Genomic DNA, 57,671 nt, shown 5'->3' with positions numbered 1-57,671 from the left:
AGCGGTCCGGCAGCGGCAACGGTTGATTCGGATAATCATAAGTCACCTTCTTCTTACTCAAATTGCTTAATGTATATTTTAATCCTTTAAATAGTCCTTTCATCTCTTACTGGCACCCCCCTCATAGATTAGAAGAACAACTCCTTAATCAATGCCGTTAAGAAAATATTTGCAAGTGCAATTGGCAATAATACTTTCCAGCCAAACTCCATTAACTGGTCACCTCTTATACGCGGGAACGTAACGCGGAACCAAATTAATAGAAAGACTACACTGCTAAATTTCAAAGCAAACCATACAGCTCCTGGGATAAATCCAAGGAACATAACTGGATTCCATCCGCCTAAAAAGAGCACTGTAATTAAAGATGCCATTCCGAAGAAATATACGTACTCTGAAAGCATGAAAAACGCCCATCGAAACCCTGAGTATTCCGTATGATATCCAGAAACAAGTTCCGATTCTGCTTCTGGTAAATCAAACGGCGTCCTATTTAACTCTGCTACCGCCGCGATTAAGAAAACGACGAAACCGATTGGCTGCACGAAAATGTACCAAACATTCTCCTGCGCCGCTACAATTTCATTTAAATTCAGGCTACCAGCTAACAAAACGACGCCAATTACACTCATTACGAGCGGAATTTCATAAGAAATCATTTGCGCCGCCGCACGCATCCCTCCTAAAAGGGAATATTTATTATTTGATGCCCATCCTCCAGTTACGACACCAATCGTCGTAATGCCAGAAACAGCAATGTAATACAGTAAGCCTACGCCAATATCCGCGAACTGAAATTTATCAGTAAACGGGATGACTGCAAGCACCATAAATGCCGGTGCGAATGCAATAACAGGTGCTAATATAAACAACGGTTTATCTGCCGCTTTCGGAATACTATCTTCTTTCAGTAATAGTTTTAAAACATCAGCTACCGTTTGTAGTAAGCCGAACCGGCCCCCAACTTGGTTTGGGCCAATCCGCCCTTGCATAAAACCCATCACTTTCCGTTCTGCCAAAATACCATATGTAACGAAGCCAAGGACTGCAAATAATAGAAGCACCGCTAATCCGAAAAAAATGAAGAAATTCGTCCAGCTTGAAGGTGATTGTAAGAGCGTTTCAATCATTAGCCATCAACCTCCCCAAGTACAATATCAACTCCACCTAAAATCGTAATTAAATTGGCGATGTTTTCACCTTTCAATAACTTCGGTAAAATTTGCAAATTGTAAAAAGACGGCCTGCGAAACTTCAAGCGGTACGGCTCTTTCTTTCCATCACTAGCAATATAGCAACCAATCTCTCCTCGCGGCGATTCTATACGGACGAACGCTTCCCCTTTAGGCGCCTTAATGATTTTCGGTACTTTTGCTAGCACAGCTCCGTCTTTTGGAAACTGCTGGACAGCTTGCTCAACAATTTTTAATGACTCCTCAATCTCTTGCATGCGGCAAACGTAACGATCCCAAGCATCTCCCACACTCCCAACAGGAATATCGAAATCAAAACGATCATAAATGGAGTACGGTTCATCCTTGCGAAGATCCCAGTTTACTCCGGTACACCGCAAATTCGCTCCGCTTAAAGAATACGAAATCGCTTCTTCCGCGTTATATATACCAACGCCTTTTACACGATTTAAGAAAATCTCATTACCGCTAACGAGATCATGATAACCTGCTAATTGCTCTCTCATATACGGAACAAACTCTTCCACTTTTTCAATCCAACCGTCCGGCGCATCCCACTTTACACCCCCGACTCTCATATAGTTAAAAGTAAGCCGGGCACCGCATAATTCGTTTAATAAATTTATAATCATCTCTCGTTCACGAAACGCGTACAAAAACGGGCTGACCGCTCCTATATCAAGAAGATTTGTCCCCCACCAAACGAGGTGGCTTGCAATCCTTCCAAGCTCCATTGCAAGCACTCGTAAGTATTCGGCCCGCTCCGGGATTTCAAGCCCCATCATCGTCTCTACAGCATGGCAAATGACGTAATTATTCGTCATGGCCGATAAATAGTCCATTCGATCTGTATAAGGGATAATTTGTGTATACTGTAAGCTCTCGGCAATCTTTTCGGTCCCGCGATGCAAATATCCAATAACTGGTGTAGCTTCTTTAATAATTTCCCCGTCAATCTTAATAACAAGCCTGAATACACCATGCGTACTCGGATGCTGAGGCCCTACATTCAAAAGCATTTCTTCCGTACGGATCATAAGCTACACCTCCACATCATACGGTTCATAATCTTTCCTAAGCGGATACCCTATCCAATCATCCGGCATTAAAATACGTGATAAATTCGGATGTCCCTTAAATACAATGCCGAGCAAATCATATGCTTCTCGCTCTGGCCAGTCCGCTCCTTTCCAAAGCGCTGTCACCGATTCTACTTGCGGCTCTTCCCTATCCAGCTTTACCTTCACCGCTACTGACTGTTTCTTTCCATATGAAAATAAATGAACATATACTTCCATATGTGTCACAAAATCCGTCGCATGTAGCTCTGACATATAATCAAAAGCAAGTCCCTCATGGAATCGCAGTAACTCCATTACTTCATAATATTTTGAGGGCTCCGCCACAAGAGTTGGTACATCTTTTGAAAGTTTATTAATATAGGAATCTACTAATGTATCCTCTCCTATTCTCCCCTTAATAACTTCAACATACTGATTTAAATACGGCTGATTCACGGATGACTCTTCCTGCTTCGGCTCCTCTTCCGCTTTACCTTCAGCGCCCTTTGTCTTCGCCCTTGCTGCCGCAGCCGCTTTCGCCTTCGCTGCTGCAATTGCCTTCGCCTTTTCATCTCCCGATTCCCCATCACCTTGCGAGGCCTTCTGCTTCGCTAGAGCCGCTGCCTTTGCCTTTGCTGCTGCCACGGCCTTTGCTTTCGCCTTAGCCTTGTCCTCTTCCGTTACTTCTTCGGTTCCTTCTCTTTTCTGCTTCGCTAATGCCGCTGCTTTTGCTTTTGCCGCGGCTGCTGCCTTCGCTTTCGCTTTCACTTTCGCTTTCGCTTTCGCCTTTTCTTCTTCCGGTATTTCTTCTATTCCTTCTCTTTTTTGCTTCGCTAACGCTGCCGCTTTTGCTTTTGCCGCGGCTGCTGCACGTCGTTTTGCTTCTTCCACAGTCATACCATCATTTTTTGGTAGCGCTTTCTCTTTTTCTTGATCTTCTTCCTCAAGTTTCCTTATTTCCGCATCATGTTTCACAACGAGACGCTTTCTCGCCTCTTCTTTCGCACGCCTAGCCGCTTCTCTTTTCAAATCCTCTAGGTCTTTATTTGGATCACTCATTTATTCGTCACCTGCTTTCCTGTCTTTGCCTCGTAACGAATTTTTTCTTTCAATTTATTAATTCCATAAATTAAAGCGGCGGGATTTGGTGGGCAGCCAGGAATATACACGTCAACTGGTACAATTTGATCCACACCTTTCACAACAGCATATGAATTTACATATGGGCCACCTGCTGTCGCACAAGATCCCATTGCAATCACCCACTTTGGTTCAGGCATTTGATCGTATAAGCGCCGAACAATAGGAGCCATCTTCTTCGTTACCGTTCCCGACACAATCATAACGTCCGATTGCCTTGGTGAAGTCCGAAAAAATGACCCAAATCGATCTAAATCGTAATGTGATGAACCTACTCCCATCATTTCAATTGCACAGCATGCTAGTCCGAATGTCATCGGCCATAAAGAATTGCTCCGTGCCCATCCTTTCAACTGCTCCAATGTAGAAAAAAAGATATTTCGTTCTAATTCCGCTCGTTCATTTGGATGTAATTCCTCAAAATTTATAACCATTGTAACACCTTCTTTTTCCAAGCATACGCTAATCCAACTAGCAACATTACAACAAAGATGAGCATTTCAATCAGTGCAAATAAACCGAGCTTGTCATATGCAACAGCCCATGGATATAAAAATAAAGTTTCTACATCAAAGATGACAAACAATAAAGCAAAAATATAATAACGAGCATGAAACCGAATATTTGCATCATGAAAAGGCTCAATCCCACTCTCATACGTCGTCGCTTTCGCTGCACTTGGTTTGTTTGGACGCAGCATCCTTCCTAATGTAAGAGCCACTACCGGCAGCAATATACCTAATAGCAAGAAAATCAAAACGATCATATAACTATTTTCATATACACTTGCCATTGTGAAACCCTCCCCCCTGAATTAAGAACAAGTTCACTTAGTAAACAATATGTCCTAGTTGCAGTAATTATTATTTTTAAATTCTTCTAAATAATACAACTATTTTAATCATTATAGCAAACTTCAAATTCCTATGTCGATATGTTGGGGACAGAAACGAGAATTATTAAAATCTATTTTTATAACTCGCTATACCTGTGCAAAATAAGTATAGAAATTATATATGTTTTTCAAGAAACAATAAAAAATAAAAAGAGGAATTTATATGTATATACCGTGGGTGAGATAAATGAAAAAACAAACACATGTAAGTATTCTTATAAGCATTATATTGTTGTCTATAGCGATTCATTACGTGGCAATGCCTTTTCTATATGAATACTCATTTCCTTTTCAAATATTAATTGGAATGAGTACCTTATTCATTGATATTATCGCTTGTAGTTATATACTTTATTTTTCAAATAGGAAAGAAGGGTTACCTCGTTTATTTTGGACCATATTATGTGTTGGAACCCTCTCTTATTTCATTGGTGATTTAGTCGTTGCCTATCAACGTTTAATTTTAAAGGATTACTATACATTCGTTGATCCGTCTGACTTTTTTTACCTACTTTTTTTAATTAGCTTTGCATTTGCCTTTCTATATGAAATCATCTATAATCGCGATTTATTAGAAAAGCTTTTTATGATATGTGATATTTGTATTATTGTTACAGCCCAATTTACTTTAAGTTATTACTTACTTATTGAACGAACCATTCACATTTCTTCAACATCCTATATCGACATATTTGTTCAACTTACCTATCCAATGGCCGATTTGCTCTTTCTTCTCATAGGAATCAATCTGTTATTCAAGCCATTATCCTTATTATCAAAAAAAGTTGGTGCGCTTCTTGGCATTGCTTTAATTTTGTATGCTACTACAGATGCGATTTATGCTTATATCAAATACTTCACACCAGAGTATTCTATGTTTACAGTTACTCCTCTCTATCAAGTAACTTTAGTACTAGTAGCAATCGCCTGTATTCTGCATACAAAAGAACCTGAAAAACAAGAGCAAGTACTATTAACCCCTAAACTTGGGGAATCGATCAGATTATCATTACCTTATATTTCTGTAGTAATGCTTATTGTTTTTATATTAGTTGAATATGTTTTTGCACCGATTGTAGTAATCGGGCTTATAATAACTTTCTCCTTCGTTCTCATACGCCATAGTTTAGTTCGAAGACAAAATAAAATATTATTACTAGCCCAAATGCAATTCAACTCGGAACTCGAAAAACAAATTGAACTACGTACAGAAGATTTAGTAGAACAAAAAAATGAACTATATCATAACCAACAGATGTTTAAATCTTTATATGAGCATCATCCAGATCCAATCTTCACCTTAGATTTGTACGGTAATTTTCTCAAAGTGAATAACGCTGGTACTACTTTGCTCGGTTATCAAACGAATGAATTATTAAATCAACCTTACTATTCACTTACGTATGAAGAAGATTTGGAAGAAATCATTAATGCCTTTCATCGCGTAAAAAAGGGGAAATCTATTTCTTTAGAAATACGGGCATATCATAAAAATAGAGATATTTACTACTTGCATGTTACAGCTGTTCCTATCTTTTTAAAGAATCATATTTCTGGGGTTTATTTAATGATTAAAGATATTACGGAAAGCAAACAACAACAAGAACAAATTAATTTTCTGGCATACCATGATACTTTAACAGAGCTTGCAAATCGCCGTTCATTTCATCAATATGTAGAACAAGCAATTGCTCGATCCGAAATATCAAAAAGGCCTTTTGCTGTTATGTTTCTCGACCTAGACCGCTTTAAGGTTATTAATGATACCCTCGGTCATAGGGTAGGAGACCTTCTATTAATTGCAGTAGCAAAAAGACTCGAAAGACTATCGACACCAAGTATGAAGCTTGCCCGGCTAGCTGGAGATGAGTTCACAATCCTTATCGAAAATTATAAAAAAAGACCCGATGTAAAAAAAATGGCTGATACGATTGTAGCAGCCATGAACGAACCATTCGAAATCGAAAATCAACATTTACAAATCTCACCGAGCATCGGGATTGCAATATATCCTGAAGCAGGTGAAGATCCATTGTCTATTTTACAGCATGCTGATATGGCCATGTACGAAGCAAAGAACAAAGGAAAAAACGGTAGCTCTCTGTACACGAAAGAATTGTATAAAAAAATGGAACGAAAAGCTCGAATTGAAAAAGATTTACCACTCGCTTTAGTAAACGAAGAGTTTTATCTCGTCTATCAACCACAAGTTGATATTACGACGAAAAAGATTATTGGTGCTGAAGCATTAATACGTTGGAAACACCCACTCCTAGGTGACATTCCGCCATGTGAGTTCATTCCAATTGTAGAAGAGACGCCACAAGTCGTTCCACTCGGTCATTGGGTATTAAAAGAATCCTGTCGCCAGTTAAAAATATGGCATACTTTCGGCTACACAGATTTAAAAATAAGTGTGAACTTATCCGCAAAAGAGTTCCAGCAAGAGAATTTAATCAAGAACATTTCACAAATACTAACAGACATTAAAGTCGATCCAAAGCATGTAATACTTGAGTTAACAGAACGCATTGCAATGATTGATGAAAAAGAAACATTATCAAGACTAAAACAATTAAAGGAATATGGTATTCAAACGTCCATTGATGACTTCGGTACCGGCTATTCTTCTCTCGCTTACTTATCAATTTTCCCTATCGATACATTAAAAGTACCGAGAGAATTTACACAACTAGCCGATCATCGACCTGAGGAAAGAGCTATCGTTTCCACTATCCTTTCCCTTGCAAATACTTTAAACCTTTCTGTCGTTGCTGAAGGAATTGAAACAGAAAAACAACTTAAGTTTCTACAAAAGAACAACTGTAAATATATGCAAGGCTACTATTTCAGTAAACCACTTACGAGTCATCAATTTATAAAATTTCTACAAAAACACCCAGTATGAACCAATAGCTCATACTGGGTGTTTTTATAGTGTGGGAATTATTTTCTCGTAATACTCCTCTGCAATTTCTTCATAAAAGGCTGCTGACGTCGTATAAAAATATGGAATTAGCCATAAGAATCCAATCCCGAGTGTAATACAACTTAATATAAACCAACCAATAAAACTTAAACATAAGATGAAATACTCCATCTTATGCCCATCCATCATACGACGGCTTTCTGTAATAGCTTGATTTATGGAATACTCAGGATGATCATTTATTATAAAGTACGTCATCGCATAAGAAAATGATTTAATAATGCCTGGAATAATAAATAATAAAAACCATAAGAAGATATAAATGTTCACTACTATATATAATAAAAATGACTTTATAAACTTACTTCCTTCTGTAAACCATCTGAATATATGCCCAATACGCGCTTCTTTTTCACGAATGATATGCAGAGCTAAATAATAACCACCTAGCGTTAATGGACCTACCATCAACATTGTAATAACGTCTATTGAAAGTGAGTTATTTACTTCTTTCCAATCCCAAAATTGAGAGAAAATGAAATCAATACTAAAACTAAAAGCTGAAATAAGAATCGAAATCAGTAATGTTGCCCCGACAGCTAATCCCCATTTCCCTTCTAATGAATCTAACGCTTCTCCTTTTAAATCACTAATCATATTCTTCCTCCTATACGTAATAACTCTATTAGTATAGCATGTTCCTACTACAATTCATCTTTTGAAAGATAGCGATAAAAATGTGCTGTCGTTGTACTCATATACGGGCTAAGCCAAAGAAATCCTATTCCGAGTGTAAGAATCGCTAAAATTGCCCAACCTATAAAACTCAGCCACAACAAAAATAAATCTAATTTGTGACCCTTCATAAGACGCTTACTTTCTTTCATTGCCTGTGACACACTATAATCTGGATTTTCAACCATAACATAGTACGTCATCGCATAAGAAAAGTACATCACAATCATACCAACAATTGAAATAGCTAATAGTACAAAGAAAGCAATAGCAAACGACGTATTTCCTTCTTCACCCAAAAATACAAATAAGGCTACTAGCAACATCGGGATCCATGTACCTGTATATAACAAAATCGCAAGCATTGCCCACATTGTTTTCATCATTCTTTTAAAGCCCCGAAATCCTTCGAATAAGTGATCTACTTTAGCACTTTCTCGTTTACTAATCTGTAAAAACACATTTGTATAACCGTATGATGTAATCCCATACGATGCGTTACTCAAAATTATTATGATGCAATAAAAAATACCAAATGTAATACCTGCTCCAATTGATATTGTTTCCTCTTCAAGTGAACCTGTGAAACCAGCAAATAGTAAAAATATAATAACTCCTGGAATTAAAAGTATAAGCATTGCAGCCATTGAAACAACATAACTTAAAATAAAATATAAAATCGTTGATCCAACACCTAGTCCCCATTTTCCCTTTAAAGAGTGCAACGCTTCTCGTTTCATTTCACCGATCATTTATTCATCCCCTTTATAAATTGTTGTACATTCTCTACTTATACAAGCATCAATATAATTATACCATTTTTGTAAAATTATCCATAAACTCGATAAAAAAATCCGTAAAGGCAAAGCCTTTACGGATTTTTTATTTCATATCAGAAACGTTTAAACGGTTCACGGCACGTTGTAATGCCATTTCTGCACGTTTAAAGTCAACATGTGCTTGTTTATCTTGCATACGTTGTTCAGCGCGACGCTTCGCTTCATTTGCACGATGGATATCGATATGGTTTGCTTCTTCAGCAGATGATGATAATACAGTTACTTTATCCGGACGAACTTCGATAAAGCCACCGCTTACTGCTACATAATCAGTGTGTCCACCATTTTTCAGACGAACTGCACTAATTTTTAATGGTGCAACAGTTGGAATGTGACCTGGTAAGATCCCCATTTCCCCACTCTCTGCTTTTACGCTTACCATTTCTACTTCTTTTTCGTAAACCGGTCCATCAGGAGTTACAATACTGACTGGAAATGTCTTCATAATTCGTCCCTCCTAAGGCCTTACGCCATCATTTTCTTCGCGTTTTCAATAACTTCTTCAATACTACCTACAAGACGGAATGCATCTTCTGGAAGGTCATCATATTTTCCTTCTAGAATTTCTTTAAATCCGCTAACTGTATTTTTTACAGGTACGTAAGAACCTTTTTGACCTGTAAACTGCTCAGCTACGTGGAAGTTTTGAGATAAGAAGAATTGAATACGACGAGCACGATGTACAACTAACTTATCTTCTTCAGATAACTCATCCATACCTAAGATAGCGATGATATCTTGAAGCTCTTTATAACGCTGTAAAGTTTGCTGTACTTGACGAGCTACTTCATAATGCTCTTCTCCTACGATTTCTGGAGAAAGTGCACGAGATGTAGATGCTAATGGATCTACGGCTGGGTAAATACCCATTTGTGTTAAACGACGCTCTAAGTTTGTTGTTGCATCTAAGTGAGCGAACGTTGTAGCTGGTGCTGGATCCGTATAGTCATCGGCTGGTACATATACCGCTTGGATAGACGTGATAGATCCTTTATTTGTAGATGTAATACGCTCTTGTAATTGACCCATTTCTGTTGCAAGTGTTGGTTGGTAACCTACCGCAGATGGCATACGACCAAGAAGGGCAGATACTTCAGAACCTGCTTGCGTGAAACGGAAGATGTTATCGATGAACAGAAGTACGTCTTGTCCTTGCTCATCACGGAAATGCTCAGCCATTGTTAAACCTGTTAATGCAACACGTTGACGTGCTCCAGGTGGCTCATTCATTTGTCCGAATACCATCGCAGTTTTCTTAATTACGCCAGAATCGCTCATTTCGTGGTATAAGTCATTACCCTCACGAGTACGCTCACCTACACCAGCGAATACAGAGATACCACCGTGTTCTTGTGCGATGTTGTTAATTAATTCCTGAATTAATACCGTTTTACCTACACCGGCACCACCGAATAGACCGATTTTACCACCCTTAATGTAAGGAGCAAGTAAGTCTACTACTTTAATACCAGTTTCAAGAATTTCTACTTTAGTAGATAATTCTTCGAATGCAGGTGCTTGACGGTGAATTGGATCACGACGTACATCGGCAGGAACCTCACCATCTAAGTCAATTGTATCACCTAATACGTTAAATACGCGACCAAGTGTTGCATCTCCAACTGGTACAGAGATTGCTTTACCAGTATCTTCTACTTCTGTACCACGAACAAGTCCGTCTGTGGAAGACATTGCAACTGTACGAACTGTATCATCACCTAAATGAAGTGCAACTTCAAATGTTAAGTTAATGCTTGCTCCGTTTTCGTTGCTTTGTTTTACCGTAAGGGCGTTGTAGATTTCTGGTAGCTTTCCGCCATCAAACTTAACGTCTACAACCGGACCCATGATTTGCGTAACGCGCCCTTTATTCATCGGGTTCCCTCCTAGCTTTCTTTTAATTAGCCAACTTGCTACGAGCAGTTAGCTTTTCATTTTTTATTGGTTTATAGCTTACGCGACTCTTTTGAAAGAGCCGCCTACGCTTTTATAGAATCTAGTTCCAGCGACTAGAACATTCGGTCATTTCGTGCCTTCCTGCGAGGCAAACTACGCCTCTTCGTCAGGAGCTCCAATGCCCTCTTGTTCTGGACGAGCCGCTTCCACTTTTTAATACTACTCTAACGCTGCTGCTCCACCAACGATTTCCGTAATTTCTTGCGTAATCGCTGCCTGACGCGCACGGTTGAATGAAAGTGTAAGTGAATCGATAACTTCCATTGCGTTGTCTGTAGCACTCTTCATTGCTGTCATACGCGCTGCGTGTTCACTTGCTTTACCGTCTAGTAATGCACCGTACACTAAGCTTTCTGCGTATTGTGGCAATAGTACTTTTAAAATTTCTTCTTCAGAAGGTTCGAATTCATAAGCTGTCGTCGGTTTGTCAGACGCCACATCAGTAAGCGGTAAAATTTTATTTTCCGTTACTTCTTGTGAAATTTTACTTACGTAATGGTTGTAGTAAATATACAGCTCATCATAAGCACCATCTGCAAACATCGCAATTGCTCGAGAAGCAAGATCTTTAATATCAGTAAATGATGGGTGGTCAGATAGTCCAACTACTTCATCAATGATGTTAAAGCCGCGACGTTTTAAATAATCACGTCCTAGTCGGCCAAGCACAATAATTGAATATTGGTTTGAATCCATATTATGACGTTCACGAATTACGTTACTTACTGTACGTAATACGTTACTGTTATAACCACCTGCTAGTCCGCGATCAGATGTAATAACGATGTACCCTGTACGCTTTACAGGACGCGCATTTAGCATCGGATGATTAATTCCTTTACTTCCTTGCGCAATGCTCGCTACTACTTCTTGAATCTTTTCCATATACGGAACGAAAGATTTAGCATTTTGCTCTGCACGGTTTAACTTAGATGCAGATACCATCTCCATCGCTTTCGTAATTTGACTCGTTTTCTTTGTCGAGTTAATCTTCGCTTTTATATCGCGTAAAGATGCCACAGGTTTTCACCACCTTTTTTCCGGAAGTTGGCACGATTAGTAAGAATTCTCTTCCTAATCTACGTTGCAAGATATTCTTGCTCATGATTGAAGGAAAAGAATAGGTGCACCTACTCTTTTCCTTTACATAACCGTCAGCAATCTCAAAACTTGAGATGCCTTTTATATATTATTATCTAGCTCCAGCGGCTTGAATGTTCGGTGGCTTCACTTCTTCCTACGAGGCAAAGACCGCCTCTTCGTCAGAAGCTCCATCCCCCTCACATTCAGGACGAGCCGCTTCCGCTTTTATTATTCAGAAGCTACGAATACTTTTTTAAATCCATTAATAGCTGCTGCAAATTTGTCGTCATCCGCAAGTTTCTTAGTTGTGCGGATTTCTTCTAATAAGTCAGTCGCATTAGAATCTAACCAAGCATGGAATTCTTCTTCGAAACGAGTGATATCTACTACTGGGATATCATCTAGGAATCCACGTGTTAAAGCGTAAAGAATGATAACTTGTTTCTCTACACGTAATGGTTTGTGTAATCCTTGTTTTAATACCTCAACAGTACGAGCACCACGGTTTAGTTTCGCTTGAGTTGCTTTATCAAGGTCAGAACCGAACTGAGCGAACGCTTCTAACTCACGGTAAGATGCAAGGTCAAGACGAAGTGTACCTGATACTTTACTCATTGCTTTAATCTGAGCAGATCCACCTACACGAGATACAGAAGTACCCGCATCGATCGCTGGACGTACGCCAGAGAAGAATAGGTCAGATTGTAAGAAGATTTGTCCATCCGTAATAGAAATTACGTTTGTTGGGATGTAAGCTGATACGTCCCCTGCTTGTGTTTCGATGAAAGGTAGTGCAGTTAAAGAACCGCCGCCTCTTGCATCACTTAATTTTGCTGCACGCTCTAATAAGCGAGAATGTAAGTAGAACACATCCCCTGGATATGCTTCACGACCTGGAGGACGACGTAATAGTAATGAAAGCTCGCGGTAAGCCGCTGCTTGTTTTGATAAGTCATCATATACTACTAATACGTGTTTACCATTGTACATGAACTCTTCACCCATTGTTACACCAGCATAAGCAGCTAAGTATAATAATGGAGCTGGTTGAGAAGCTGATGCAGTTACAACGATTGTGTAATCTAATGCACCGTGCTTACGTAGTGTTTCTACTACGTTACGTACAGTTGATTCTTTTTGTCCGATAGCTACATAGATACAAATCATATCTTCATCTTTTTGGTTAATGATTGTATCAAGCGCAACTGCTGTTTTACCTGTTTGACGGTCACCAATGATTAACTCACGTTGACCACGGCCAATTGGTACAAGAGCATCGATCGCTTTAATACCTGTTTGAAGTGGCTCATGAACAGATTTACGATCCATTACACCTGGTGCTGGACTTTCAATTGGACGAGTGTTTGTTGTATTGATTGGGCCTAAACCATCAACTGGTTGACCTAATGGGTTTACAACACGACCGATTAGTTCTTTTCCTACTGGTACTTGCATGATGCGACCAGTACGACGAACTTCGTCACCTTCACGAATTTCTGTGTAAGGTCCTAAAATAATGATACCTACGTTGTTTTCCTCTAAGTTTTGTGCTAGTCCCATAACGCCGTTAGAGAACTCTACAAGTTCACCAGCCATAACGTTATCAAGACCATGAGCACGCGCAATACCGTCACCAACTTGGATAACTGTACCAACATCACTAACTTCGATTTCAGACTGATAGTTCTCGATTTGTTGCTTTATCAGTGCGCTAATTTCTTCAGCTCTGATGCTCATGTGCTTCACCCCTATCTATTCTTCATTAATTCACGCTGAATACGTGCTAATTTTCCTTGTAAGCTTCCGTCGTAAATGCGATTTCCAATACGTACTTTAATGCCGCCTAGTAAATCTTCATCTACAACATTTTTTACGCGAATTGCATCTTTTCCCGTTCTCTTTGCAAATGCTTCTGCAATGTTAAGCTTCTCTTCTTCTGATAGAAGACGAGTAGAATATACAGTTGCGTCGGCTACGTTACGTTCTTCATTAGCAAGAACAACATATTCATCTGCAATTTCAGGTAAGATATCAATGCGTTTGTTATCAATTAAAATATATAACGTATTTAAAATAGATTCAGAAACAGATCCGAATACGTTTGCAAGAAACGTTTTCTTTTGTTCCTTTGAAATGTTCGGTTGCGTTAAAAAGCTATGTAGTTCTTCGTTCTTTACATAAACGTTTTGTACAAGGCGTAATTCCTCTTCAAACATTTCTAATACGTGTTTTTCTTTTGCAATTTTAAAAAGAGCGACAGCATAACGTTTTGCTACAATCCCATTGCTCATCGCGCTTCTCCTACTTCTTTAATATAATCGCGAATTAACTTAACTTGATCTTCTTCTTTTAATTCTTTTTCAATTACTTTAGAAGCAATTTGAACAGATAAAGAAGCGACTTGTTCTTGTAAAGCAGCAATCGCTTGCTCTTTTTCGCGTTGAATTTCTTGTACAGCAGATGCTTTAATTGATTCTGCTTCTTCTTTCGCAGCAGCAACAATAACATCTTTTTGATCTACAGCTTGTTTTTTCGCTCTTTCGATTAACTCTTGTGCTTCAACACGCGATTGTTTTAACATTTCACGTTGTTCTTCTACTAATTTCTTCGCTTCAGCGTTACTTCTTTCTGCAGCGTCGATTTCATTAGTAACATGCTCTTCACGTTCTTTCATAATTCCCATTAAAGGACCCCACGCAAATTTGCGTAGCATTACTAATAGAAGTAAGAAAATGAACAATGTATAAGCAATCGTTCCAAATGGAATGGAAGCCCCTAATAATAAAGTTGGCACAAGGATTCACTCCCTTCAAAATATCTAAATTGATCATATGAAAAAAAAAGACATACGTTTCGTTCATAAAGCAATGGCGAAGAAAGTTCGGAAAAACACTCTTCGCCATCTATGTAAGGGGAGTCTCCCTTATTTGTTCATTACGATGAATGCAATAACTACACCGATGATTGGAAGTGCCTCAACTAAAGCAACCCCGATGAACATAATTGTTTGAAGCGCGCCTTTTAATTCTGGTTGACGAGCAACACCTTCGATTGTACGTGATACGATAAGACCGTTACCAATACCTGCACCTAATGCTGATAAACCAATTGCAATTGCAGCTGCGATTACACCTAAACTCATTTAATTTGTCCTCCTTTGTATTATAAAAAAATAATTTTTTTCTTACTTAAATTATATTAATGGTCATGGCTTACTTTATGAGCCATATAAACCATCGTTAACATAACGAAAATAAATGACTGGATTGATCCAACGAATACACTGAATCCCATCCATGCTAACATTGGTACAAGCGCACCTAATGCTCCGAGGAACGATGCCCCGCCTAACTTAGCAAGTAATCCTAATAAGATCTCACCTGCATAAATGTTACCGAATAAACGAAGACCTAACGTTAATGTGTTAGCAAACTCCTCAATAACCTTTAATGGGAATAAGAATTTCATAGGTTGGAAATAACCTTTTACGTATTCTTTCGTACCCTTCATCTTAATTCCATAATAATGGGTGAGGGTAACTACCATCACGGCTAATGTTAATGCAACTGCTGGATCAGACGTTGGTGATCTCCACCATGCAATATGTTCGCCAGCCTCAACTGTTGAATACATGAATGGTAAACCAAGGAAGTTCGATACGATGATAAACATGATAAGCGTAACGCCAAGCGTTAAGAAACGTCCACCTGTTTTCCAGTCCATCGTACTATTGATAATCCCTTTCACGAAGTCAAACACCCATTCCATGAAGTTTTGCATCCCGGTTGGGCGAAGGGCTAAACTGCGAGTTCCAATAACAGCGATTAAGAAAACAATAACTGCTGCTACAGTAACCATCATAACTGATGACAAATCGAACGTTAAACCTAGAAATTCAACTAATTTACCGTGTTCCACTAGTAATTCACCTCTCTTCCCTGCTCTTATACTCTAAATAAAGAAAATCTATGATCATGACAAGGTATCCTGTCAGCAATCCTACACCTAGGCCCCACATCGCAATTAACTCTTGATATTTGGCTGCAAATAAAATTAATAATCCAATCGTGGCGAATCTCGAATATGTACTTACTGCTGTCGCCTTAAATTTTACGTTTTCTCCATTTGTTACGCGATCCAACAGCTTGTCTGTTCTACGTGCAATGATGCGCAAACTAAGAAAACTGAAAATCGTTCCGATAATCAGCCCAAGAAATACATCCTTGTAAGAGGTGAATCCCCATCCTAGCACTAGAAGCGCAAGCAAGTAGTACATATATTTCTTTTGTCTTTGGACAAGTCCATGTACGTCTATCATCATTGCTCTCCCGAATAGTAATGTCGAATGAGTCGAATCATTGCGTATATCCCTGTTCCTAATCCGAGTAATAACCCTATAATAAGAAACAATGGAAACGTTCCAACCTTACTATCAATCCACTGCCCACCAAAGATTCCAATAAGAATAGAACCGACTAACTGAGCAAGAATACCTGACATTAAAGCATAAGCTTTTATATGGCTGCGATCGTTTTTTTGCAAGGATTCATCCCTCCAATATGTAACCCTCATTCACGATGTATTAATAATAACTCATTTTTTTGCATAAATCCTATACAAAATAAAAAGTTTACATTTTCGTCACGGAATAGATGTATTTTTGTCACTGAAAGCCCTACCATCTATCCCCGTTGTTAGCATACAATAGGGTATTAACAGTGTCAACGAGAAATCGTAAAAAATCAAAAAATTTGAGTATTAGTCATTTCCTCCCAAAAATGAAAACGTTCCCCTTCTAAATACTGGTTAGAGATATGCAATTTCTAACAGTTTTCTCTTTATAATAGAAGGAAATGTTCACAAGTTTGTCACTATTATATTTTTAAGATATAACGCTTTCCTTCCATAATATAGTGCTCTTTAGACGTAAGACTTCTATATTATATGTGATGTGTATGCAACTTATGTTGTATATACTATGTATATTTATCCCCCCTCCCCTACCTCATCAAGGTACAAAAAAACGAGAGGGAACCCCCTCTCGTCAGTTTTCTTACTTCGTTCCGAATAAACGGTCACCAGCATCACCAAGACCTGGTACTACATATCCGTGGTCATTTAATTTCTCATCTAATGCTGCTACATAAATATCAACATCAGGATGTTCTTCTTGTACTACTTTTACTCCTTCTGGAGCTGCAACGATACACATTAATTTAATTTGTTTTGCACCGCGCTTTTTCAGAGAGTTAATTGCTTCAGCTGCAGAACCACCTGTTGCTAGCATCGGATCTAGTACGATGAAGTCACGCTCTTCTACATCCGTTGGAAGTTTCACATAGTATTCTACCGGTTGCAATGTTTTAGGGTCGCGGTATAAACCAACGTGCCCTACTTTTGCTGCTGGAATTAATTTCAGAATTCCATCAACCATTCCTAAACCTGCACGTAAAATCGGAATTAAACCAAGCTTTTTACCAGCGATCACTTTTGTTGTCGCTTTGCTTACAGGTGTTTCAATCTCAATGTCTTTAAGTGGAAGATCGCGAGTAATTTCGAAAGCCATTAAACTTGCTACTTCGTCCACTAATTCACGAAAATCTTTCGTGCCTGTATTCTTATCGCGAATATATGTAATCTTATGTTGAATTAACGGGTGATCAAATACATACAGTTTTCCCATGTGAATCTCTCCTTTAGATGATATTCATGCGTTTGCACGCTTTTTTACACTATTTACGATTGTAAAGAAAACGCTACTAATATTCAAGGGCAAATTTGGCAAAATCATGATTTTACGATGAATCTATCTAGTATCTTTACCAATTATGGGAGCTGTATCCTTCATTATATCGCCAAAATTTATTCATCATTTGTATACATACTTAAAGAACAATATATGTCCAAAAAAAAACTGCCAAAACAATTACGTCTCAGCAGCCTTCTTTCATCTATTATAGGTCTGTGTACATTGGGAATTTGCTCGTTAACGCTTCTACACGCTTACTTGCTTCTTCTAATGCAGCTTCATTTTCATGATTTTTTAATGTATAAGCAATAAGTGACGCAATTTCATCCATGTCTTCTAAACCGAAACCACGAGATGTTACAGCTGCCGTACCGATACGTACACCGCTTGTTACAAATGGGCTTGCTGTTTCAAATGGAATTGTATTTTTGTTCACTGTAATACCAACTTCATCTAATACGTGCTCTGCTACTTTACCTGTGATTTCTAAGTTACGAACATCGATCAGGATTAAATGATTGTCTGTTCCACCAGAAACAAGTGTAAGTCCTTCTTTTTGAAGACCTTCAGCTAAGCGGTTCGCATTATTAATGATATTTTGTGCATATGTTTTAAACTCATCTTGTAGTGTCTCACCAAATGCAACAGCTTTTGCAGCGATTACGTGCATAAGTGGACCACCTTGAATACCAGGGAAGATTGATTTATCAATTTGTTTTGCAAATTGCTCTTCACATAAAATCATACCACCACGTGGACCACGTAATGTTTTATGTGTTGTCGTTGTAACGAAATGTGCGTGTGGTACTGGGTTTGGATGTAAACCAGCAGCTACTAAACCAGCGATATGTGCCATATCAACCATAAAGTATGCACCCACTTCATCTGCAATCTCACGGAATCGTTTGAAATCGATAACACGAGGATATGCACTTGCACCTGCAACGATTAATTTTGGTTTATGTTCTTTCGCTTTTGCTAATACATCATCGTAATTAATACGGTGAGATTCAGCATCCACGCCATATTCTACGAAATTATATTGTACTCCACTGAAGTTAACAGGGCTTCCGTGTGTTAAGTGACCACCATGAGATAAATTCATACCAAGTACTGTATCGCCTTGCTCTAAAATCGTAAAGTATACTGCCATGTTCGCTTGTGCACCAGAATGTGGTTGAACATTTACATGCTCTGCACCAAAGATTTCTTTCGCGCGATCACGTGCGATATCTTCCACTACGTCTACGTGCTCACAGCCACCATAGTAACGTTTTCCAGGATATCCCTCAGCATACTTATTCGTTAAAACAGAACCTTGCGCCTCCATTACTGCTTCACTTACGAAGTTTTCCGAAGCAATTAACTCAATCTTTGAACGCTGTCTTCCTAGTTCTGCCTCAATTGCAGCAAATACCTTTTCATCTTGACGTTTTAAATGATTCACCAAAATCCCCCTTTTCTGAACGAATTACATCGATTCCCAATAGTTTTTTCTCATTTATTCAGAAAAAACGAAAATTCAGGTTGTAATTCTTTCGAACCTTCATGTTTTCAACTACATTCTAACATGACTTTCTATATCATAAAAGAAAAAAAAGACCGAAAATCGGTCTTTTCTTTCTTCTATTATAAAGTCAGACTACATACCTTTTATCTTTCGATATAAAGCCATTATGCGACTTTATAATTTTTTATGTCTAACGGCAAGTGATAGTCTCTTCCTTCGCCGCATAAACAGCACGTGCTCCACCAATTAGTTTTCCACGTGTTGTTGCCATCGTTACATGCGCACTTCCAATTTCCTTCACACCTGTACGAACCGGAACAGCTACATGCTTTAAATGCATACCGATAAATGTATCACCAATATCCATTCCTGCATCTGCTTTAATAAACTCAATTACTACCGGATCTTTCAAATTGTGATACGCATATGTTGCTAATGCACCACCTGCTGATCTAACAGGCGTAACTGTTACAATTTCAAATTGATATTTCATCGCTAACTCTCTCTCAACTACTAAAGCACGGTTTAAATGCTCACAACATTGAAACGCCAACTCAATACCTGTTTGCTCTTGAAATTGTTTTAACTCAGAAAAAATCGCCTCTGCTACTTCCATCGTTCCTGATGTCCCAATTCTTTCTCCTAGCACTTCGCTCGTGCTACATCCCACTACAAAAATTTGACCACTTTGTAATGAAGCTTGTTCTTGGAAATCAGAAAGCGAAATTTGTAACTGTTCTCTTACCTTTACGATTTCTGTCATTACGCCTCTTCCTTTCACAGGTTGGTTCACCAAATTATATTTCATACTACTTCTAGTTAGAATCTATTACTTTGTTTCGTATGTTTTAATTTTTCCTACGCGGTTTTCATGACGACCACCTTCATAGTCAGTTGTTAACCAAATTTTTGCGATGTCACGTGCTAGACCTGCACCAATTACACGCTCGCCCATTGCTAACATGTTCGTATCATTATGCTCTCTCGTTGCTTTCGCACTGAAAGTATCATGAACTAATGCACAACGAATACCATTTACTTTGTTTGCTGCAATTGACATACCGATGCCTGTCCCACAAACTAAAATACCACGATCTACTTCGCCATTCGCTACCATTTCCGCTGCTGGAAACGCAAAATCAGGGTAATCAACAGAACCAGCTTCACATTCACAACCTAAATCAATATATTCAATATTTAACTCTTCTAATAAACTTACAAGTTCTTTACGGATATTCATACCGCCGTGATCAGATGCTACTACTACTTTCATTTTTACCCCTCCAAAGTTTCAATCAATTATCTTCATTTCTCACTCGTTACCTTAACGGAACGAAGTGATCTCCAATATCGTATTATACACGAAACATCAACCTTCTGAATGTTTTTTCAGTAAAGTTTGTACAAGTTTTTCCATCTCTTCTAACGTTTCTTTATAAATAGAAAGTGACCCGCCAAATGGGTCTGAAATATCCTTACTTATCCCCTCAGTTACTCCATATAATGTATCCACTTTCTTTTCAACACTCGGATAATGCCCAAGTACAATTTGCTTATGGTTTTCCGTCATTGTTACTACAATATCTGCCCAATCAATCAAAGCTTCATTTATCTGCTGCGAAGCATGATCGATTGTAATTCCCTTTTCAGCTAAAGCTTCCTTTGCATATATCGACGCATCACTTCCAGGATAGGCGAAAACACCAGCAGATTGCACTTCAAAATTACCTTCTCCATGATGACGAAGTAACGCCTCAGCCATCGGGCTACGGCATGTATTTCCAGTGCAAATAAATAACACTCGTTTCATCCAAACCCACCCCTTTTCTTCTTTTTCCTATCTTTCATCATAACGTACATAAGAATAGAACAAAAGAAATGTGAATATACGAAAGGCGCATTTCTCTTATATTTTTTCTAAGAAAAATGCGCCTTATCCACATATATGTGAAACCCTATTTCCAAGTGCCTAGAGTATTTTAACATACATAGCAAGCGTACTACAAAACAAAATAAGGAATCCATTTCATATGAAACGGACTCCTCTTATACAATAATTATTTCATTGTAACTTTCATTACTTCTGTTGAACCTTTTGTAGCTGTTACGCCTACAGTTGTTTTAATAGACTCAGCTGCATCTGTGTTTGTAATAACGATTGGAGTAATTGTACTTTTCGCTTTTTCACGGATTAATTCTAAGTCGAATGAGATTAATTTATCTCCAGCTTTTACAGCTTGGCCTTCAGAAACGTGAGCTTCGAAACCTTCGCCTTCCATTTTTACAGTTTCTAATCCAACGTGGATTAAAATTTCTGTACCGTTTTTCGCTTTAATTCCTACAGCATGTTTTGTGTGGAATAACTGTACGATTTCACCATCAACTGGAGATACAACTACACCTTCAGTAGGATCGATTGCAACACCTTCACCCATCATACGACCAGCGAATACTGGATCTGGTACTTCTTCAATATTTTTCACTGCTCCAGTTAATGGAGCTACGATTGTTTCTTCATTTGTTTTTGAACCAAAACCGAATAATTTTTTAAACATAGGATAGTCCTCCTCATAATTTACCTAAAAGTTTATAGGGCAATCCCTAGTAAAACCCGGGATACATGTAAGACTTCATACTTCGAATATTATACTGTAAAAACGCTTTCGAAATAAATTACGTCATTACTAATAGACTCTTATTGTAGCTCTTTGCAAAATTCCAGTCAATTCTGATTGTCTGAATAACAATAAGAAGTTAACTTCTACTTATTATTTTCTCTTTTTTTACCCAACTTGTCTAGAGGTCTTTACTACATTTTTCTTTTTGTCGCTAATTTGTAAAATTATTTTCAAACTTTTTTCGAAATCCACTTGACTAAAGTAAGTAACTATTTTATTATTACTTACATAAGGTAAGTTAATAACTTTTAGGAGGTTTTTAAAATGATGGATATCGGTCTTCTTATTATTCGTCTTATTATAGGTATTACATTCATGGGTCATGGTGCTCAAAAACTATTTGGTTGGTTCGGCGGCTACGGTTTAAAGGGAACTGGCGGCTGGATGGAGTCAATTGGCTTACGCCCTGGTGTATTCATGGCATTTATGGCTGGCGCAACTGAATTATTAGGTGGTTTCTTATTCGCATCAGGTATATTCACTGCAATCGGTTCATTATTTATCGTTGGAACAATGTTAATGGCAATCTTCACTGTTCACGGAAAAAATGGTTACTGGATCACACAAAACGGATTTGAGTATAATTTAATGTTAATCGCTGTCGCTGTCGGAGTAGCTTTAATCGGACCTGGGGCATACGTTTTATTATAATTTTTACCTTGAATTCGAGATTATTTAGACGGAACTTACTTCAATCACAATGAAGTAAGTTCTTTTTATGTAATAAAAATATTATTTTCAGCAGGAGTTTTCCACTAACATCTTGTAAACAAACAATAAGTCGTCATATTTAGAAAGGGGATTTTACGCATGTTATCCATTAATCCAAATGAACAAACGGAAAAAGAGAATTACAAATTATTAACGGGAAGTATCATTCCACGCCCTGTCGCATTCGTTACTTCTGTAACAAAAGATGGCGTATTAAACGGAGCACCGTATAGCTATTTCAATATTGTCGCTGCTAATCCACCACTTATCTCAGTTTCTGTACAACGAAAAGCAGGAACACCGAAAGATACTTCTCGAAACGCAATCGAAAAGGGTGAGTTTGTCGTACATATTTCTGATGAATCTTACGTAGAAGCAATTAACGAAACAGCGGCTAACCTCCCGCCAAATGAGAGCGAAATTGAACTAGCAAAACTAACACCAATTGAAAGTGATGTTATCTCCGTTCCAGGTGTAAAAGAAGCCAATATTCGAATGGAGTGCATACTAGAACGCGCAATCCCTCTTGGCGGAACAGAAGAATCACCAGCTTGCGATCTACTAATCGGACGCGTCGTTCGTTTCCACGTCGCAGAACACCTATACGAAAACGGACGCATTCATGCAGAAGGACTAAAACCAGTAAGCCGCCTAGCAGGACACAACTACGCAAAACTAGGAGAACAATTTGAATTGGTGAGGCCAATTTAAAGGCAGAGGCGGCTCGTTCAGAATCGCAGGGCATTGGAGCTCTCGACCTTGAAGCGCTTTTTGCTTCGAACGAGAGAGCGAAATGACCGGAGATTCTAGCCGCTGGAGCTGGATATATCTAAAAGTGGAGGCGACTCGTTCAGCTCTGACCGGCTAAGGTTCTTTCGCCCTAAAGGCGCTTTTTGCCTTTCGGGCGGAAGGTTCTTAGATGCGAAGAGCTAGTCGCCGGAACTGGATATCACACCCTAAAGGCAGAGGCGGCTCGTTCAGAATGAGAAGGGGATGGAGCTCCTGACGTAGAGGCGCTTTTTGCCTCGCAGGAAGGCGCGAAGCCACCGACCATTCTAACCGCTGGAACTGGATATATCCCCTAAAAGCGCAAGAGGCCCGTTCACTTCCATCACCTAAACATAACCCCCCGCTGAAAGCGGGGGATTTTTTATCGTAATTCTTCGTTCTTCTCCTCTAATGCCGGGAATTTCTCTTTTTTAGATCTACCAAGCTTTATTACAAAGAAATATAAGGAAAGTAACGTAATAAGGAAAACAATTAAAAACGGATACGGAGAATAAAAAGTACGCGCCGCCTCTGATTTTCCTGCAACAAACTTCAATGACTCAATATCTAAAAACTCAGCAAACATTTGTACACCGAGCATACTGAACCAAAAAACAAAAAAACTAATAATAATACCAAAAACTTGCTTTAATCTCGTCATTCATCTCATCCTTTCTATATTTGTAATTTTTTAGTGTGATCAATATAGTACAAACGAAACTATGCACAGAAAGGAACTATCTCACCATTCACGAATTAACTTAATCCAACCTAACATCGAAATTTGCAAAATAACACCCAATATTATAAGTCTTCTTAGCCATCGAGGAAAGAAGGTTAAAAGCTTAACATACCATTCCAATAGCTTGTTCATAATTCCCTCCTACATAAAATTATATAGGAAAAAGGAGATACAATCCAAACCCAACAAGAATAATACCACCTACTATTTCACCGTATGTGCCAAGTATATTTTTGGCATGGCTACCAAGCAATAAACCCATCCAAGCCAGTAACATACTTATTAGTCCGAACAATAATATCGTAATAATTGTCTCTGCTCCGTAAATTCCAAGACTAAGACCTACTGAAAAACTATCTATACTAACGCCAAATGCAAATACGAATAAACTAATTCCGATAGGGGCCGTTCTAGTCTCTTCATTCTCCAAAACAGATGAATATACAATATAGAATCCTAGTCCAATTAATAAAATAGCACCTGCAAAATGTGCAATGTCTCCATACTGCTCTGATAAAAAGCGACCTAATACCATCCCTATAAATGGCATGATAATATGAAATATCCCTATCGTCATACCGATATACAGGATCTGTCTTCCCTTTAAGGTCATCATTCCCATACCAAGGCTCACCGAGAACGCATCCATCCCTAGGGCGAATGCCATAATTATTAAAGGTATTAGCTGTTCAAACGTCATTCATGTCCCTCCTCGGACGTGCTACTTCAAAATATGCTTATCCGAGGAGAAATATTCGGTTTGCTAATCGTACCTTATGATTCCGTAATAACCTGATGTCCTGCCGCTTTCGTTAAGCGATTCATAATGGCATTCCCTATTCCTTCATTCGGGAATGATTCACTAAAAATAACATCCACTTCACTTGCATCAAACGTTCTAAGTACATCATATAATTTAGTCGCAACGCTAGCTAAATCACTTCGAACACCACAAGACAATACAACATCCGCGCTATATACATGCTGATACTCTTCTGTCGTTAATACACCTACTTTGAACCCTTCTTCTTTCTTCTCATCCACAAGGCGTTGAATAAATTCACGTGAACCTTCTACAATACTCAGTGGCGCTTTCGGTGCATAATGTGTATATTTCATTCCAGGTGATTTCGGTTTTTCTTTCTCGTCCTTTAAAGCCGGATCTAAAGAAACAGTACCAATCACCTCTTCTAATTGTTCTTTCGTAATCCCACCTGGGCGTAATATCGTTGGAACAGCGCTCGTACAATCAATTACAGTCGATTCAACACCTACTCCCGTCGCACCACCATCTACAATACCTGCGATTTTCTCATTTAAATCTTCATATACGTGAGACGCTAACGTCGGACTTGGACGACCAGAACGATTCGCACTCGGTGCTGCAACAGGTACATTCGCCTCTTCAATAAGAGCAAGCGCTACTGGATGATCAGGCATTCTTACTCCAACCGTATTAAGTCCTGCCGTCACCTTCTCTGAAATTCCTTCTTTTCTAGGTAAAATAATTGTTAACGGACCTGGCCAAAAGTGCTCCATTAACTTCTCTGCAACTGGCGGGATTTCTTTCACAATCCCGTCCAACTGTGATTTTGTACCGATGTGGACAATCAGTGGATTATCACTCGGTCTTCCTTTCGCTTCAAAAATTTTCGCGATTGCTTCATCATTCATCGCGTTGGCGCCTAGTCCATATACCGTTTCTGTAGGGAAGGCAATCGCCTCGTTTTCCCTTAATAATTTTGCTGCTTCTTCTAACTGTGGATAATATTTTTTTCTTTCCACAACATTATCCACAACCCACATATTTGTATGCATTTTTTCCCACGTCCTTTTCTACCCTGAAATACTTGTCTATTTTTAGTTTACTATGAGATTTATCCAAAAGACAAACAAGGTTTATCCACAAAATGTGGATAAACCTAATTAATCCGTGGATAACTTTGTGAATAGCTGACAATTTAGTATTATTGCATTTGGCTCTTTTATATTTTTACAAAAGTGTTCTAACTGTCGAATTCCCTCTGGTACGTTTTCTTTCTCTATAGTAACAAAGTCAAAAAACTGAAAGATTGTTATAGATTGTGGATGATTTGTTAGTAAGTACAATTGTCGAATATTTTTTTCTTTCATATACTGCAAAAACATTTCAAAAAAATATAAGAAAGTCTGTTTATCCACATTAGGTGTGAATAAACAAGAACGAATCAGTGCATGTTCTTCACTTTGTTCATATCCGATAACAGCCCGTATCTCTTCCGCCTCTTCCAAAATCATAAATTGCGCGTACAACTCATTTATTTTATCATCTTTTTTATTAGCTTGTCCGAAAAAAGAATGCAATCTTTCCACATCTGCTTTCGTCGCAAAATATACTTTCTTCATAGTAAATCCCTCCTCTTTTATATATATGAGAAGGGATTTACTAATAGTACTATTTAGAGAATAAAGATGTAAAAGCCTCTACAATAAATAACTTAACTTCTGGCTTTTCTTCTTCCTCCTCTACTTTTACATACTCATTTTGTTTTTCTTGCTTTTGTTCCACAGGTTTCTCCACTTTGTCCACAGTTTTTGTTTCCTCTTTACTTACAGGTTGTTCTTCTACTTTTGTTTCATTTTTTACTACTTTCTTTTCAGAAGCTGTTACTTTTTTTACAGCTTCCTGCTTTACAACTTTCGTTTCTTTCACTTTACCCTCTTTCTTCTCTGGTACATCCACCACTTCCTCATCTTGCTCCTTAACTTCCCCCTCTTCAGGAGATTCAGCCTTCACAACATGTTCTTCCTTCCTTACAGCTGTACCACTTGAAAAATCTAAGAAACACATCGGTGGAAATAATACACACCACCAGTTTGCCCCTTCCCCTTCCCCAATTGTAATCAATACCGCCTCATATTCCCCTGCTGGATAAATAAAATTCCCATATACCTTTGTAGGAAACTTTACATTCTTACTAAATTTCACTTGAAATGAATCTTTACTTCCTTCTTTTTTCAACGTATTTGCCACTGTTTTTTCGATTTCTGGAATATGACTTTGAATGACTTTACGCGCCTCTTCAAATGAAGTTAAATCCGCTACCCATCCATCAATTTGTGCTTTTACTTCATCACGCACTTTGCGCTTTAACACCTGATCTTTATCTGAATCACTATTTGCTAAAATTCGTAATCGAACGGCCTCTTTCGGAATAACTGAAGGCCCTTTTGCATCAGCTTTCATATATCCAAACTGCACAAGTAACTGTGCACCAATTAATAATAGAAGAAGATAAGCAATAACTTGTTTTTTCATTTCCTCCACCGTCCCTTCTACAAACAGTGTGGACAGACTTTCATCTTTCTAAACTATTAAATTCAAAATCTATATGAATTTTTCCACAAAAAAAATAGAGTAAGGTGTGAACCTTACTCCATCTCTGCAAATACCATACGATCTTTTCCATTAATATCAAAAACAACCTCAACATGAGCATGTGGAAAAGCTTGTTGTAACAACCCTTTTACATCCTCACCTTGCCCTACTCCAATTTCAAATGCCACAATTGCTTTCTTCTGCAACACATTCGGCAACTCTTCCATAAAACGGCGATAGAAATCTAATCCGTCTTCACCACCAACAAGTGCTCTCTTTGGCTCATGCTCTTTCACCACAGGAGAAAGGCCACGCCAATCCTCTTCCGGTATATATGGAGGGTTTGAAACAACAACATCTAACTTTTGACTTGTTTTATAAAATGGTGACAATAAATCACCATGATAGAACGTTACTTCTGCGCCCAAAGTTTTTGCATTTTCTTTTGCAACTTCAATCGACTCTTGTGCAATATCTACCGTATACACATGAAGATTTTTATTTTCTAAAGCAAGCGTAATAGAAATCGCTCCACTACCTGTACCGATATCCGCCACATGCAGTTTCTCATCACCGAAATGACGCTCGATTCTTTCTAACACTCCTACTATAAGCTCTTCTGTTTCCGGTCTTGGTATTAATACTTCTTCATTCACAAAGAACGACCGTCCATAAAACATTTCATAACCAATCATATATTGAATAGGAATACCTTCTACATGCTTGTGAATAAACTCCGTAAAACTTGTTTCTTGTTCCACAGTTATTTCTTCACGCATATTCATGAGCATTCCGGTTCTGTTCGTCTTTAATACATGACAAAGGACAATTTCTCCCGCATTTTCATCTCGTCCATTTTCCTGTAAAAAAGAAGAAGCCCATTTCAGGGCTTCATAGACACGCATTACTCAGCTGCCTCCATCTTTTGAGCCTGATCTTCCATCACTAAGGCATTGATGAAATCATCTAACTTACCTTGTAAGATTTGATCTAGCTTTTGAATCGTTAAACCGATTCGATGGTCTGTAACACGGTTTTGCGGGAAATTATACGTACGAATACGCTCTGAACGATCACCCGTACCAACAGCTTGTTTACGGTTTTGATCATACTCAGCTTGCGCTTCTTGTCTAAACTTATCATAAACACGTGCGCGTAATACTTTCATCGCTTTTTCTTTATTCTTGATTTGTGATTTCTCATCCTGACACGATACAACTACACCAGTCGGTAAATGCGTTAAACGTACCGCTGACATCGTTGTATTAACACTTTGTCCACCAGGACCACTAGAAGCAAACGTATCAACACGAACATCTTTTTCATGAATACTAATTTCTACTTCTTCTGCCTCTGGTAATACAGCTACAGTTGCTGTAGATGTATGAATACGTCCACCAGATTCCGTTTCAGGAACACGTTGTACACGGTGAGCACCATTCTCGAATTTTAGCTTCGCGAAAGCACCTTTACCGTTAATCATAAAGATAATCTCTTTATATCCACCTAACTCTGTATAGCTCGCTTCGATAATTTCAGTTTTCCAACCTTGTACCTCAGCATAACGGCTATACATACGATATAAATCACCAGCAAATAAAGCCGCCTCGTCACCACCAGCAGCACCACGAACCTCAACGATAACGTTTTTATCATCATTAGGGTCTTTTGGAACAAGTAAAATTTTCAGACGCTCTGACAATTCTTTATCTTGTCCTTCTAATTCAGAAACCTCTTCTTTTACCATGTCACGCATATCAGCGTCTAACTTATCTTCTAACATTGCTTTTGCATCTCTTAATTGCTCACGAACATCTTTATACTCACGGTACACCTCTACCGTTTCCTGCATATCAGATTGTTCCTTTGAATACTCACGAAGCTTATTCGTATCGCTAATAACCTCTGGGTCACTTAACAATTCATTTAACTTCTCATAACGATCTTCTACAGCTTGCAAACGATCTAACACACCATTCACCTCTACATCCTAGTATCTAATACAAATAGTATATGGTACTTAATCAAAAAAACGCAAATTATATTTAAAAGCGTAAGCGGCTCGCTCAGAATCGCAGGACATTGGAACTCTCGACCTTGAAGCGCTCTTTGCTTCGAGCGAGAGAGTGAAATGGCCGGAGATTCTAGCCGCTGAAGCTAGATAATATTTAAAAGCGCAAGCGGCTTGCTCAGAATGGGAGAAGGTTGGAGCTTCTGACAGAGAGGTGCTCTTTGCCTCGCAGGAAGAAGCGAAACCACCGACCATTCTAGCCGCTGGAGCTAGATAATATTTAAAAACGTAAGCGGCTTGCTCAGCTCTGACTGCTAAAGTTCTTAGCTGTTTGAAGAGCCGGTCACCAATCTTCATTTATTTTCGAAAAAAACCCGCTCTACATAGCGAGTTTCATTTATCTTTGTTTTGTAGGTACTGCATGACAATGACGACAACGTGGTTCATACGATTCCGAAGCCCCAACTAAAATAATTGGATCATCAAATGCCGCTGGTTCTCCATCGATTAAACGTTGCGTACGACTTGCAGGAGATCCGCATGCAGAACAAACTGCCTGCAACTTAGTTACATGTTCAGCAATCGCCATCAGCTGAGGAACTTGTCCAAATGGTAGACCACGGAAATCTTGGTCTAATCCAGCTACAATGACACGATAGCCACGATTTGCCAATACTTGCACCACTTCCACAATGTCCCCATCAAAAAATTGTACCTCATCGATTGCAATAACATCCATTTCTTCTGTTACATGGTTAAATATATCTTTTGAAGCTGAAACAGGAACTGCTTTAACCTTTAATCCATTATGTGATACAACATCTTCTTCACTATAACGATTATCAATACATGGTTTAAATACAATCGCATGTTGTTTCGCAAATTGCGTACGGCGTATACGGCGGATGAGCTCTTCTGATTTTCCAGAAAACATACTCCCGCAAATCACTTCAATCCAACCATTTTGATTCATTAAGTACATTGAGCTCTCCTTTCATCTACTTTCCTAATCCAAAGTAGGGTAAAGGTTTAATATTTTTGCAAAAAAAACAGACAAGCGAATACATACACTTGCCTGTTTTATGTTCTTTATTACTTGATACCGTATTTCTTATTGAAGCGGTCAACACGTCCGTCTGCAGTAGCAAACTTCTGACGTCCAGTGTAGAATGGGTGAGAATCAGAACTGATCTCAATTTTTAGTAATGGATAAGTGTTACCATCTTCCCACTCAACAGTTTCGCTAGAGCCTTTAGTAGACCCGCTTAAGAATTTGAAGCCTGTGTTCGTGTCCATAAATACAACTTTATTGTAATTTGGATGGATTCCTGCTTTCATTCTTTTCATCTCCTTCCGCCCTGAATCATTTTCGAAACAGAGTTTTTCATCTTCAGCTGCTTACACAACTATATTGATGAAACACATATGATGAAATTATAACAAGGCTAACTCCATTTTGCAACTACCTGTTTTTGTCTTTTTAAAATTTAAAAGCGCAAGCGGCTCATTCAGAATCGCAGGACATTGGAGCTCTCGACCAAGAAGCGCTTTTTGCTTCGACCGAGAGAGCGAAATGGCCGGAGATTCTAGCCGCTGGAGCTGGATATAATTAAAAGCGCAAGCGGCTCGTTCAGAATCCGGGACACTTCAAACTCTCGACCCAAATATGATTTTCATCTCAAAAAACAAAATTTTTCCCATAAATTACTCTCCCTAATATTCCCTTAAAAAAACATAAAAAACTCGCTTACCACAAAATAAGCGAGTCCCAATCTTTTCCCTTTACTTAGTTGTTACATATCTTTTTGAGTCTGCAACAATGTTTTGTAAAAATTCTTCATTTGTCTTTGTTTGACGAAGTTTACGTAAGAAACCTTCGACAAAGTCTGGTGTATCACGCATTGTTTTACGAATACCCCATAGCTTGTCTAAATGTTCTTTCGGAATTAATAGATCTTCTTTACGTGTACCAGAACGGCGAATATCAATTGCCGGGAAGATACGGCGCTCAGCTAATGAACGATCTAAGTGAAGTTCCATATTTCCAGTTCCTTTAAATTCTTCGTAAATTACATCGTCCATACGAGATCCTGTATCAACAAGCGCTGTTGCTAAAATCGTTAAGCTACCGCCTTCTTCAATATTACGTGCAGCTCCAAAGAAACGCTTCGGTCTATGGAAGGCAGCTGGGTCGATACCACCCGATAATGTTCTACCACTTGGCGGAATAACAAGGTTGTAAGCTCGCGCTAAACGGGTAATACTATCCATTAAAATGATAACATCTTTTTTGTGCTCTACAAGACGCATTGCACGTTCTAACACAAGTTCCGCTACTTTAATATGATTTTCTGGCACTTCATCAAAAGTAGAGCTTACAACATCTCCTTTAACAGAACGTTCAATGTCTGTTACTTCCTCTGGACGCTCATCAATTAAAAGTACAATTAATTCAGCTTCCGGGTGATTTGTTGTAACACTGTGTGCGATTTCTTTTAATAGACTTGTTTTACCAGCCTTTGGAGGCGCGACAATTAAACCACGTTGTCCAAATCCAACTGGTGCGATTAAATCCATGATGCGTGTCGGTAACTTTTTCGGTTCCGTTTCCAATTTCATTTGGCGATCTGGGTATAATGGTGTTAATGCAGGGAAATGCACACGCTCTTTTGCTGACTCTGGATCATCTCCGTTTACAGCTTCAACTTGTAATAATCCAAAATAGCGTTCATTTTCTTTCGGAGGTCGTACTTTACCAGAAACCTTGTCTCCATTACGTAAATCGAAACGACGAATTTGCGAAGCTGAGATATAAATATCTTCTGAGCTTGGAGAATAGTTGATAGGACGTAGGAATCCAAATCCTTCTGATTGAATAATTTCTAATACGCCTTCCATGAAGAAGAAACCTTCTTTTTCTGCTCGAGCTTTTAGGATAGCGAAGATTAACTCTTTTTTCGTTAATTTGCTATAATACGAAATCTTAAATTCTTTCGCAAGCTCGTATAACTCTTTTAATTTCATGTTTTCTAATGCTGCAATTGACAAATTCATTCAGACACCACACTTTAACATTATTCTCTTTTCACATGGGTAAAGGGAAAAAATACGGAAGGCAAATAATTAATAATGAAAGGCAATAAGTTCAAGTAGGGTAATATTCACTATTGTAACCCTTTTATCTAGTTTTAATCAATACGTTGAAACACAAATACAAGAAGCGAAGACAAGAAAATTTGTCTTCGCTTTTATTTAACCTAGTTCCAGTAGCTAGAATGGTCAGGAGCTCCAATGCCCTGCGATTCTGAACGAGCTGCTTCCACTTTTTATTCAATCCAGCTTCAGCAGCTAGAATGGTCGGTGGCTTCACTTCTTCCTACGAGGCAAAAAGCGCCTCTACGTCAGAAGCTCCATCCCCCTCCCATTCTGAACGAGCTGCTTACGCTTTTTATTTAATAACCAAGTTTGGTTTTTTATTCAAGCTATGACGTCCGTCTACGAAGCGTACTGTGCCTGATTTTGCACGCATAACAAGGGATTGTGTTGTTCCTACGCTACCTTTAAATTGAACGCCGCGTAATAGTTCTCCGTCTGTTACGCCTGTTGCCGCAAAGATTGCATCGTCACCTTTTACTAAGTCTTCCATGCGAAGAATACGATTTATATCTTCAATACCCATTTTTTTACAACGAGCTAATTCAGCTTCATTTTGAGGCAGAAGCTTTCCGTGGATTTCTCCACCTAAACATTTTAATGCAACTGCTGCTAATACACCCTCAGGTGCTCCACCAGAGCCGAATAAAATATCTACACCTGTGCGATCAAATGCAGTGTTAATTGCTCCAGCCACATCTCCATCGTTAATTAATTTAATACGAGCACCAGCTTTACGAATTTCTTCGATAATCGCTTGATGACGTGGACGGTTTAAAACTGTCGCTACAACATCTTCAATATCTTTATTTTTCGCTTTCGCAACCGCACGTAAGTTATCGATAATAGGTGCATCAATATCGACCGCCCCAACCGCTTCTGGGCCAACCGCGATTTTATCCATGTACATGTCAGGAGCATGTAACAAATTACCATGATCTGCAATTGCAATAACAGCAAGAGCATTCCATCCACCAGCTGCTACGATGTTTGTCCCTTCTAAAGGATCAACCGCAACGTCTACACGTGGTCCATATCCTGTACCTAATTTCTCTCCGATATACAGCATTGGCGCTTCGTCCATCTCACCTTCACCAATTACAACTGTACCTTTCATCGGGATTGTATCAAATACATCACGCATAGCTGATGTTGCTGCACCATCTGCCTCATCCTTTTTCCCACGCCCCATCCAACGCGCTGATGATAATGCTGCAGCCTCTGTTACACGTACTAACTCCATAGATAAACTTCTTTCCACGATAATCCCTCTCCTTTAAGTCTTTATATTTCTGCCTTATTTTGTGAACCGTGTTTCTCTACAAAGTATACTTCCGCAAGTAGTGATGCTTCGCTTCCCCCTTGCGGAAGTATCACTTATGCGTTCTTCATCTCTTCAATTTCTTGACTTGTCATTTGTTCTCGCCAAATGTTTGCGCCAAGCCCTTTAAGCTTGTCTACTATATTTTCATAACCTCGATCAATATGCTCAAGTCCAGTTACTTCTGTAATTCCATCCGCCATTAACCCTGCAATAACAAGAGCCGCTCCAGCTCGTAAATCACTCGCTTTCACTTTTGCACCTTGCAATAAAACTGGACCAGTTACAATTGCCGAACGACCTTCCACTTTAATTTGTGCATTCATACGACGTAATTCATCAATGTGTTTAAAGCGTGCGCCGTAAATCGTATCCGTTACAACACCCGTTCCGTGTGCCTTTGTTAAAAGCGTCGTAAATGGTTGTTGTAAATCTGTTGGGAATCCTGGATATACAAGCGTTTTTATATCAACTACTTTTAACCTTCTATTACCGTTCACTGTAATTTGGTCATCGTTCGTTTCAATTTGGACACCAGCTTCTCTTAACTTCGCTGTAACTGACTCTAAATGCTGAGGAATCACATTATCAACCGTTACTTCTCCTCCTGATGCAGCTCCTAAAATCATATACGTACCCGCTTCAATACGATCCGGAATGATCGTATGGTGACAACCGTGCAGTGAATCCACACCATCAATTCGGATTACATCTGTTCCAGCACCTTTAATGCGTGCACCCATGCTCGTTAACAATGTAGCTACATCAATAATCTCTGGTTCTTTCGCTGCGTTTTCAATAACAGTTCTACCTTTCGCTCGCACAGCTGCTAGCATAATATTAATTGTAGCTCCTACACTAACAACGTCTAAATAAATACGTGCCCCGCGTAGCTCATCTGCTCTTAAATAAATCGCACCCTGTTCATTCGTAACATGTGCACCTAACGCTTCAAACCCTTTAATATGCTGATCAATCGGCCTCGGTCCTAAATGACATCCACCCGGAAGCCCAATAACAGCTTTTTTAAAACGGCCAAGCATCGCACCCATTAAATAATAAGAAGCACGCAATTTTTTCACTTTTCCATTCGGTAAAGGCATTGCAACCATGTTAGAAGGATCGACTACCATCTCTTCCTCCTGTCCATAAGTTACTCTTCCTCCAATTTCCTCTAGCAAGTCTCCTAACATTTTCACGTCCGAAATATTAGGGACACCACCAATAGTTACTGGAGTATCTGCTAAAATTGTCGCTGGAATTAGTGCAACGGCGCTGTTCTTTGCACCACTCACTCGAATTGTTCCATTTAAAGCTCTTCCGCCTTCAATTAGCAATTTTTCCATATTGAGCTCCCTTCTTGTGAATGTATTTACTTTCTATATCTTTATAGAAAGCTCCCCTTAAGAATCTCAATCACTCTTTCCACCCTAAAACTCAATAAATAGGAAACCATTATCCTCATTTCTCCAGTAGTACGAATAGATAAAGATTAACTATTTATCGAATTTACTTTATCAATTTAGATACATTATCACATTTATTAATAGGACTATGCACATTATTTTCTATTTCAAAAGCAAAATGATAAAAATCTTTAGACTTGTTCACGCTTTCATTATACAACGAAAGGAAACCGTCTAAAAGACTAGACGGTTTCCAAAACGGAATTTTATTCTTACGCTTTACCGTTAGAACCGAATTCACGCATTTTACCAGCAACAGTTGCTTTAATAGCTTCGCGGCCAGGTCCAATATATTTACGAGGATCGTAAACTTCTTGGTCTTTGCTTAATGCTTCACGAACAGCTTTTGTAAACTCAATTTGGTTCTCAGTGTTTACGTTAATTTTTGAAGTACCTAAAGAAATAGCTTTTACGATATCAGCAGTTGGGATACCAGTACCACCGTGTAATACTAAAGGTACACCAGTGAAGTCACGAACTTGTTCCATTTCAGCGAATCCTAAGTTAGGCTCACCTTTGTAAGGACCGTGTACAGAACCTAAAGCTGGAGCTAGGCAATCGATACCTGTTGCTTCAACAAGGTGCTTACACTCTGCTGGATCAGCGTAAATTACGCCTTCAGCGATGATGTCGTCTTCTTGTCCGCCAACTGTTCCAAGCTCAGCTTCAACAGATACGTTACGAGCGTGTGCGTATTCTACTACTTTTTTAGTAGTTTCAACGTTTTCTTCGAATGGGTGGTGAGAAGCGTCGATCATTACAGATGTGAAACCTGCATCGATTGCTTCTTTACATTTTTCGAAGCTTGAACCATGGTCAAGGTGAATCGCTACAGGAACAGTGATGTTCATTTCTTCGATTAAAGCTTTAACCATAGCTACAACTGTTTTGAAACCAGTCATATGACGAGCTGCACCCTCAGATACACCTAGGATTACAGGAGATTTTTCTTCTTCCGCAGCAGCTAAGATAGCTTGAGTCCACTCTAAGTTGTTCATGTTGAATTGACCAACTGCGTATTTTCCTTCTAGTGCTGTGTTTAGCATTTCTTTCATAGAAACTAAAGGCATGGTGAATCCTCCTAAAAAACGTTTTTTGTATCCGATAAGTTCTTATCGCTGGTAGTATGACCAGAATAAGGTAAAATATGTATATTTACATACCGGACTTTTTTCTACACTCAATAGGATAACAACTTGTACTCAAAAACTCAACCGTATTCACCTGCTCAATAGTCCATGTAAACGCTTTTTTCCATATTTTTTATAAAAAATTCATTTTTTACGCCTCTACAGCAAGCTGTTCTCTCACCGCTTGACGAATCTCATCAATATCAAACGGTTTAGCAAAGTGCATTAAAGCTCCTAAATCTTTCGCTTCTTGGATCATATCAAGCTCTCCATAAGCAGTCATTAAAATTACTTTAATACTCTCATCAATTTCCTTTACATGTTTTAAAATCTCTATACCATCCATACCTGGAATTTTCATATCTAACACTACTAAATCTGGATTATCTTTTTTCACGATATCTAAAGCTTGAAATCCATTCGCTGCTTGGAATGTCTGATAACCTTCTTTTTGGAACACTTCATGTAATAACACACGAATGCCATATTGATCATCAACAATTAAAATTTTACCTTCCATAACTCCCAACCTTTCTGTGTAAATACAAGATTTAAAGCTTCTTATATCTTAACGATTAATTTTCGCTATTCTTTGGCAAATCCCTTCCTATTCTTTCTTATTTTACCGTTTCCTATTTTGTTATGCTACCCTTCGATTTCACCTTTCTAAAAAAATAAACTATAATGAAAGCCGATAAACACGTACGAAAGGGAGTAACATTATGTTAAAAATTTTTTCAACTCAATTAAGTGGTTATTTCTCCAGGGTTTCTCAAAAAGAAGAAATGAATATAGAAGATAGTGCCCGTCTACTTGCTCAAGCATTAGTTGGCGACGGTTTCATTTATTTACATGGTACAAATGAAATGGAGGGCGTTGTCGCTGAAGCATTATTCGGTGCTGAACCAATGAAGCAAGCAAAACGATTATTTGAAAATGGTAAAGAAGTAGAAGTAACTTCTGCAGATCGTGTACTTCTTATTAGCCGTTTTTCAACAGATGAAGAAGTTGTAGCAATGGCAAAAAAACTTCAAGCTGATGGACACTCTATTGTCGGCATCTCTGCTATTCAAGAAGGTACTGAATCACTAGAACAATATACAGATGTACATATTGATACAAAGCTGTTAAAAGGTCTTATTCCAGACGATGAAGGCAATCGCTACGGATTCCCAAGTTTAATGGTAGCTTTATTTGCATATCACGGGATCAAATTTACAATCGATGAAATGTTAAATGAATATTAAAAAAAGCGCCCTATTTCAGGCGCTTTTTTTATTACTTGCTCTCTTTATTCGTAATAGAAGCACTTACGAAGTCATGGAACAATGGTTGTGGACGGTTTGGACGAGATACAAGTTCTGGATGGAACTGTGCTGCCACGAACCAAGGGTGGTCTTTTAATTCAATGATTTCAACTAGACGACCGTCTGGGCTTGTACCAGAGAATACAAATCCTGCTTTTTCCATATCCGGACGGAATTGATTGTTGAACTCATAACGATGACGATGACGCTCATATACAACCGGCTCGTTGTAAGCATTGTAAGCATTTGTTTCTTCAGCAAGCTTACATGGGTATAGACCAAGACGAAGTGTGCCACCTAAGTCTTCTACATCTTTTTGTTCTGGTAATAAGTCAATGATTGCATAAGGTGTGTCAGGATTAATTTCAGAAGAGTTAGCTCCTTCTAATCCTAATACGTTACGTGCGAATTCGATTGATGCAAGTTGCATACCTAGGCAAATTCCTAAGAATGGAACTTTGTTTTCACGAGCATATTGAATTGCAACGATTTTACCTTCTACACCACGATCGCCGAATCCACCAGGTACAAGGATACCATCTGTGTCACCAACTAATTCTTGTACGTTCTCTGGTGTTACGTGCTCAGCGTTTACCCATTTCACTTCTACATCTGTGTCGAATGAATAACCCGCATGACGAAGTGCTTCTACAACAGAAATGTATGCATCTTGAAGCTCTACGTATTTACCAACAAGAGCGATTTTTGTTTTCTTAGAAAGGTTACGTACTTTATTAACTAGCGCAGTCCACTCTGTCATATCTGCAGCTGGATTGTCTAATTTCAAGTGATCGCAAACGATTTGGTCCATATTTTGCTCTTGAAGAGATAATGGAACCGCATATAAAGTATCTGCATCACGTGCTTCGATAACTGCTTTTGTATCAATGTCACAGAATAATGCAAGCTTGTCTTTCATATCTTGAGAAACAGGCAATTCTGTACGAACAACGATAATATTTGGTTGAATACCTAAGCTGCGAAGCTCTTTAACGCTATGTTGCGTTGGTTTTGTTTTCATTTCACCCGCTGCTTTTAAATACGGGATTAACGTACAGTGAATGTACATTACATTGTCACGACCGATGTCGCTCTTAATTTGACGGATTGCTTCTAAGAATGGTAGAGACTCGATGTCACCAACAGTTCCACCAATTTCTGTAATAACAACGTCCGCGTTTGTTTCGCGACCAGAACGATATACACGCTCTTTAATTTCGTTAGTAATGTGAGGAATAACTTGAACTGTTCCTCCTAGGTATTCACCACGACGCTCTTTTTGAAGAACTGAAGAGTAAATTTTACCTGTTGTTACGTTGCTGTATTTGTTTAAGTTGATGTCGATGAAACGCTCATAGTGACCAAGGTCTAAATCAGTTTCTGCACCATCATCTGTTACGAATACCTCACCGTGTTGGTATGGGCTCATAGTCCCTGGGTCTACGTTAATGTATGGATCAAACTTTTGAATCGTTACGTTTAAACCACGATTTTTTAAAAGTCTTCCAAGAGATGCTGCTGTAATACCTTTTCCTAAAGACGATACTACACCGCCTGTTACAAAAATATACTTAGTCATGAAAAAGCTCCCTCCTATTTTGCTGTTATATAATCACCGTTGCAAAGCGCAACGTATGTAGATAACACTGTATCCATCTTATTGTTAGACTCTTTTTATTTTCTAAACAAAAAACAAAAAAGAAAATTGCTCCCCTCATCACATAAAGTAATAAGTAGGGAGCAATTTTCTTTTATATTTACACTTTAAAAGTATTATCGTCCTTTTTTAAAGAGCCCAAAAATGATTCTACATGGACGATAATGAAAAGTCAAGAACTACAGTTCTTCCTCTTCTTCTTCTTCAGCTTCAGCTTCATCGTACTCAAGTTCTTCTTCGGCGAAGTCATCGTCATCATCTTCATCTAAATCATCAAGATCATCGTCATCTCCGTCTTCTTCTTCAAGAACCTTGTCCAAATCTTCTACCTCTTCTTCATTTGCGTCTGCATCTTCGAAGTCTTCATCTTCTTCGATGTAGTCGTCAAAACCGTCCTCTTCAACTTTACGTTTCTTCTTCGGTTTTGGCTGAGGTAAGATTTCTTCATCAATTTGCTCATATGGGTACCAGCTACGTAGCCCCCAACGATTTTCTCCTAAATTAATGAAACGTCCATCGATGTTTAAATCTGTATAAAATTGTGCGAGTTTCGCATTAACTTGCTCTTGAGATAGTCCCAGCACTTGAGCGATTTCTCGAACCAACTCGTTGAATGTCGTTGCTTGTCTTTTATCCCCTAAAACGCTATGTACAACTTCAATCATTGAACATTCTTTTAGCTCTTCTGGTGAATATTGCTTAAAATTCACTTATGCGGCACTTCCTTTCTTCAAATATAACCTTATATATAACGGTCTGCTTAAAAAAATCCATACTATTCATTATAAACAAAAGTCGCACAAATATGCTACAAAAAAAACGGGAAACTTTAATATGGTAATAAAATTATAATTTGTCTATTCCTTATTTCGGAAACATATGCGCTCCTTGCAGTACATACCTAATTTGCATTTCTGTATATTCTTCAAGCGTATACATTTTTTGCAGGGCCCAACGTCTAAATCCCCACATTTGTCCTTGTATGAAAATGTTATGTGCAAGAAGCTGTATCTCTTTTTTATTTAATGTAAATGTCCCATTTTCTGTACACTGCTCTAAAATATTCTCAAACATCCCGACCATTTGAAACTCTTTTTCTAATACATATGGGAGTGATTCTTTCGGTAAAAAACGTACCTCTTGATACATAATTAATACTTCTTCTTGCAATTCATCCATCACTTTAAAATAATTCGTTATCGCTATCTTTAAGCTTTCTATACTTCCCTTCTCTGTACACACTACTTCCTCTAATCTTTCTTTTACATGTTCATAAATACTATCACAAACTAAATATAAAACATCATCTTTTGTACGAATGTACTCATAAAGTGTTCCAATACTAAACCCAGCCGCCTTCGCAATCTCTCTCGTTGTTGTACGCGGGAACCCTTTTTGCTTAAACAATTGCACCGCACCTTTAATCATTTGTTCACGTCTTAACGCAACTAATTTTTCATCTTTCACAGACGCATGTACATTATGTTTAACCATCCCCTTCACCTCTCCCTATTATTTTTTGGAAGGAAAAAGCGTAGGAAAATACCTACGCCTTTGATCCTACTTCGTTAACATACGAGAAATTACAAGCCTTTGAATCTCTTGTGTTCCCTCATATATTTGTGTAATCTTTGCATCGCGCATATAACGCTCTACGGGATAATCTTTCGTATAACCGTAACCACCAAATACTTGTACCGCTTCAGTCGTCACCTTCATCGCTGTATCGCCTGCAAATACCTTTGACATCGCTGACTCTTTCCCATACGGAAGCCCTTCCGATTCAAGCCAAGCCGCTTGGTATGTTAGAAGACGCGCCGCCTCCACATCCGTTGCCATATCTGCAAGTTTAAAGCCAATTCCTTGCTGCGCCGCAATAGGTTTCCCAAACTGATGACGCTCTCTTGCATATTCTACAGAAGCATCTAAAGCCCCTTGCGCAATACCGACTGCTTGCGCGGCAATACCATTACGGCCGCCATCTAATGTTTGCATCGCAACTTTAAATCCTTGGCCCCCTTCCCCGAGTAGGTTCTCTACAGGAATACGGCAATCTTCGAACATAATTTCAGTTGTTGGTGAAGAGCGAATCCCTAACTTGCTTTCCTTCTTCCCAACTGAAAATCCTGGTGTATCACTTTCCACAATAAACGCGCTCGTACCACGCTGCTTCGATTCGGGATCAGTTAACGCAAAAACAACATAAATATCAGCAATACCGCCATTTGTAATAAAGATTTTCGATCCATTTAAAATGTAATGGTCTCCATCTCGTTTCGCAGTTGTCCTCATTCCGCCCGCATCTGAACCAGAACTTGGTTCCGTTAAACCGTATGCGCCAATTTTCGTTCCTTCTGCCATCGGTCGTAAAAACTTTTGCTTTTGTTCTTCCGTTCCAAATTTAAAAATTGGCCAACCAGCAAGTGAAGTGTGTGCAGACAGCGTTACACCTGTTGAAGCACAAACACGAGATAATTCTTCAATAGCAATTACATACGCTAAGTAATCGCTTCCAATTCCGCCGTATTCTTCAGGCCACGGAATGCCGGTTAAACCAAGCTCTGCCATTTGATCAAATAGTGCACGATCAAATCTCTCTTCTTCATCACGCTCAGCTGCCGTCGGTGCTACTTCGTTCTTAGCAAAATCCCGAACCATTTTTCTTATCATTTCATGTTCTTCTGATAGTTTAAAATGCATTCCCGTCTCCCCCTTATCCTTTTATAAAGCTCGACTAATAACAAGTTTCTGTATCTCACTCGTTCCTTCATATATTTGCGTGATTTTCGCATCACGGAAAAATCGTTCTACCGGATAGTCTTTCGTATAACCGTAACCGCCAAATACTTGCACCGCTTCAATCGCAACTTCAACAGCCGTCTTAGAAGCGAATAATTTCGCAATAGAAGCTTCTTTACCGCATGGTAATCCTTGCGCCCTTAGCGATGCTGCTCTGTATACAAGTAGTCGTGCTGCTTCTACGCTAGTCGCCATATCTGCAAGTTTGAATCCGATTCCTTGCTGCGCCGCAATTGGCTTGCCGAATTGCTCACGCTCTTTCGCATAATCAATCGCACATGCAAGCGCCGCTTCCGCGATTCCTAATGCCTGCGCTCCGATTCCAATTCGTCCAACATCTAAATTCGCCATTGCCACCTTAAATCCTTGTCCTTCTTCACCAAGTAAATTCTCGGCTGGCACTTTCATATCTTCAAACGTAAGTTGTACCGTGCGAGAACCAAGAAGTCCCATTTTATGCTCATCTTTGCCGATAATTAAGCCCGGTGTATCTTTCTCCACTATAAATGCAGAAATCCCACTTTTTCCTGCCTCTGGATTTGTAGAAGCGAATACAATGTATGTACTTGCTTCACCGCCATTTGTAATAAATACTTTCGATCCATTAATAATGTAGTGATCGCCTTTCTTTACAGCTCTTGATTTCAAACTCCCTGCATCTGATCCTGCATTTGGTTCTGTTAATGCAAATGCACCTAAATATTCACCAGTCGCAAGTTTAGAAACATATTTCTGCTTCTGTTCTTCTGTTCCAAAATATAAAATCGGGTTCATTCCAACTGACGTATGTACAGCCAAAATTACACCAACCGTTGCACTTACCTTTGAAATTTCCTCAATTGCTAAAATGTAAGAAATAAAATCCATTTCTGCCCCGCCATATTTTGCAGGCGCTGGAATACCCATTAGTCCAAGCTCACCCATCTTCTGCAAAATCTCTTTAGGGAACACCCCTTGTTCCATACTAGGAACAAAGGGAGCTATTTCCTTCTGCGCAAAATCTCGAACCATTTTCCTCATCATTTGTTGCTCTTCGGTAAAATGAAAATTCATGTACTCCGCCTCCGTTTGCTATATATCTTTTTAATAATTTGGTAAGACCACTATTTTAATAAAAGGAGGACTTTATTCGTAAACGTAGAAACCACGGCCTGTTTTACGTCCTAACCATCCTGCGTTCACATACTTGCGTAATAATGGACATGGGCGATATTTACTATCTCCTAATCCTTCATGCAACACTTCCATAATGTATAAACATGTATCTAAACCGATAAAATCAGCTAATGTAAGTGGTCCCATCGGATGATTCATACCTAGTTTCATTACTTCATCAATCGCTTCTTTCGTCGCTACACCTTCATATAACGTATAGATCGCTTCGTTAATCATCGGTAATAAAATACGGTTCGATACAAATCCTGGGAAATCATTTACTTCAACTGGCACTTTCCCGATTTTTTTCGTAATATCTTCAATTGTTTCGTACACCTCATCATCTGTAGCCAAACCACGAATAATCTCAACAAGCTTCATAACCGGAACGGGATTCATAAAGTGCATACCAATTACTTTCTCTGGACGTTTCGTTACTGCTGCAATTTCAGTAATTGGTAGAGAGGACGTGTTCGTCGCTAAAATTGCGTGTTCTGGAGCGATTTCATCTAGATTCGCGAAAATTTTCTTTTTAATGTCCATTTTCTCAACAGCCGCTTCAATAACAAGATCCGCTTCCTTCACACAATCTAAATCAAGCGTTACTGTAAGGCGATTTAACGTCGCTTCCTTCTCTTCTTCCTTCATGCGTCCTTTTTCTACTTGGCGCGCTAAGTTTTTCGTAATAATAGCCAATCCTCTGTCTAATTGCTCTTGTTTTAAATCTTGTACCTTCACATCATATCCTGCCATTGCACATACTTGTGCGATTCCCGAACCCATTTGTCCTGCACCAATTACAACTATTTTTTGTACACCCATTCTTTCTTCCCCCTTAATATAAATTGTTAATAAATCAAAAATCACCTACACGTAAATTAACGAACTTCAATCATAATTGCGTCACCTTGACCGCCACCGCTACAAATAGAAGCAATTCCAATTCCGCCGCCGCGCTGCTTCAGTGCGTGGATAAGTGTAACGATAATACGCGCTCCACTTGCTCCAATTGGATGTCCCATCGCTACAGCGCCGCCATTTACATTCAATTTGTCTGGGTCAATTCCTGCAATCTCTGTACTTGCAATTGCTACCGCTGCAAACGCTTCATTAATCTCGAATAAATCGATATCTTCAATTGTCTTTCCTGTTTTTTTCAACAATTCGTTAATTGCATAACCTGGCGTTCTTGGGAAATCTTTAGACTCCACTGCAATTGCTGTATGTGCCAAAATTGTCGCTAATGGCTTTCTTCCTTCTTGCTTCGCTCTGTCTTCGCTCATTAATACGAGCGCTGCACCGCCATCATTTAGTCCAGGAGCATTACCCGCTGTCACTGCCGACGTCTTATCAAATACAGGTTTTAATTTCGCTAATTTTTCAATCGTTGTATCCGCGCGTGGCGCCTCATCTTTTGCAACGACGATAGGATCGCCTTTTCTTTGCGGAATCGTTACTGGCACGATTTCCTCTTCAAAACGCCCTTCTTTATGCGCTGAAACCGCACGCTGATGGCTACGATATGCCCATTCATCTTGCGCTTCACGAGAGATTCCATCTTCCTTCGCAACCTCTCCGCCATAAACACCCATGTGTATACCTGAAAATGCGCATGTTAAACCGTCAGCAACGTTTAAATCGATGATTTCGTTGTTACCCATTCTGTATCCCCATCTTGCACCTCGTAAAATGTAAGGGCTGTTACTCATCGACTCCATACCGCCAGCTACAATTAGTGATTGATCGCCAGTACGAATAATCTGATCCGCTAACGTAACCGCACGAAGCCCTGATGCACAAACTTTATTCACTGTTTCCGTCTGTACTTCCCAAGGGATTCCAGCAGCCCTCGCAGCTTGGCGCGATGGAATTTGTCCCTGTCCCCCTTGAATAACTGTTCCAAATATAACTTCCTCAACATCACTAGCAGAAACATTTGCTCTCTCAAGCGCTGCTTTAATTGCAATTCCCCCAAGTTCTGTTGCCTTCACGTCTTTTAAAGATCCTCCAAATTTCCCAACCGGTGTTCTTGCAGCACTTAAAATAACTGTTTTACTCATATTTATTTCCCCCATCTCTTTTTTTAGGACCGAGCGCTCGCTCGGTGTTCTTACGTTGAGAAGAGGTGCAATGATTGCACCTCTCTCTAAAGTTGTATTCATGCTTGCAGATTACATCGCTTCTTTCTTCTGTCCGATAACAGAGCGTTCTAAAATCTCTGTTACATCAAGAGTTTGAACCTTCTCTTCTACTTCTTTCGCTTTCGTCCCATCGCTAATCATCGTTAAGCAATATGGACAACCTGTACCGATAATAGATGGCTCTACAGCTAGTGCTTGTTCTGTACGAGCAACGTTAATACGTGAACCTGCTGTCTCTTCCATCCACATTAAGCCACCACCTGCGCCACAGCACATTCCGGTTTCACGGTTACGTGCCATTTCTACAAGATTCACACCAGGAATTGCTTTCAAAATATCGCGTGGCGCTTCGTATACTTCGTTGTATCTTCCTAAGTAACAGGAATCATGGTACGTAACTGTTTCCTCAATAGCGTGAACGGGTTTTAAGCGTCCTTCTTTCACCCACTGAGCTAACAATTCTGTATGATGATAGACTTCTGCTTGCAAACCAAAGTCTGGATACTCATTTTTAAATGTGTTATAAGCGTGAGGATCAATCGTAACGATTTTCTTCACTCCTGCTTTTTCAAATTCCTCGATATTCTTTGTTGCCATCTCTTGGAAGACAAATTCATTTCCAAGACGTCGCGGTGTATCTCCAGAATTCTTTTCTTTATTACCAAGTATCGCGAATGAAATGCCTGCTTCGTTCATTAACTTCGCAAACGATATCGCAATCTTCTGACTACGATTATCATATGATCCCATTGAACCAACCCAGAATAAATATTCGAACTCCTCGCCAGCTTTCGATTTTTCTTTTACAGTTGGAACTGTTACTTCATCATCACCTTGGCGCCAAGTTTCACGCTCTTTACGGTTCAGTCCCCACGGATTCCCTTGACGCTCGATGTTTGTCATCGCACGCTGCGCTTCCGCGTCCATCTTTCCTTCTGTTAAAACGAGATAGCGGCGTAAATCAATAATTTTGTCAACATGCTCATTCATAACCGGACACTGATCTTCACAGTTACGGCACGTTGTACAAGCCCAAATCTCTTCCTCTGTAATAACATCTCCGATTAAACTCGGATCGTAAGCAAGCGTTGTAGCTGCTGATTCTTGTTGCCCTTTCCCAGCTGCCATCATCGCTAACTGATTTCCTTGTGTATTATTAAAGGCAACTACTGGAACCCACGGTGCTTTTGATGTCACTGCTGCTCCTTTATCAGTTAAATGATCACGAAGTTTTAAAATTAAATCCATCGGCGATAACATTTTCCCTGTCCCTGTTGCCGGGCACATATTTGTACAGCGACCACACTCTACGCAAGCGTATAAATCAATAAGCTGATTTTGTCTAAAGTCTTCGATTTTACCAACACCAAATGTTTCTTGCGTTTCATCTTCAAAGTCAATCTTTTCAAGTTTCCCTGGATTTGAAAGACGACCGAAGAAAACGTTAACTGGTCCCGCAATTAAATGCGCGTGTTTTGATTGTGGAACATACACTAAAAACGTTAACAAAATTAGTAGATGCACCCACCAAGAGAAATAGAACACAGAAATGGCTGCGGTTTCATTTATTCCCGAGAAAACGTAAGCGATTGCAGAAGCAATTGGTTCACTCCATGAAAGCTCCTCGCCGTGCCATATAATTCCCATCCCATTACCGAGTAGCACAGAAATCATTAAGCCACCAATAAAGATAAGAACAAGGCCTGATTTGAAATTACGTTTTAAACGAACTAGCTTCTCAACATAACGTCTATGAAAAGCCCAAAAGACTGCAATTAAAATAACAAGTGTGACAATTTCCTGGAAGAATGTAAATGCAGGGTATAGTGGTCCAAGTGGAAGATGTGATCCTGGTGCGAGTCCTTTCCAAACGAAGTCAATTGCTCCAAATTGGACAAGAATAAATCCGTAAAAGAACATAACGTGAATAATGCCGCTCTTCTTATCTTTCAGCAGCTTTTTCTGACCGAAAACATTGACCTTAAGGAGATCCCAACGCTCTTTAAAACGACGGTCAAATTCAATCTTTTTTCCTAACTGTATGTAGGCCATCCTCGTCCGTATAAGATACACAAACAAATATCCCGCATAAGCAATAACAGCAATGGCAGCCAGCCAATTAATGATCAGTAAGCTATTCATTTTTATGCTACCCCTCTCTTTGTAAGCCCTCTTTCTTTTTTAGAATCTTCAAAAACATATAATTTTCTGAATTTTTTCCCCTATCTTCATTATATAATGAGTGAGCATTCAGTCAACAGTTTTTTGTTATACAACAACATATTTTTTAATAAAGCTGTTTATTTCGGTGAAACTATAAAGTGAAACTTTAATCAGTAGGGGATTGTTTCCTCCCGCCTGATTCCTTTAAGTAAGCCTAATTTTTAAGTAGGTGGCTTACCTCCCATTAATATCGGATAAAGTGAAATTTTAATCAGTGGAGAGCTGTTTATTCCCTACTGATTATTAGCTTCACCAATCGGGCTTTTCCAGGCAACCAGCAAAATGAAGGTGAAAAGAATGCAAAGGAGGGTATCCACTTATGTTCTTCTTATCTCTCTTGTTAATATGCGTTACTCTTTGGATCACAATTGACCTTTTATATGGGAGGATTCTTCACTTAAAGCGTGTGTGCTCTCGTACTTTCCCTTTACGTCAAAGTAATTTTCACCTTTATACATACGGGCAAGATTTATATGATGCTTTATTTACTGATATACAACAAGCAAGGCACCATGTACACGTTTTGTTCTTCATTGTAAAAAACGATAAAATCAGTCGTGAATTTTTAAAGTTACTTATCGATAAGGCACAGGAAGGAATTGAAGTAAGACTTTTACTCGATCGATTGGGAAGCCATTATTTATCAAACGAGGCAATTCGTTCCCTACAAAAACACGGTGTCTCTTTTTCATTTTGTCATAAAGTGAAATTTCCTTTTCCGTTCTTTTCTGCAAATCAAAGAAACCATAGGAAAATTACAGTTATTGATGGGGAAATTGGTTATATTGGTGGATTTAATATTGGAGAAGAATATTTAGGACATAATCAAAAATTAGGATTATGGCGCGACTATCATTTGCGTCTTACTGGGGAAGGAATACAGGATTTACAAAAGCAATTTTTACATGATTGGCTCGACGATACGGATCAAAATTTATTAGATTCATCTCTTTATTTTCCTAAGCAACAACCAGGAACCATTCTACATCAATTTATCCCTACTGATGGTGCCTATTTGCAACATACTTTTTTATATTTAATCGAAAGCGCGAAACAAGAACTCTTTATCGGTACACCATATTTCATTCCTGGGAAAAAAATTATGCACGCATTATTAAAAGCACGAAAACGTGGGGTTCAAATAACGATTCTCGTTCCAGAAAAAGCTGATCACTCCCTTGTTCGAGAAGCAAAATTTCCATATTGCCGAAAGTTAATACAAGCCGGATGTAATATTTACGCATTTCAACGAGGGTTTTTTCACGCTAAAGTTATTATAGCGGACGATTATATTTGTGATATCGGAACTGCAAACTTTGATATGAGAAGTTTATATATTAATCATGAAATCAACTGCCTTTTATATGATAAACATTTTATACAAACAGTAAAAAACAGATTCCATAAAGATTTAGAAAACGCGTCCTTACTTTCCTTTAAAGATGTTAGCCCCCTTTCTCTTATTGATAGAGGGAAAGAATGGCTAGGAACGATACTTTCTTTCTTCTTATAGGAAAGATAATGAGTAAAAAGAGGTGTATCACATATGATTATGCGATTCGGATATGTTTCACATGCAATGGCACTCTGGGACTGCTCTCCTGCCAAAACGATGACATTTACAAGCTTTCAAAAGCTCAGTAAACAAGAACGAGAAGATAAATTGTACGATGTTACGAGGCAAAACCTTGAGCATACAATACGTATTCTTCATTACAATATAGCGCATGAAATTCCGTTATATCGTTTATCCTCTTCCATCGTCCCACTTGCAACACATCCCGAAGTCGAGTTTGATTATATCGGGGCATTTACACCGCTTTGGCATAAAATCGGGGCATTAATTAAAGAACACAATTTACGAGTAAGCTTTCATCCAAATCAATTTACGCTATTTACAAGCGACAAGCCACATATTACAACTAACGCTATTACAGATATGGCCTATCATTATAAAGTATTAGATGCAATAGGAATTGCAGATTCTTCTTATATTAACATCCATGTAGGTGGTGCCTATGGAAATAAAGAACAAGCGGTTGGACGTTTCCATGAAAACATAAAAAAACTTCCTGCACATATAAAAGAGCAAATGACGCTTGAAAATGATGATAAAACATATACAACTGCTGAAACTTTATCGATTTGCCAAAAAGAAAAGATTCCATTCGTATTTGATTATCATCATCACATGGCAAACCTTTGCGAAGAACCGCTAGAAGTATTACTCCCTGCAATTTTTGAAACTTGGTCACATACAAATGTCCCTCCTAAAGTTCACATTTCCTCCCCTAAATCAAAAAAAGAATTTAGGGCTCACTCTGAATATATTGATTTAGAGTTTATTAAGCCTTTCTTACACATTGCAAAAAAAACCAACCATAATTTCGATATTATGATTGAAAGTAAACAAAAAGATTTAGCAATGCTGCAATTCATACATGAATTATCCTCTATAAGAGGGATAAAAAGAATAAATGGCTCAACATTACAATTGTAAATTGTAATGTTGAGCTATTTTTTTCAAAAAAAGTAATTTTTATAGTAAAAAACAACCTATTGTATATGCTATGATTGGAATTAGCATTTTCCACCTGCGATTCAACTTTATTGAAACGGAGCCATAATATGATTAATCAAAAAAAATATGTACACTTTGTCATGATGTATATAATTATATTTTCCCTTTGGATATTTCTTATCCCTAAGGACTTGAATATAAAAGAAATTGGAATTCTCTTCTTATTTTGCTTTGCTACACTCTTTTCTTGCTACTGCCTATATAAAGCAATAAAAAAAATGAAGCGCGGTGACAAACTATTTTGGGTTTTAGTACTATGCACTTGCCTATGTGGATTGACAATGGAGATAACTTTATTCCTTCATTCACTTTCTATATATGAACAAGTCATATTCTCATATAAGGCATTGCCCTTTTTCATCGTACAATATATTTTGCTCTTCTCTGGCTTTGCTATTAAATTCATAAAACATTACTCTATTAGAGGCCTTGCTCAATTTTCATTCGATAGCATCTTTATTGTTATTATGAATATTTATTTTACTCTAACTTTTATTTTGGATCTTTCAAGCTTTCGTATGTTAACAACAGCTACTTGGATTTTAATTGGATACTTTATTGCACAATCATTAGTAATTTACGCCGTTATTAGCCTATATAGAAGAGAACAATATTCTTCAAGCAGAATTTCATTAATTATCGGCTTTACTATTATACTCGTTTACGGATATATACATCTGTTCCAACTAAACATGGGGATGAAAACTTCTTCTGAAGTCTCTTATTTAGTACATACTGCTTCAATTTTATTAATCGGTTTATCTTCCATACTATACATTTTGGACAAACCAATGCAGCATGAAACGAAAACAAAGTATTATCGATTTGATTATGTGCGCTTTATATTACCCTATTTTAGTATAATCATTACCTTTTCCTTTATTCTTATTCAACCTTGGGATGATAAGTTCATGCTAATCGGTCTAGTATTATCACTCATCTTATTATTCCTACGACAACTTTACATGTGGAAAGATAACCAAGCACTAATCGATACATATGAACAGTTGACTACACAACTAGAAGGCAAAGTAGAAGAGGGTGCATCTGCGTTATCAAAGAGTGAACAACGCTATAAATCGTTATTTGAAGATCATCCCGATGCTGTTTTCTCTTTAAATATGAATGGTATTTTCCAACATTCTAATAAGGCATGTGAAAGCTTGTTTACCGCCTACTATTGTGAAGTAGAAAGCTATTCTCTTCTACACTTCATTGATTCAAAAGACCATGATCTACTAAAGAAAGCTTTACAAATAACAAAAGAAGGTAGACCACAAACTTTAGAAGTTCGTACAAAAGAAAAAGAAAGCTACTACTATTACCTTCACATTACACTCATCCCTACTTTCATAAACAAAGAAGTTGTTGGGATGTTCGGCATAGCACGTGATATTACAACTTTATATGAAAAACAAAAACAAGTAGAACATTTAGCCTTTCATGATGCACTTACTGGGTTACCAAATCGCCGAAAGTTTGAAAAAGATTTAAAGAACATTTTAAATACAGCTCAAACTAGCGCAAATGATGTTGCCGTCATGTTCCTTGATTTAGATCGATTCAAAAAAATTAACGATAGACTTGGGCACGACGTCGGAGATCTATTATTAATTGAAGTAGCAAAAAGGTTACGCAGTTGCTTGCGTTCGAAGGATGTCGTTGCTCGCCAAGGCGGAGATGAGTTTACAATTCTATTACCAGATATGTACTCAGAAAAAAGTGCTGCTTTTATAGCTGAACAAATTTTAACCATTTTAAACAAACCATTCTTCATTAAAGATGAAGAACTGTCTATTACACCGAGTATCGGAATTGCAATGTACCCTGATTACGGAACAGATGTAACAGAATTAATGAAAAATGCTGATATGGCTATGTATCGCGCGAAAGCAAATGGAAAAAACAGATTTGTTTTCTTCTCAAAAGAAATGAGTATCGCCCAAAATGAAATTCAATTCTTAGAAGGCGAACTTACAAAAGCATTACAACAAAATGAATTTTTCCTTGAATATCAGCCACAAGTAAGCACAAAAACAAAACAAATTATCGGTTTTGAAGCATTAATTCGTTGGAAGCACCCAAAACTCGGCATTGTGTCTCCTGCCCAATTCATTCCGCTAGCGGAGGAAACCGGATTTATTATTGAACTTGGAAATTGGATTTTACGTACCGCTTGCTTAGAGGCAAAAAGATGGCATAATCAAGGGTTTTCTCACTTAAAAGTTGGTGTAAATTTATCTGTTGTTCAATTTAACCATGCAGATTTAATCCCTACTATTTCAAAAGTGTTAGAAGAAACCGAACTAAAATCAGAAGCACTAGATATCGAAATCACAGAAAGTATCGCAATTAATCAAAATCAGTCTGTCATTTCCAAACTAGAACAGCTTCAAAATCTCGGTATTCAAATTTCAATCGATGACTTTGGAACTGGTTATAGTTCTTTAGCTTATTTAACAAAATATCCAATCAACACATTAAAAATTGCTCGAGAGTTTATTTGTGGAATTACAAATAGTCCTTTAGAGGAAGCGATTATCTCCTCCATCATTACACTATCTAAAGAACTAAATTTAGAAGTTATTGCAGAAGGTGTAGAGACGGAAGAACAATGGAAGTTTTTATATGAACAAAACTGTGACCACATTCAAGGATTCCTTATTAGCAAGCCTGTTTCTAGTAAAGACGTTTGGATGTTACTCCACAAAAAAACAACCGTCTAAGTAAGACGGTTGTTTTTTAGTACTCAAAAGGTACATCTGAAGCTAATTGTATCTCTTGATCATTATGAGAAATTACTTGATTTTTCTCTAAAACTGTATCTCCTAATGAAATACCCCATGCCATCGCTAACGTTAATAGACTACCAATAAGTAGTTTCTTCATATTCCATCACCCACATTTTTTCTTTAAATATATCATGAAAATTTATCCACATTTTATGCAATTATGCATATTTATTTTTTGGATTTTTTATTTCTTCATTTTTTTTATAATTGATTCTTTTAACGCATGGTTTCCTAATATATCGAAAAAGAAGCACGCTTTTTCGTAAGCATCTTCAATTTCTGCTCTATCACACTCTAGCTTTTCTAGGCATTCACCTTTTCGATAGTATAACTGTCCAATCAATGTCATACTATTAATTTGGCACGATAGTTCAATGGCTTTATTTGCGTGACAAAGCGCTTCTTCGTATTGATTGTCTAAGTATAATGCTTTTGCATGATTATGTCTCACCTTCACATCAAACTCTTTATTATCATGTAATGCCTCTAATTGTTTTAATATATTTTCAAATAACTCAATACTCTTCTTAAAATAGCCATTTTCAGCGTAAATATTTGCAATTGCGTTTTCAATATAAAGGTTCTGATATACATCTATCCCTGCCAATTGTTGATTAAGCAATTTCTTTAATTCTAAAATACAATATTCGTAATCGATTTTTTTCAATATGTAGGCAGCTACATAATATTGCCATTGAAGAAATTGCTGAAGCTCGGGATGATATTCTTCCTTTTTCAACTCATTCCATACTTTATTATAAATTTCTTTATATTTCTTTTGCTTACAAAGCATAATAATTCGATCTTTTAACTGCTTATTCCTCTCAATATCAGAATAAATGAGTACCTCATAAAAATGAATAATGGGAACTTGTAACTTTGCTGCAATACCTTGCAATATATCCATACTTGGGTATACTGCGCCCGATTCAATTCGGCTCACTTCCGATTGATGACATATGTTCTCGGATAACTGTTTTTGTGTTAATCCCCTCATTACCCTAATTTTTTTAATTTCACTTCCTAGTTTTTCTGCGTGCATACTTACTCACCATCCCATTATAACAATCTAATTTTTTGAGTTGTCATACCACTACAATAATGTGAATTCGACAATTTTTGATATGAAATAATGCATAATATATATAAAATTCGGCAAATTTTTCATAAAATTCATCTCACATACAATAATAGATTAAAAGTTTTATAGATAAATTATAGAAAACTTGCCCGTGCTTTTCTTTACATTCGGTCTTCTTTATCCTTTATCTGCAGAAGCTATTCACACCCAAGAATTAGACAGAAATGAAGTAAAAGTTGAAATTGCTCAGCCTGGTTTAACAATTGGAAAATTAACAGAACCTCAAAGTGATTCGAAAGAGAATATTGCTAAAAATATTTAAAAGGTGAGGTAAACGGGGCTAAAGCTCAACAAGAGCAAGTTACAACTGAAAAAAATATTGATTTTCAACCTACAAATAAAAAAACAAAAGAAAATCAAACCGAAGTTCGCCTTGCACAAACTTACAAAAATTATAAAGTATATGGCCAAGATCTTATTGTAAAAGTAGATAAAAATGGAGTAATTACAACTGTTAGTGGTAAAGTTGTCCAAAGTTTAGACCAACAACCTAATCTTACTATAACAAATTTTTTGTCGAAAAATGAAGTAAAATCTAAATTACGCGATATACTTTAAATTCCGAGCGATGCGACTGAGACAGAATTCTCTAACGAAACCGTTGTTTATAAGAAAAAAGAAGTTTACCACTCATAGGTAAACTTCTTTTCATATCCATCCCTTTTCTTCCGCAATTGTAATTGCCTCAATTCTATTTTTCGCATCTAGCTTCGTTAATACTTCAGAAATATAATTACGTACTGTACCAGGCGAAAGATAAAGTGCCTTCGCAATTTCATTTGCCGTCTTTCCTTCTTTCGCAAGTAGCAATACTTCTTTTTCACGATCTGATAACGGATTTTGCTCCTGCCATAAGCCGAACATTAAATCTTGAGAGATCTCTCGCTTTCCTTTCATTACATTACGAATCGATGCAGCTAAATCTTCACTTGGGCTATCTTTTAATAAATATCCGTGCACGCCAGCTTTCATTGCTCGTTCAAAATATCCAGGGCGTGCAAATGTTGTTAAAATCATTACTTTGCATGCTGATTTTTCTTTCTGTAACGTTTCCGCAACATCTAATCCGGTTTGAATTGGCATTTCAATATCCATAATGCTTACATCAGGTTGTAGCGATTCAATTAGTTTTAACGCTTCTTCCCCATTGGCAGCTTGCCCAATTACTTCAATATCATCTTCTAGATCAAGTAGGGCCCCTAATGCACCACGAAGCATCCGCTGATCTTCTGCAATAATAATTCGAATCATGCCCTCACCTCATCTTTTCCTGTTCTAATGACAACTGGTACTTTTACTATTAATAGTGTCCCTGGATTGATTGTGCCCAGTTCAACAAACCCATCAATAAGAGCGATGCGCTCTTTCATACCACGAATGCCATTTCCATCATGGTTTTGATCCGCTAAACCAATTCCATTATCTTCTACTGTCAAAATTAATTCACCTTGTGATTCTAGTACAGAAACTGTACAACGCGTCGCCTGACTATGCTTTACAACATTTGTCACCGCCTCACGTAAACACATTCCTAAAATATTTTGTTCAATGGGTGATAACGAACTTGCATTCGTTTCTTGTTTTATTGCTAATTCAATAGTAGCAGCTTGTAAGATCGCTTTTATTTGCTCAAGCTCTTCTTCCACTGTAATCATACGCATATCAGAAATTAATTCCCTTAACTGCTTTAAAGCGGTACGAGATGTTTGTGTAATTTCCTTTGCTTCCACACTTGCACGCTCCGGATTTTTTACAATTAACTTTTCCACGAGCTGACTTTTTAAAGTAATGAGTGATAACGTATGCCCTAACGTATCATGAAGATCTCTTGCAATCCGCTGCCGTTCTTCACGTTTTACTAAGTCTTTAATTTGCTCGTTTGCTTCGTTTAATTGATTTCTTAATATCTTTTTTTGATTAAAATTACGCATACCAAAAGGCGCAACAAGCATCAAAATAAGCATCGGGACAGTATTTATAAAGCTTGTAAATGAAAAACCCGCACCATATACAAATGTTATAAGCGTTACAACTAATAGGCCCAATAATATACGAAATATTTTTTTCGTCGGTGCGAACGCTATGGCGTTTGATGTAAAGAAGCATAAAAAAATAAGATACGGGCTATAGAAAAAACTAAATACTAAAGCAATAATCATTTGCATACAAGCCCACATTGCAAACATTTTTGTAACAAAATACAACTGCCGATATGCTAGTATAAACAGTATTAGCATACCAGCCCCAAACATTAACCTCGAACCTTCCTCTTGTACAAGTGCATAAATTGGGAATGCTAGATACACAAGCCACATATACGGGAAGAAACCCATATGTTTCGGAAAAATCTCAATCCTCTTCTTCTCTATCATTTATACCGCTTCCTGTCTTTTTCTTATATATATTGATACTACAACAAATATAAGGAAATAACCTCCTAATACCGCGATATTTTCCCAACCAACTGATTTCCCAGCTACAATATCCCATGCACCGCTCCCGAAGTGATATGTTGGTGTCCATTCACCAATCGTTCTTAATATTTTTGGGAATACTTCAATTGGCATCCATAGCCCGCCAATCACAGCTAGACTCATATTTAAAATATTCGCTAAACCCGCTGCTGCATCTGCCTTTTTAATAGAACCTATTACTGTTCCTAACGCTAAAAATGGTGTTACACCTAACAACAACCATAATCCAGCGCCAACCCATTGCCCTACTGTTAACTCGACATGATTAATTAATATTCCTGCGATAAAGATAACTAAGATTGAAAAAGCATTCACTACAGTTTGAGCGATGATTTTGGCTGTTATATATGCCCCCTCTGGAAGTGGTGTAATTTTTAACAAATGTGTCCACCCTTGCCCCTTTTCCTGAGAAATCCTTACACCGAAACTAAAAAGTGCCGTCCCTACAATACTAAATGTCGCCATTGAGATTAAATAATGCGCTTTCCAAGCATCTCCGTTTTGTGGCACTTGGATAACATTTGTGAAAATGTAGTAAAACATAACTGGCATTAGTAATGAGAAAAAGATAAACAATTTATTACGAAACGTACGTAAAATTTCTATTTTGCATTGCATCCATAAAGCTCTCATGCGATTCCCTCCTCCTGATTTGCGACAAACTGTTCAAATGCTTCATCAAGACTTCCACGTTCAACTGAAACATCTGTTACAGGTAAGTTCTTTTGATAAATCGCTTTTAAAGTTGCATCTGTATCTTCAGTTGTTAAAGTGAAGTGCCCTGCGTTTGACTGTACTTCTGTTACGTTTGGTAATTCTTTTAGTAATTTTGCAGGAATACTTTCCTTGGAATAAAACTTGATTGTTTTTCGCGAAATCGTCGCCTTCATCTCATCTGGTGTACCATCTGCGATAATCTTTCCATTCGCAAATAATAAAATGCGATTCGCCAATGCATCCGCTTCTTCTAAAT

62 protein-coding genes and 1 pseudogene (2 of these 63 only partly in view) are annotated in these 57,671 nt (G+C 38.2%); 9 read left to right on the top strand and 54 right to left on the bottom strand.

The window, feature by feature from the left end; genetic code table 11:
• The 6 genes in view from nuoI to nuoA are tightly spaced (at most 25 nt apart) and all read right to left on the bottom strand, a layout consistent with a single transcriptional unit that may run on beyond the window.
• Positions 1-103, bottom strand: the start of a protein-coding gene (gene nuoI / locus MKX31_RS24665; RefSeq protein ID WP_000677191.1) for an NADH-quinone oxidoreductase subunit NuoI. Its footprint begins 317 nt before the window's first position; 103 of the gene's 420 nt are visible here — the first part of the coding sequence; its start codon is at positions 101-103; its stop codon lies beyond the left edge, outside the window.
• A gap of 25 nt (positions 104-128) precedes the next feature.
• Positions 129-1,130: an NADH-quinone oxidoreductase subunit NuoH gene (gene nuoH, locus MKX31_RS24660; protein WP_000573437.1), complete on the bottom strand. Its 1,002-nt coding sequence runs from the start codon at positions 1,128-1,130 to the stop codon at positions 129-131.
• Entirely contained in the window at positions 1,130-2,230 is a 1,101-nt protein-coding gene (gene nuoD, locus MKX31_RS24655; protein ID WP_098101694.1) for an NADH-quinone oxidoreductase subunit NuoD, read from the bottom strand. Before nuoD ends, nuoH begins: the two co-directional genes overlap by 1 nt.
• Positions 2,231-2,233: 3 nt before the next feature.
• Positions 2,234-3,313 carry an NADH-quinone oxidoreductase subunit C gene (locus MKX31_RS24650; protein WP_340981625.1) on the bottom strand — a complete coding sequence of 360 codons (1,080 nt, stop codon included), beginning with the start codon at positions 3,311-3,313 and terminating at the stop codon, positions 2,234-2,236.
• Entirely contained in the window at positions 3,310-3,828 is a 519-nt protein-coding gene (gene nuoB / locus MKX31_RS24645) for an NADH-quinone oxidoreductase subunit NuoB (protein ID WP_000236331.1), read from the bottom strand. Before nuoB ends, MKX31_RS24650 begins: the two co-directional genes overlap by 4 nt.
• On the bottom strand, positions 3,819-4,187 hold the full coding sequence (gene nuoA, locus MKX31_RS24640; protein ID WP_000179273.1) for an NADH-quinone oxidoreductase subunit NuoA: 369 nt from the start codon (positions 4,185-4,187) through the stop codon (positions 3,819-3,821). The genes nuoB and nuoA overlap by 10 nt, the downstream gene beginning before the upstream one ends.
• A 289-nt stretch (positions 4,188-4,476) precedes the next feature.
• Between nuoA and MKX31_RS24635 the strand changes: the two genes are divergently transcribed.
• The gene (locus tag MKX31_RS24635) at positions 4,477-7,197 is read left to right on the top strand and encodes a putative bifunctional diguanylate cyclase/phosphodiesterase (RefSeq protein WP_340981624.1); all 2,721 of its coding nucleotides are present in this window, start codon (positions 4,477-4,479) and stop codon (positions 7,195-7,197) included.
• A 24-nt stretch (positions 7,198-7,221) separates the two neighbouring features.
• Here the strand turns inward: MKX31_RS24635 and MKX31_RS24630 are convergent, their stop codons facing one another.
• The 19 genes from MKX31_RS24630 to MKX31_RS24540 form a co-directional block, all read right to left on the bottom strand.
• Entirely contained in the window at positions 7,222-7,875 is a 654-nt protein-coding gene (locus MKX31_RS24630) for a DUF975 family protein (protein ID WP_098101698.1), read from the bottom strand.
• A 47-nt stretch (positions 7,876-7,922) separates the two neighbouring features.
• A complete protein-coding gene (locus tag MKX31_RS24625) occupies positions 7,923-8,705 on the bottom strand; it encodes a DUF975 family protein (protein WP_098101700.1) in 783 nt (260 codons plus the stop codon).
• A 130-nt stretch (positions 8,706-8,835) separates the two neighbouring features.
• Entirely contained in the window at positions 8,836-9,237 is a 402-nt protein-coding gene (atpC, locus tag MKX31_RS24620) for a F0F1 ATP synthase subunit epsilon (protein ID WP_000847214.1), read from the bottom strand.
• A gap of 20 nt (positions 9,238-9,257) precedes the next feature.
• Positions 9,258-10,667 carry a F0F1 ATP synthase subunit beta gene (gene atpD / locus MKX31_RS24615; RefSeq protein ID WP_340981621.1) on the bottom strand — a complete coding sequence of 470 codons (1,410 nt, stop codon included), beginning with the start codon at positions 10,665-10,667 and terminating at the stop codon, positions 9,258-9,260.
• A 240-nt stretch (positions 10,668-10,907) separates the two neighbouring features.
• Positions 10,908-11,768 carry a F0F1 ATP synthase subunit gamma gene (atpG, locus tag MKX31_RS24610; protein ID WP_000157696.1) on the bottom strand — a complete coding sequence of 287 codons (861 nt, stop codon included), beginning with the start codon at positions 11,766-11,768 and terminating at the stop codon, positions 10,908-10,910.
• 291 nt (positions 11,769-12,059) lie between these two features.
• The gene (gene atpA, locus MKX31_RS24605; protein ID WP_000027511.1) at positions 12,060-13,568 is read right to left on the bottom strand and encodes a F0F1 ATP synthase subunit alpha; all 1,509 of its coding nucleotides are present in this window, start codon (positions 13,566-13,568) and stop codon (positions 12,060-12,062) included.
• Positions 13,569-13,579: 11 nt separating this feature from the next.
• Positions 13,580-14,122 carry a F0F1 ATP synthase subunit delta gene (atpH, locus tag MKX31_RS24600; protein ID WP_046960138.1) on the bottom strand — a complete coding sequence of 181 codons (543 nt, stop codon included), beginning with the start codon at positions 14,120-14,122 and terminating at the stop codon, positions 13,580-13,582.
• Entirely contained in the window at positions 14,119-14,625 is a 507-nt protein-coding gene (gene atpF / locus MKX31_RS24595) for a F0F1 ATP synthase subunit B (protein WP_001142625.1), read from the bottom strand. The genes atpH and atpF overlap by 4 nt, the downstream gene beginning before the upstream one ends.
• 129 nt (positions 14,626-14,754) lie before the next feature.
• Positions 14,755-14,973, bottom strand: a complete 219-nt coding sequence (gene atpE / locus MKX31_RS24590) for a F0F1 ATP synthase subunit C (protein ID WP_000052064.1) — start codon at positions 14,971-14,973, stop codon at positions 14,755-14,757.
• A 56-nt stretch (positions 14,974-15,029) separates the two neighbouring features.
• On the bottom strand, positions 15,030-15,749 hold the full coding sequence (gene atpB, locus MKX31_RS24585) for a F0F1 ATP synthase subunit A (RefSeq protein ID WP_000399874.1): 720 nt from the start codon (positions 15,747-15,749) through the stop codon (positions 15,030-15,032).
• A gap of 7 nt (positions 15,750-15,756) precedes the next feature.
• Entirely contained in the window at positions 15,757-16,149 is a 393-nt protein-coding gene (locus tag MKX31_RS24580) for an ATP synthase subunit I (protein WP_000567600.1), read from the bottom strand.
• On the bottom strand, positions 16,149-16,373 hold the full coding sequence (locus MKX31_RS24575) for an AtpZ/AtpI family protein (RefSeq protein ID WP_001171220.1): 225 nt from the start codon (positions 16,371-16,373) through the stop codon (positions 16,149-16,151). Before MKX31_RS24575 ends, MKX31_RS24580 begins: the two co-directional genes overlap by 1 nt.
• 26 nt (positions 16,374-16,399) lie before the next feature.
• Positions 16,400-16,513, bottom strand: a complete 114-nt coding sequence (locus MKX31_RS24570; protein ID WP_075309829.1) for a DUF4024 domain-containing protein — start codon at positions 16,511-16,513, stop codon at positions 16,400-16,402.
• Positions 16,514-16,884: 371 nt separating this feature from the next.
• Entirely contained in the window at positions 16,885-17,514 is a 630-nt protein-coding gene (upp, locus tag MKX31_RS24565) for a uracil phosphoribosyltransferase (RefSeq protein ID WP_000517539.1), read from the bottom strand.
• A gap of 271 nt (positions 17,515-17,785) precedes the next feature.
• Complete coding sequence (glyA, locus tag MKX31_RS24560) at positions 17,786-19,027, bottom strand: serine hydroxymethyltransferase (protein WP_064476109.1); 1,242 nt, start codon at positions 19,025-19,027, stop codon at positions 17,786-17,788.
• Between the two features lie 253 nt (positions 19,028-19,280).
• Positions 19,281-19,898, bottom strand: coding sequence for a TIGR01440 family protein (locus MKX31_RS24555; protein ID WP_098101704.1), 618 nt, complete (start codon positions 19,896-19,898; stop codon positions 19,281-19,283).
• Between the two features lie 21 nt (positions 19,899-19,919).
• On the bottom strand, positions 19,920-20,363 hold the full coding sequence (rpiB, locus tag MKX31_RS24550; protein ID WP_000869917.1) for a ribose 5-phosphate isomerase B: 444 nt from the start codon (positions 20,361-20,363) through the stop codon (positions 19,920-19,922).
• Positions 20,364-20,459: 96 nt separating this feature from the next.
• The gene (locus MKX31_RS24545; RefSeq protein WP_064476106.1) at positions 20,460-20,900 is read right to left on the bottom strand and encodes a low molecular weight protein arginine phosphatase; all 441 of its coding nucleotides are present in this window, start codon (positions 20,898-20,900) and stop codon (positions 20,460-20,462) included.
• Positions 20,901-21,147: 247 nt separating this feature from the next.
• On the bottom strand, positions 21,148-21,645 hold the full coding sequence (locus tag MKX31_RS24540) for a PTS sugar transporter subunit IIA (RefSeq protein WP_000473649.1): 498 nt from the start codon (positions 21,643-21,645) through the stop codon (positions 21,148-21,150).
• A 387-nt stretch (positions 21,646-22,032) separates the two neighbouring features.
• Between MKX31_RS24540 and MKX31_RS24535 the strand changes: the two genes are divergently transcribed.
• Together MKX31_RS24535 and MKX31_RS24530 are read left to right on the top strand one after the other, a co-directional pair.
• Positions 22,033-22,419: a DoxX family protein gene (locus MKX31_RS24535; RefSeq protein WP_064476105.1), complete on the top strand. Its 387-nt coding sequence runs from the start codon at positions 22,033-22,035 to the stop codon at positions 22,417-22,419.
• 159 nt (positions 22,420-22,578) lie between these two features.
• Entirely contained in the window at positions 22,579-23,190 is a 612-nt protein-coding gene (locus tag MKX31_RS24530) for a flavin reductase family protein (RefSeq protein WP_064476104.1), read from the top strand.
• 439 nt (positions 23,191-23,629) lie between these two features.
• Here the strand turns inward: MKX31_RS24530 and MKX31_RS24525 are convergent, their stop codons facing one another.
• From MKX31_RS24525 to spo0F, 15 genes are all read right to left on the bottom strand, one after another.
• The gene (locus MKX31_RS24525; protein ID WP_002034899.1) at positions 23,630-23,908 is read right to left on the bottom strand and encodes a DUF3935 domain-containing protein; all 279 of its coding nucleotides are present in this window, start codon (positions 23,906-23,908) and stop codon (positions 23,630-23,632) included.
• 81 nt (positions 23,909-23,989) lie between these two features.
• Positions 23,990-24,121, bottom strand: a complete 132-nt coding sequence (locus tag MKX31_RS24520; protein ID WP_002139014.1) for a hypothetical protein — start codon at positions 24,119-24,121, stop codon at positions 23,990-23,992.
• A gap of 19 nt (positions 24,122-24,140) precedes the next feature.
• Positions 24,141-24,689: a manganese efflux pump MntP gene (locus tag MKX31_RS24515; RefSeq protein WP_098111044.1), complete on the bottom strand. Its 549-nt coding sequence runs from the start codon at positions 24,687-24,689 to the stop codon at positions 24,141-24,143.
• Positions 24,690-24,763: 74 nt separating this feature from the next.
• Positions 24,764-25,807 carry an L-threonylcarbamoyladenylate synthase gene (locus MKX31_RS24510; protein ID WP_064476101.1) on the bottom strand — a complete coding sequence of 348 codons (1,044 nt, stop codon included), beginning with the start codon at positions 25,805-25,807 and terminating at the stop codon, positions 24,764-24,766.
• A gap of 108 nt (positions 25,808-25,915) precedes the next feature.
• Positions 25,916-26,374 (bottom strand): hypothetical protein, encoded by a 459-nt coding sequence (locus tag MKX31_RS24505; RefSeq protein WP_000758431.1) that lies wholly within the window; start codon positions 26,372-26,374, stop codon positions 25,916-25,918.
• 49 nt (positions 26,375-26,423) lie between these two features.
• Positions 26,424-27,287, bottom strand: a complete 864-nt coding sequence (gene spoIIR, locus MKX31_RS24500) for a stage II sporulation protein R (protein ID WP_064476324.1) — start codon at positions 27,285-27,287, stop codon at positions 26,424-26,426.
• A gap of 113 nt (positions 27,288-27,400) precedes the next feature.
• Positions 27,401-28,252, bottom strand: a complete 852-nt coding sequence (gene prmC / locus MKX31_RS24495; protein ID WP_064476100.1) for a peptide chain release factor N(5)-glutamine methyltransferase — start codon at positions 28,250-28,252, stop codon at positions 27,401-27,403.
• Positions 28,252-29,319 (bottom strand): peptide chain release factor 1, encoded by a 1,068-nt coding sequence (gene prfA / locus MKX31_RS24490; RefSeq protein ID WP_002096180.1) that lies wholly within the window; start codon positions 29,317-29,319, stop codon positions 28,252-28,254. Before prfA ends, prmC begins: the two co-directional genes overlap by 1 nt.
• Before the next feature lie 436 nt (positions 29,320-29,755).
• Positions 29,756-30,340, bottom strand: a complete 585-nt coding sequence (locus MKX31_RS24485) for a thymidine kinase (protein ID WP_000281086.1) — start codon at positions 30,338-30,340, stop codon at positions 29,756-29,758.
• Between the two features lie 110 nt (positions 30,341-30,450).
• A complete protein-coding gene (locus tag MKX31_RS24480) occupies positions 30,451-30,696 on the bottom strand; it encodes a type B 50S ribosomal protein L31 (RefSeq protein ID WP_000643447.1) in 246 nt (81 codons plus the stop codon).
• A gap of 444 nt (positions 30,697-31,140) precedes the next feature.
• Positions 31,141-32,412, bottom strand: a complete 1,272-nt coding sequence (rho, locus tag MKX31_RS24475; RefSeq protein WP_001053898.1) for a transcription termination factor Rho — start codon at positions 32,410-32,412, stop codon at positions 31,141-31,143.
• 394 nt (positions 32,413-32,806) lie between these two features.
• Positions 32,807-33,772 carry a class II fructose-bisphosphatase gene (gene glpX / locus MKX31_RS24470; RefSeq protein ID WP_000442336.1) on the bottom strand — a complete coding sequence of 322 codons (966 nt, stop codon included), beginning with the start codon at positions 33,770-33,772 and terminating at the stop codon, positions 32,807-32,809.
• Positions 33,773-33,888: 116 nt separating this feature from the next.
• A complete protein-coding gene (gene murA / locus MKX31_RS24465) occupies positions 33,889-35,178 on the bottom strand; it encodes a UDP-N-acetylglucosamine 1-carboxyvinyltransferase (RefSeq protein WP_064476098.1) in 1,290 nt (429 codons plus the stop codon).
• 332 nt (positions 35,179-35,510) lie between these two features.
• The gene (locus tag MKX31_RS24460) at positions 35,511-36,368 is read right to left on the bottom strand and encodes a class II fructose-bisphosphate aldolase (RefSeq protein WP_048542703.1); all 858 of its coding nucleotides are present in this window, start codon (positions 36,366-36,368) and stop codon (positions 35,511-35,513) included.
• 211 nt (positions 36,369-36,579) lie between these two features.
• Positions 36,580-36,948 (bottom strand): sporulation initiation phosphotransferase Spo0F, encoded by a 369-nt coding sequence (gene spo0F, locus MKX31_RS24455; RefSeq protein ID WP_000398593.1) that lies wholly within the window; start codon positions 36,946-36,948, stop codon positions 36,580-36,582.
• 202 nt (positions 36,949-37,150) lie between these two features.
• Here spo0F and MKX31_RS24450 point away from each other — a divergent pair, with 202 nt between their 5' ends.
• Positions 37,151-37,675 carry a DUF2529 domain-containing protein gene (locus MKX31_RS24450; protein ID WP_064476097.1) on the top strand — a complete coding sequence of 175 codons (525 nt, stop codon included), beginning with the start codon at positions 37,151-37,153 and terminating at the stop codon, positions 37,673-37,675.
• A gap of 31 nt (positions 37,676-37,706) precedes the next feature.
• Here MKX31_RS24450 and pyrG read toward each other — a convergent pair whose 3' ends face one another.
• From pyrG to MKX31_RS24410, 8 genes are all read right to left on the bottom strand, one after another.
• Entirely contained in the window at positions 37,707-39,314 is a 1,608-nt protein-coding gene (gene pyrG, locus MKX31_RS24445) for a CTP synthase (protein WP_000170450.1), read from the bottom strand.
• A gap of 257 nt (positions 39,315-39,571) precedes the next feature.
• Positions 39,572-40,102, bottom strand: coding sequence for a DNA-directed RNA polymerase subunit delta (rpoE, locus tag MKX31_RS24440; RefSeq protein WP_064476095.1), 531 nt, complete (start codon positions 40,100-40,102; stop codon positions 39,572-39,574).
• A gap of 154 nt (positions 40,103-40,256) precedes the next feature.
• Positions 40,257-40,886 (bottom strand): TetR/AcrR family transcriptional regulator, encoded by a 630-nt coding sequence (locus MKX31_RS24435; RefSeq protein WP_340981619.1) that lies wholly within the window; start codon positions 40,884-40,886, stop codon positions 40,257-40,259.
• 66 nt (positions 40,887-40,952) lie between these two features.
• Positions 40,953-42,092, bottom strand: coding sequence for an acyl-CoA dehydrogenase AcdA (acdA, locus tag MKX31_RS24430; RefSeq protein WP_340981618.1), 1,140 nt, complete (start codon positions 42,090-42,092; stop codon positions 40,953-40,955).
• Positions 42,093-42,113: 21 nt separating this feature from the next.
• Positions 42,114-43,244, bottom strand: a complete 1,131-nt coding sequence (locus MKX31_RS24425; protein WP_001009066.1) for an acyl-CoA dehydrogenase — start codon at positions 43,242-43,244, stop codon at positions 42,114-42,116.
• A gap of 72 nt (positions 43,245-43,316) precedes the next feature.
• Complete coding sequence (locus MKX31_RS24420; protein ID WP_000538863.1) at positions 43,317-44,168, bottom strand: 3-hydroxybutyryl-CoA dehydrogenase; 852 nt, start codon at positions 44,166-44,168, stop codon at positions 43,317-43,319.
• A gap of 56 nt (positions 44,169-44,224) precedes the next feature.
• A complete protein-coding gene (locus tag MKX31_RS24415) occupies positions 44,225-45,508 on the bottom strand; it encodes an acetyl-CoA C-acetyltransferase (protein ID WP_242290298.1) in 1,284 nt (427 codons plus the stop codon).
• A gap of 9 nt (positions 45,509-45,517) precedes the next feature.
• Positions 45,518-47,629 carry a heterodisulfide reductase-related iron-sulfur binding cluster gene (locus MKX31_RS24410; RefSeq protein WP_048542718.1) on the bottom strand — a complete coding sequence of 704 codons (2,112 nt, stop codon included), beginning with the start codon at positions 47,627-47,629 and terminating at the stop codon, positions 45,518-45,520.
• Positions 47,630-48,029: 400 nt separating this feature from the next.
• On the opposite strand from MKX31_RS24410, the gene cls reads away from it, so the two are divergent.
• The 3 genes from cls (at position 48,030) to MKX31_RS24395 (ending at position 53,017) form a co-directional block, all read left to right on the top strand.
• Positions 48,030-49,223, top strand: a complete 1,194-nt coding sequence (cls, locus tag MKX31_RS24405; RefSeq protein WP_340981617.1) for a cardiolipin synthase — start codon at positions 48,030-48,032, stop codon at positions 49,221-49,223.
• A gap of 33 nt (positions 49,224-49,256) precedes the next feature.
• Positions 49,257-50,210, top strand: a complete 954-nt coding sequence (gene uvsE, locus MKX31_RS24400) for a UV DNA damage repair endonuclease UvsE (RefSeq protein WP_340981616.1) — start codon at positions 49,257-49,259, stop codon at positions 50,208-50,210.
• Between the two features lie 128 nt (positions 50,211-50,338).
• A complete protein-coding gene (locus tag MKX31_RS24395; RefSeq protein ID WP_340981615.1) occupies positions 50,339-53,017 on the top strand; it encodes a DUF4084 domain-containing protein in 2,679 nt (892 codons plus the stop codon).
• A 16-nt stretch (positions 53,018-53,033) separates the two neighbouring features.
• On the opposite strand, the gene papR is transcribed toward MKX31_RS24395, so the two are convergent.
• A complete protein-coding gene (gene papR / locus MKX31_RS24390) occupies positions 53,034-53,180 on the bottom strand; it encodes a quorum-sensing peptide PapR (protein ID WP_071724825.1) in 147 nt (48 codons plus the stop codon).
• Between the two features lie 87 nt (positions 53,181-53,267).
• Positions 53,268-54,125, bottom strand: coding sequence for a transcriptional regulator PlcR (plcR, locus tag MKX31_RS24385; RefSeq protein ID WP_098101711.1), 858 nt, complete (start codon positions 54,123-54,125; stop codon positions 53,268-53,270).
• A gap of 190 nt (positions 54,126-54,315) precedes the next feature.
• Here plcR and MKX31_RS24380 point away from each other — a divergent pair, with 190 nt between their 5' ends.
• On the top strand, positions 54,316-54,486 hold the full coding sequence (locus MKX31_RS24380; protein ID WP_306461235.1) for a hypothetical protein: 171 nt from the start codon (positions 54,316-54,318) through the stop codon (positions 54,484-54,486).
• Positions 54,487-54,542: 56 nt separating this feature from the next.
• Positions 54,543-54,860, top strand: a pseudogene (locus tag MKX31_RS24375) (bacillolysin).
• A gap of 12 nt (positions 54,861-54,872) precedes the next feature.
• Here the strand turns inward: MKX31_RS24375 and MKX31_RS24370 are convergent.
• The 4 genes in view from MKX31_RS24370 to MKX31_RS24355 are tightly spaced (each overlapping or abutting the next) and all read right to left on the bottom strand, a layout consistent with a single transcriptional unit that may run on beyond the window.
• Positions 54,873-55,475 carry a response regulator transcription factor gene (locus MKX31_RS24370; RefSeq protein ID WP_098101712.1) on the bottom strand — a complete coding sequence of 201 codons (603 nt, stop codon included), beginning with the start codon at positions 55,473-55,475 and terminating at the stop codon, positions 54,873-54,875.
• On the bottom strand, positions 55,472-56,596 hold the full coding sequence (locus MKX31_RS24365; protein ID WP_064476088.1) for a sensor histidine kinase: 1,125 nt from the start codon (positions 56,594-56,596) through the stop codon (positions 55,472-55,474). The genes MKX31_RS24370 and MKX31_RS24365 overlap by 4 nt, the downstream gene beginning before the upstream one ends.
• Positions 56,597-57,331, bottom strand: a complete 735-nt coding sequence (locus MKX31_RS24360; RefSeq protein ID WP_064476087.1) for an ABC transporter permease — start codon at positions 57,329-57,331, stop codon at positions 56,597-56,599.
• On the bottom strand, positions 57,328-57,671 hold the final stretch of the coding sequence (locus MKX31_RS24355; RefSeq protein WP_098101714.1) for an ABC transporter ATP-binding protein. 559 nt of this gene lie beyond the right edge of the window; the window shows 344 of its 903 coding nt (coding positions 560-903); the start codon falls outside the window, past its right edge; the stop codon is at positions 57,328-57,330. Before MKX31_RS24355 ends, MKX31_RS24360 begins: the two co-directional genes overlap by 4 nt.

Origin of the sequence: Bacillus sp. FSL M8-0063 (assembly GCF_038005545.1) — a bacterium.
Taxonomy (GTDB): domain Bacteria; phylum Bacillota; class Bacilli; order Bacillales; family Bacillaceae_G; genus Bacillus_A; species Bacillus_A wiedmannii.
The sequence above is the reverse complement of the archived record's forward strand: the minus strand, read 5'-3'. Positions and strand labels throughout refer to the sequence as shown.

What these genes read in the sequence shown, in the direction of transcription:
- nuoH (WP_000573437.1), bottom strand. Translation starts at nt 1,130, where the DNA reads ATGATTGAAACGCTCTTACAATCACCTTCAAGCTGGACGAATTTCTTC.
- nuoD (WP_098101694.1), bottom strand. Translation starts at nt 2,230, where the DNA reads ATGATCCGTACGGAAGAAATGCTTTTGAATGTAGGGCCTCAGCATCCG.
- MKX31_RS24650 (WP_340981625.1), bottom strand. Translation starts at nt 3,313, where the DNA reads ATGAGTGATCCAAATAAAGACCTAGAGGATTTGAAAAGAGAAGCGGCT.
- nuoB (WP_000236331.1), bottom strand. Translation starts at nt 3,828, where the DNA reads ATGGTTATAAATTTTGAGGAATTACATCCAAATGAACGAGCGGAATTA.
- nuoA (WP_000179273.1), bottom strand. Translation starts at nt 4,187, where the DNA reads ATGGCAAGTGTATATGAAAATAGTTATATGATCGTTTTGATTTTCTTG.
- MKX31_RS24635 (WP_340981624.1), top strand. Translation starts at nt 4,477, where the DNA reads ATGAAAAAACAAACACATGTAAGTATTCTTATAAGCATTATATTGTTG.
- MKX31_RS24630 (WP_098101698.1), bottom strand. Translation starts at nt 7,875, where the DNA reads ATGATTAGTGATTTAAAAGGAGAAGCGTTAGATTCATTAGAAGGGAAA.
- MKX31_RS24625 (WP_098101700.1), bottom strand. Translation starts at nt 8,705, where the DNA reads ATGATCGGTGAAATGAAACGAGAAGCGTTGCACTCTTTAAAGGGAAAA.
- atpC (WP_000847214.1), bottom strand. Translation starts at nt 9,237, where the DNA reads ATGAAGACATTTCCAGTCAGTATTGTAACTCCTGATGGACCGGTTTAC.
- atpD (WP_340981621.1), bottom strand. Translation starts at nt 10,667, where the DNA reads ATGAATAAAGGGCGCGTTACGCAAATCATGGGTCCGGTTGTAGACGTT.
- atpA (WP_000027511.1), bottom strand. Translation starts at nt 13,568, where the DNA reads ATGAGCATCAGAGCTGAAGAAATTAGCGCACTGATAAAGCAACAAATC.
- atpH (WP_046960138.1), bottom strand. Translation starts at nt 14,122, where the DNA reads ATGAGCAATGGGATTGTAGCAAAACGTTATGCTGTCGCTCTTTTTAAA.
- atpE (WP_000052064.1), bottom strand. Translation starts at nt 14,973, where the DNA reads ATGAGTTTAGGTGTAATCGCAGCTGCAATTGCAATTGGTTTATCAGCA.
- MKX31_RS24580 (WP_000567600.1), bottom strand. Translation starts at nt 16,149, where the DNA reads ATGATAGACGTACATGGACTTGTCCAAAGACAAAAGAAATATATGTAC.
- MKX31_RS24570 (WP_075309829.1), bottom strand. Translation starts at nt 16,513, where the DNA reads ATGGTAGGGCTTTCAGTGACAAAAATACATCTATTCCGTGACGAAAAT.
- upp (WP_000517539.1), bottom strand. Translation starts at nt 17,514, where the DNA reads ATGGGAAAACTGTATGTATTTGATCACCCGTTAATTCAACATAAGATT.
- MKX31_RS24555 (WP_098101704.1), bottom strand. Translation starts at nt 19,898, where the DNA reads ATGAAATATAATTTGGTGAACCAACCTGTGAAAGGAAGAGGCGTAATG.
- rpiB (WP_000869917.1), bottom strand. Translation starts at nt 20,363, where the DNA reads ATGAAAGTAGTAGTAGCATCTGATCACGGCGGTATGAATATCCGTAAA.
- MKX31_RS24545 (WP_064476106.1), bottom strand. Translation starts at nt 20,900, where the DNA reads ATGAAACGAGTGTTATTTATTTGCACTGGAAATACATGCCGTAGCCCG.
- MKX31_RS24540 (WP_000473649.1), bottom strand. Translation starts at nt 21,645, where the DNA reads ATGTTTAAAAAATTATTCGGTTTTGGTTCAAAAACAAATGAAGAAACA.
- MKX31_RS24535 (WP_064476105.1), top strand. Translation starts at nt 22,033, where the DNA reads ATGATGGATATCGGTCTTCTTATTATTCGTCTTATTATAGGTATTACA.
- MKX31_RS24530 (WP_064476104.1), top strand. Translation starts at nt 22,579, where the DNA reads ATGTTATCCATTAATCCAAATGAACAAACGGAAAAAGAGAATTACAAA.
- MKX31_RS24525 (WP_002034899.1), bottom strand. Translation starts at nt 23,908, where the DNA reads ATGACGAGATTAAAGCAAGTTTTTGGTATTATTATTAGTTTTTTTGTT.
- MKX31_RS24520 (WP_002139014.1), bottom strand. Translation starts at nt 24,121, where the DNA reads ATGAACAAGCTATTGGAATGGTATGTTAAGCTTTTAACCTTCTTTCCT.
- MKX31_RS24515 (WP_098111044.1), bottom strand. Translation starts at nt 24,689, where the DNA reads ATGACGTTTGAACAGCTAATACCTTTAATAATTATGGCATTCGCCCTA.
- MKX31_RS24510 (WP_064476101.1), bottom strand. Translation starts at nt 25,807, where the DNA reads ATGCATACAAATATGTGGGTTGTGGATAATGTTGTGGAAAGAAAAAAA.
- MKX31_RS24505 (WP_000758431.1), bottom strand. Translation starts at nt 26,374, where the DNA reads ATGAAGAAAGTATATTTTGCGACGAAAGCAGATGTGGAAAGATTGCAT.
- spoIIR (WP_064476324.1), bottom strand. Translation starts at nt 27,287, where the DNA reads ATGAAAAAACAAGTTATTGCTTATCTTCTTCTATTATTAATTGGTGCA.
- prmC (WP_064476100.1), bottom strand. Translation starts at nt 28,252, where the DNA reads ATGCGTGTCTATGAAGCCCTGAAATGGGCTTCTTCTTTTTTACAGGAA.
- MKX31_RS24485 (WP_000281086.1), bottom strand. Translation starts at nt 30,340, where the DNA reads ATGTACTTAATGAATCAAAATGGTTGGATTGAAGTGATTTGCGGGAGT.
- MKX31_RS24480 (WP_000643447.1), bottom strand. Translation starts at nt 30,696, where the DNA reads ATGAAAGCAGGAATCCATCCAAATTACAATAAAGTTGTATTTATGGAC.
- rho (WP_001053898.1), bottom strand. Translation starts at nt 32,412, where the DNA reads ATGAATTTGTCAATTGCAGCATTAGAAAACATGAAATTAAAAGAGTTA.
- murA (WP_064476098.1), bottom strand. Translation starts at nt 35,178, where the DNA reads ATGGAAAAATTGCTAATTGAAGGCGGAAGAGCTTTAAATGGAACAATT.
- MKX31_RS24460 (WP_048542703.1), bottom strand. Translation starts at nt 36,368, where the DNA reads ATGCCTTTAGTTTCTATGAAAGAAATGCTAAACACAGCACTAGAAGGA.
- spo0F (WP_000398593.1), bottom strand. Translation starts at nt 36,948, where the DNA reads ATGGAAGGTAAAATTTTAATTGTTGATGATCAATATGGCATTCGTGTG.
- MKX31_RS24450 (WP_064476097.1), top strand. Translation starts at nt 37,151, where the DNA reads ATGTTAAAAATTTTTTCAACTCAATTAAGTGGTTATTTCTCCAGGGTT.
- pyrG (WP_000170450.1), bottom strand. Translation starts at nt 39,314, where the DNA reads ATGACTAAGTATATTTTTGTAACAGGCGGTGTAGTATCGTCTTTAGGA.
- MKX31_RS24435 (WP_340981619.1), bottom strand. Translation starts at nt 40,886, where the DNA reads ATGGTTAAACATAATGTACATGCGTCTGTGAAAGATGAAAAATTAGTT.
- acdA (WP_340981618.1), bottom strand. Translation starts at nt 42,092, where the DNA reads ATGCATTTTAAACTATCAGAAGAACATGAAATGATAAGAAAAATGGTT.
- MKX31_RS24425 (WP_001009066.1), bottom strand. Translation starts at nt 43,244, where the DNA reads ATGAATTTTCATTTTACCGAAGAGCAACAAATGATGAGGAAAATGGTT.
- MKX31_RS24420 (WP_000538863.1), bottom strand. Translation starts at nt 44,168, where the DNA reads ATGGGTGTACAAAAAATAGTTGTAATTGGTGCAGGACAAATGGGTTCG.
- MKX31_RS24415 (WP_242290298.1), bottom strand. Translation starts at nt 45,508, where the DNA reads ATGAATACAACTTTAGAGAGAGGTGCAATCATTGCACCTCTTCTCAAC.
- MKX31_RS24410 (WP_048542718.1), bottom strand. Translation starts at nt 47,629, where the DNA reads ATGAATAGCTTACTGATCATTAATTGGCTGGCTGCCATTGCTGTTATT.
- cls (WP_340981617.1), top strand. Translation starts at nt 48,030, where the DNA reads ATGTTCTTCTTATCTCTCTTGTTAATATGCGTTACTCTTTGGATCACA.
- uvsE (WP_340981616.1), top strand. Translation starts at nt 49,257, where the DNA reads ATGATTATGCGATTCGGATATGTTTCACATGCAATGGCACTCTGGGAC.
- MKX31_RS24395 (WP_340981615.1), top strand. Translation starts at nt 50,339, where the DNA reads ATGATTAATCAAAAAAAATATGTACACTTTGTCATGATGTATATAATT.
- papR (WP_071724825.1), bottom strand. Translation starts at nt 53,180, where the DNA reads ATGAAGAAACTACTTATTGGTAGTCTATTAACGTTAGCGATGGCATGG.
- plcR (WP_098101711.1), bottom strand. Translation starts at nt 54,125, where the DNA reads ATGCACGCAGAAAAACTAGGAAGTGAAATTAAAAAAATTAGGGTAATG.
- MKX31_RS24370 (WP_098101712.1), bottom strand. Translation starts at nt 55,475, where the DNA reads ATGATTCGAATTATTATTGCAGAAGATCAGCGGATGCTTCGTGGTGCA.
- MKX31_RS24365 (WP_064476088.1), bottom strand. Translation starts at nt 56,596, where the DNA reads ATGATAGAGAAGAAGAGGATTGAGATTTTTCCGAAACATATGGGTTTC.
- MKX31_RS24360 (WP_064476087.1), bottom strand. Translation starts at nt 57,331, where the DNA reads ATGAGAGCTTTATGGATGCAATGCAAAATAGAAATTTTACGTACGTTT.